Raw genomic sequence first — 57671 nt, forward strand, 5'->3', positions numbered from 1 at the left:
GTTGCTGCTGGCCGCCGGAAACTTGGCTGGGCAAGCGCTCCGCCGCATCGGCCAGGCCGACCAGTTCCAACAAATGCATGGCCCGCTCGCGGCGCTGGCCCTTGTTTAACCTGTCGAGAAAGTCCATCGGCAGCACGATGTTTTGCAGCAGATTCAAGGCCGGCAATAACTGAAAAAACTGAAACACGATGCCGATATTGGCGCCGCGCCAACGGGTGAGCTTTTCGTTACTGAGTTTTTGTAGCTCTGCACCATTGACGATAACTTGGCCTTGACTGGGATGGTCGATGCCGGTGAGTAGATTTAGCAGGGTGGATTTGCCATTGCCGGACGGGCCGACGATGGCGACGAATTCGCCTGGATAAATGTCCAGATTGATGTCGTGCAATACGGTTTGCAGCGTGCCGGCTTGCGGGTAGTCCTTATAAACCTGTTTCAGTTCTATGATCTTTTTCATAACAGCCGGCAAATTGCGGTATGTTACACGAGGCGCGGGCATCCTGGCATACCCGTCAACTCACGGACACTTCGCCGGAGGGCGATCAATGACATCGGTACGGATTTTGTGGCTATTGTTGTGCTTGGTTTGGATAGCGGCGGAAATTGGTTTGGCTCGCAGGGCTGCGCTGCAAACCGGGTCGGCATTGAATACCGAGCGGCGTTCGCAACGTGTGTTGTGGATCAGTATCTTGGTCAGTTTGGGTCTGGCCTTATGGTTTAAAAATCTGGCCTGGGCACCAATCAAGCTTGAGTATCTGCCTAGACAAGCGTTGGCAATGGCCTTATTTGCCTCAGGACTGTACCTTCGTTACGCTGCGGTGATGCAATTGGGCCGATTTTTTACGACTAACGTGGCGATACAACCAGAACATCGTCTGATAAAGGAAGGACCTTATCGCTGGTTGCGGCATCCGGCCTACACCGGCTTGTTGATCGCCTTGTTCGCAGCCGGTTTGGCGATGGGTGACTTCATCGCTTTGGCGATGTTGCTCGTACCGACAGTTTGGGCGTTTACCTTACGCATCGACATAGAAGAGCGGATGCTGTTGGCGGAGTTTGGTAGTGTTTATGCCGATTTTTGCAAATCTACTTGGCGGCTGTTGCCCTGGGTGTATTGAGAATAAATGGGGCGATGTTAATCGCCCCAAGCAAAGAATGATCTAGCCGACTAACTCATCCAGATATTTTTCCACATCCAACGCCGCCATACAGCCTGCGCCGGCCGAAGTGATGGCTTGTTTGTAATGCGAGTCCATCACGTCGCCGGCCGCGAACACGCCCGGCACGCTGGTCGCGGTAGCGTTGCCGTGGATACCGCTATTCACGACGATGTAACCATGCTCCATTTTCAATTGACCTTGGAAAATATCGGTATTGGGGGTGTGGCCAATCGCAATGAACACACCGTGTACATCCAAGTCCTTAGTCGAACCATCCTGACTGTTTTTAATGCGCAGACCGGTCACACCCATTTCGTCACCCAGTACTTCGTCCAACTGGTGGTTCCATTCGATACGCACATTGCCGGATTTGGATTTTTCGATCAGTTTGTCCGACAAGATTTTCTCCGAGCGGAACTTATCCCGTCTATGCACCACGATGACCTCGGAGGCGATGTTGGATAAATACAAGGCTTCCTCGACCGCGGTATTGCCGCCGCCGATTACCGCGACCGGTTTGTTGCGGTAGAAGAAACCGTCGCAAGTGGCACAGGCGGACACGCCTTTACCTTTGAAAGCTTCTTCGGACGGCAGGCCCAGATATTTAGCCGAAGCGCCGGTGGCGATAATCAACGCATCGCAGGTATAGACGCCGGCATCGCCGGTTAGGGTAAACGGTTTTTGCGACAGATCGGCTGTGTGGATATGGTCGAAAATGATTTCTGTATTGAAGCGCTCGGCATGCAAGCGCATCCGCTCCATTAAGTCCGGGCCTTGTAGGCCTTCTACGTCGCCGGGCCAGTTGTCCACTTCAGTCGTGGTGGTCAATTGTCCGCCTTGTTGCATGCCGGTGATCATCACCGGATTCAAGTTAGCGCGCGCGGCGTAAACGGCTGCGGTGTAACCGGCCGGGCCGGAACCTAGGATCAAAAGTTTGCAATGTTTTGCGGCAGCCATTATTTCGAGTCTCCATGCGGGTTAGGGTAGCAAAATTATAAGGGCATTCCCCCCGGGATAAAACCGATTTACCGACAGGTTTTTAAAGGCGTGGCCGGTAAAGCTAATGTGAAATCGATTTACATCATCTATAATCATGTTTTGTGACGCTTTTATTGTGAGCCGACAACTATGGTTGCTGTTGTGGAAGAGAGAGCCGCGCGAGGTTATCGCGAAATCGCATTACTGGGGTTTTCAAGTTGTGCCTTGTTTTTTTTAATTGCCTTAGTCACTTTTAATTCCAACGATCCGGGTTGGAGTCATAGCACGTCGTATCAATCCATCAGTAACGCCTGCGGTTTGTTTGGTGCTTGGCTGGCGGATTTTGTACTGAGTTTTCTCGGGTTGATGGCCTACCTGATTCCTGTGATGATTTTTTGGTATGGCTACATCTTGTTTCAAGGCTCCCGCCAGGCCGGTGGGCAATGGGCGCTGGCATCGCGCTCGGCAGGTTTCCTGGCGACAATAGTGTCCGGTTCGGCGATTTTGTTTTTGCATCTGCATTTTCTGCGCACTAAAGTTGATTTACCGGAGAGCCCGGGCGGCATTCTGGGCCGGGAAATCGGCGACGCCTTGGTGCATCTGTTAGGCAACTCCGGCTCTACCTTATTATTGCTGGCCATTTTTATGACCGGTGTGACCTTGTTTACCGGTTTGTCCTGGCTGACGATGATGGCCTTTATCGGCAAATGCGCGATGACGGCCTGCTCAGTGGTAGGACGGCAGGCGGTCGAGGTGCCTGAACGTTACCGCGCTGATAAACCGGCGCGACCTGAATCGGCAAAAGAAGTCAAAAAATCACGTAGTCAGCAGTCGGAGGCTAAAACCGAAGAGCGCGCTAAAAAGCCGCAGATTCAAGTGCTGGAAACCGCACAACCTTCTGCCGCTGCCGCGGTTAGACCCTTGCGCAGAAAAGACAGCAAGCCTGTGGATGATATGGAGCCCGGCGCTTATATCAACGCCTTGCCTACCTTGTCATTGCTGGATAAGCGCGAAATCAAGGTTAAACGTTACTCCAAATTAGAATTGGAAGAAATTTCCCGTCAGGTGGAAGACGTGTTGCAGGATTACGGCATCGCCGCCGAAGTGGAAGCGGTTTTGCCGGGTCCGGTTATCACGCGTTTTGAATTGCGTTTGGCGGCGGGCGTGAAAGTCAGCCGCATTAGCAGCTTGGCTAAAGACTTGGCGCGCGGTTTGTCGGTAACCAGTGTGCGGATTGTCGAGATTATCGAAGGCAAGTCGGTTATCGGTCTGGAGATTCCGAATCAGGAACGGGAAATGGTTTCGCTGCGCGATTTGCTGGTATCCGATGAATTTGAACGCGCCAAATCCAAGCTCAGCATTGCCATGGGCAAGGATATTTCCGGTACGCCGGTGGTAGCGGATCTGGGCAAAATGCCGCATGCACTGGTGGCTGGTACTACAGGTTCCGGTAAGTCGGTGGCGATCAACACGATGATTCTCAGCTTGCTGTACAAGTCCAAACCGGAAGATGTGCGGATGATCATGATCGACCCAAAAATGCTGGAATTGTCGGTGTACGAAGGCATTCCGCATTTGCTGACGCCGGTCGTCACTGATATGAAGGACGCGCAAAACGCCTTGCGTTGGGCGGTGGCGGAAATGGAGCGTCGCTACAAATTAATGTCCAAAGTGGGTGTACGGAATCTGGCTGGCTATAACCAGGCGGTCAGAGAAGCGGAAGCGGCTGGTCAGCCGATTCGGGATCCCTTGTTCCGCCCTGAAACGCCGGTAGCCTTGGAAGACTATCCGTTGCTGGACACACTACCCAGTATTGTCATCGTGATCGACGAGTTGGCCGACATGATGATGGTGGTCGGCAAAAAGGTCGAAGAACTGATCGCCCGTTTAGCGCAAAAGGCCCGTGCTGCCGGCATTCACTTGGTATTGGCGACCCAGCGTCCATCTGTGGATGTCTTGACCGGTTTGATTAAAGCTAACGTGCCGACCCGGATTTCCTTCCAGGTGTCTTCGCGGATCGATTCCCGGACCATTATCGACCAAGGCGGAGCGGAAGCCTTGCTAGGTAACGGCGACATGTTGTTCCTGCCGTCCGGTACCAGCATCCCCTTGCGTGCTCATGGTGCGTTTGTGGACGATCACGAAGTGCATCGGGTGGTGGAATTCTTGAAAAAAACCGGCCCAACCAATTACCTGGACGAGATTACCCAGGAACGTACCGATAGCGGCGAAGTCGCCGGCTTGGACGGCGAAGACAGCGAGTCCGATGCGCTATACGACGAAGCGGTGGCGTTTGTGACTGAGTCGCGCAAAGCATCGATCTCCAGCGTGCAACGCCGCTTCAAAATCGGTTACAACCGGGCGGCGCGCATTATCGAAGACATGGAAAATGCCGGCGTGGTGAGTATGCCGGAAACCAACGGCTCCCGCGAGGTTCTGGCGCCGCCGCCGCGCTGATTGCGATGAGTATCGTTATAGTTGGCTTGCTGGCCGTCGCTGTTGTTTCCGGCATTGGCGGCTGGCTGCTTAGTTCAAAACAAAGCCAGGAAACGCCGGTTAAAATCATGATGTTCGTGGGTTATTTCTGGCTGCTGGCTTTTGCGCAATTATTGCTGGTCGCCTTAAGCTACTTTGGCTGGCAACATTTCACGGCTTGATTTTTCTGACATGGACCTAATCCCCGAGCTGATCGGTTATCTGGCGGCGACCTTGACGACTGCCTCTTTTCTGCCGCAAGCGATTATGACTTTTAGAACTCGCGATACCGATTCCTTATCGCTAGGCATGTACAGCATGTTTACTTTGGGAGTGTTGCTGTGGTTGATTTATGGGATTTTTCTGGCGAATATAGCCATCATAGTGGCCAACGCTATTACTTTTTTGCTGGCAGCGGCTATCTTGTGCTTTAAGATTCATAATCTACTGCGTAAATGAGAATGCCGGGTCAACCACAATGCCTTCTAGTGTTTCCAGCAATATCGAAATAAAAGCCGATACTTCCGCCGCCAATGATAGCAGCGCTTTCATTGAGAAAATTCGCCCGAATACCGGCATTTCCGAGCCTGTCTACAAACAGCTGCAAAGACGCATTACCGATATGATCCAGTCCGGCGAGCTCGGTGACGGTATTAGTCTGCCATCCGAGCGGGCTTTAGCGGAAGCTCTGGGTCTCAGCCGTACCACGGTGCGGCGTTGCTACGAAGAATTGCGGGCTCAGGATTGTATTGCCACCCACGGCCGCGCCGGCGTCACAGTCAAAGCGCCACCTTCGCGGATCAACCCGGAGATGGGTAAGCTGAAAGGTTTTACCGAGGAAATGCGCGAGTTGGGTATCACGCCGTCCACGCAAATTCTCGAGCACAAGATTGTCGTCGATAGAACTATCGCGTCTATTTTTAATCGTCCCGCCTCTAGCCGATTTCTACGTTTGGTAAGGGTGCGCTTGGGAGACGGTATGCCGTTGTCGCGCGAAGTGGCTTGGTACGATCTAAGCGTCGCACCGGCTTTGGCTGACTGGGACGGTGCAGGATCGGCTTATCAATACATTGAGATACACTGCGATTTGGGCTTGGTGCATGCTGAGCAATCCATAGAAGCTGTGCTCAGCGACGACGAGGAAGCGGCCGTATTCGGCTTCGACCAGCCTGGGCCCTGCTTATTGTTGAAGCGCAAGACCTACGCCGACAACGGGCAGATCGTGGAGTATGTCGAAGGCACGTTTCGTGGTGACGCCTATACCTACCGGGTCAATCTGAAAATCCGGCCAAGCTAAGCTGCTGTTGGCCTTGGATTGGTATCAATAAAACTATCGATTTCGGCTTGGCTCGGCAAACACCCCAATACGCCATGATGCTTGGCAACCCAGGCACCGCAGGCGCAGGCTCTGCTTAAAGCCTCGGTTAAGCTCAAATTATTCAGCAAAGCCGCCGCCAGGCCCGCGCTAAACGCGTCACCAGCACCGGTGGCGTCCAGTGCGGCAACAGGCCAAGCCGGTTGATATACGACGTTATCTTTCGTTAAGGCCACGCATCCCGCTTCACCTAGCGTTACCACCAGCAGTTCCCCCGACCAGGCAATTTGTTCTGCCCAGTTGCATAAGCTATTCAACCAGCGCTCCAGGCGGATTTCTTTGTAGCTTAGGCCGAATAATGAAGCGGCCTCGGTTTCGTTTACCACCAAAATATCGGTTAACTTCAACAGGCCAGGATCAGGTTGCCGCCAAGGGGATGGATTAAGCATGGTGCGGATGCCGCGCTGACGTGCGATCTCGAACGCTTTGCGAACGGCTGCTTCCGGGATTTCAAACTGGGCGTAAATCAAATTTAGGTCGGGAAGGGCGGCTAAGGTCTGTTCGACATGTTCCTTCTTCAGCAGGGCGTTGGCGCCTGGATAGACGGCCAAAAAATTCTCGCCATTCGGACCTATAAAGCCGACACCAAAACCGGATTGTGGTCCGGTTTTTAGAAGCCAACGGCTGTCTAAGCCGGCGTTTTCGATCAGCTTAGTCACTTCGTCCGCAACGGCATCCATTCCCAGCGGCAATAACATTGCCGCCTCAGCGCCCAGTCTATGTGCGGCTAAACCGACATTCAAACCCTTGCCGCCATGTTCCTGAAGCAAGCCGGTCGCTTGCAGAGATTCGCCAGGACAAGGCAAGTGCTCAACATTCAGGCAGTGAGCATGGACATAGCTGGCTAAAACTAGGATGGACACGCGGACTCCAATTCTCGGAAAAAATCTGTGAAATAGTACCGAAATAAATCCAATAATTTACGATTGACGCAAAAAATTCTAAATGGTATTTCTATGGTATCTTAAATAAATACCAAAAGAGGAGAGTCATCATGAAACCATGTTACATTGTATCTGCGCTATTGCTATGCATCTCACCCACGCTCCATGCCTACACGACGTTTGCCCAGGCGGGTGCTAAAGTAGGAGGGCGTTCTTATCCTGACCCATCGCCGTACACGGTATTGCCGTTTGCAGATGGTCAAACCGATTCTCATACAGACGCAGTGTCACACGCTTTTGGTTCAGTCTACGACCAGGGGTTCGATGAAAACACAGAATCCGGCTATTCCTATAGAAGACAAGCAATAGCTTCAGCCGACGCTAGTCCAGGCGTATTAAAAGCCTACGCCAGTGCCGGATATTTTTTAGATGGCCCAAACCCACCTAATAATCTTGGTGTGGTTGGAGTTGGCAAAGCCGAATTCACTGATACTTTCTCTATTTTTTCGAGTAAATTTTTCGTTGACATTAATATCGAATATCACTTAAGCGGCAGCATGCAGGGATTAGCTAAAGTCAAAGGCGGTTTGAGAGTTTCTTCTTACGATGACACGTTTGGCATCCACGCAAGTGAGGCCATTGCTTCTCCACTGAAGTTTGAGTGCTCATCAAACATTAACTCGTGTACCGGCAAAGCCACTGTTTCAGTCCCTGCCAATTGGGATATATCCATTTCCGGTTTTTTGGAAGTGCTTGCTGCAGCCAATAGCGATCCGAATTCACAAAAATACGGCGATGCTATTGCCAACTATGGCAATACTGCCCGGGTATTTATCAGCGCGGTAGATCCGAGAAACAAAATTGTCAGTGGTAGCGGCTTTGATTATTCCCCAGTTTCAGTTCCTGTTCCGGCATCCATCTGGCTATTTGGCAGCGGCATTCTGGGTTTCGTATGTCGGCTAAGAAAGCCCTTATGGCGGTAACGCCAGTTTGCATTTTTCAACAATTTATATAGTCCGAGGTTTAAATGAATCTATTCCCTATTTTGTTGCCCATGTTTGCCATATTGGCTTACTTGCCTGCGGCCAATGCTTACACCACATCCTTGACCGTGATTGCCAGCGCGAATGCCGCCTATGGTAGTCAGTCCTACGATGCGGAATCCAAGAGGATAGACAATATCGACAGCCCTTCATCATATGCGGTCGATGCGTTGTATCAAATCCCCGACTCCAATGGGTCCGGGAATTATGCTGTTGTTTACCGGTCCTCAGCCAGCGGCTTTGTGAGCCCCGGCGTCTTAAAAGCGTCGGCTAGCGCCAGTGCGACTGCCTTTGCCGCCAATGTCGCCAGTGGCAGCAGCAAAGTGTCGTTTGCCGATAACTTCAGGTTGGTGGGGCCCAGCGGTCGAAATATCGATTTGACGTTGACTTATTTAGTGTCAGGAGCGCTGTCCGGCACCGCTGCCGCTAGCGGTTCCGTCCAACTGAGCACGGGTGACAGGATCTCTTTCACGGAAAACGGTTATACGCCGCGTAGCTTCAGCTGCTCATGGGTGGCGTCGTGTAACGGCGCGGCGACATTTTCGGTCCCGGTCAATACCTTGATTTCGCTGGACGCCATCCTGGAAGTCGGGGCGGGAGCCAGCAGCTATTTCAAACCAACCCCAACCGAATCCTCAGCCAATTTTGGGAACACCGGTTTGGTGTATCTCGGTATTACCGATAGTCGTTATCAGTTGCAGAGCGGCAGCGGTTTTAGCTACGCTCCCGTGCCGTTACCTGCCGCGTTTTGGAGCTTTGCTGCCGGTTTGTCTGCATTGGGTTTTTCCAACTTGCGCAAGCGGGTAATAGGTTAGTTCAATACCTCGTTGTTGCTGTATGGGCACGGCAAAAGTATTCGAAACTGACTCTTTTACCGTGCCGGCGCATTATATGAACGGCTGCTATGCCGATGTCCCGCTTCTGTCTCTAGGTCGCTGATAAGTTGTTACAATGCTCGATGAATTTAAACACGCTGCTGATACAAGGGCCATAGAAGCATAATTAATGAAAACCAGAGATAGAAGACACGGTGTGGTGCTAGTGCACACGGGTGAAGGTAAAGGTAAGTCCTCAAGTGCGTTTGGCATGGTGTTCCGCGCCGCCGGTTGGGGTATGAAAGTCTGTGTGATTCAATTCATCAAGGGCCAATGGCAAACCGGTGAGCAAAGGGCCGCGACGCGTTTCGAAGAAATAGAATGGCACGCGTTGGGCGACGGCTTTACCTGGGATACCAAAAACCCGGAACAGGACATCAAAACCAGCCGGGAAATTTGGGAGTTTGCCAAACAAAAAATCCTTTCCGAAGAGTTCGACCTGGTAATCCTGGACGAAATCAATTACTGCTGCGGCTATGGCTGGATAAGTGGCCAGGAAATCGCCGATTTCATCAAAAACGAAAAACCGGCCTGGCTGCATCTGGTGATGACCGGCAGGAATGCGGCACCGGAAGTCATTGAGGCTGCCGACACGGTCACCGAGATGACCAGAATCAAGCATGCTTATGCTGCAGGCATTAAGGCAGAGCAGGGCGTGGAATTTTAAGCTGAAAAAAAACCGGGCTTCTGGCAGAATTGCCGGTTTTTAATCTAGGCAACAACATCACTATGCAACAAGCAAAAAAACTTATCGAACAGTACTATCAAGCGTTCAACAGCGGCGACATGGATACCTTTCTGAGCTTGTTGACCGACGACGTGGTACATGACATTAACCAGGGCGACCGCGAGCAAGGTAAGGCCGCTTTCGGCGAGTTCATGAAAAAAATGAATCACCACTATAAAGAACAACTGGTGGATATGGTGATTATGGCAAACGAAGACGGTACGCGCGGCGCGGCCGAGTTTGTGGTGTTGGGTGAATACCTCAACACCGACGAAGGCCTGCCGGAAGCCAATGGCCAAACCTATCGCTTGCCTGCCGGTGCGTTTTTCGATATCCGCGACGGCAAAGTAGCGCGCATCACCAACTACTACAATTTGGGCGATTGGATTGCGCAGGTTGATCCGCAGTAAGGCTTTTGTCAGGCTCATTGCCGATACCGGTCAATTGGCATAGAATCCGAAGGGTGACAATTCGGATTCGCCGAAAAAAATAACTACAAAACAGAGGAGAGCAACAATGGGTGAAACACAGAAATTGATGATCGCTGTCGTGGGGGTGTTTGTAGCCGGTTTTATCATGGTGGGCGTCAGCAAGGATCAATCCAACGAAGAGAAAGAAGCTGCGGCGCAGATCCGCACTTTGGTGGCGATGCAGGAAATGGCTACGCAAAAATGCCCTAAATTGATCGAAAACAAAACCGGAACTCAGGTTTATTTCCCGTCCAAAACCGATACCGACAAAACAACCTATGTAACGATGGAATGGATAGGCGAGAAAGACTCCAACTTCAAAACCGCATCATGCACTTTGCATTTGGCATTGGGCGGGGTCTCTAAGTTGATTATTGATGATAAGGTATTGATTGACAAGAAGTTTTAATTAAAGGCGGCGTTTTGCGCGATAGCTGGAAACGTCGTCTTGTCTCCAATCGGATCGGTTAGCGGCGAAAGATGTCGTTAGCCGATTTGTCAGTGTTTTTCTGAACATCGACGCCGGGTATGGTCGTCGTCATTCGCAAATTAACCATCGTAACAGAACCGGCAATACGGTCGGCCGTTTGCCAATCATGTTTGCAGGTAAAACAGCTAGCGCATCGAAGTGACGGATGCTCGGTTTGCCGGTAACCGTAAAGTCAGTAAAGGCGCAATCGATCAGAAACGCGCAAGCCGGGCTTTGTGGTTTCGGGGTAGAAGCAGGGATATGACGTTTCGCGGATGTCTCAGACTAAAATCACAAGAATAATAATTAACTAGAGGTGAAAAGATGGCGGATACGACCATCCTAAAAGGTGTTTTAAAAACCTGGAAAGACGATAGAGGTTTTGGCTTTATTCAGCCGGATAATGGCGACAAAGATATTTTTGTACATATTTCTTCGTTAAAAGGTATGGCCCGCCGTCCTGTGCGCGGCGATGTATTGTTTTATGAAGTTGCCCGCGATACCGGCGGTAAATTAAAAGCCGTCAATGCACGAATCGAAGGCGTGGCTTACGAGCAAAAATCCGCGAAGCCTAAAATTTGGTTGTGGCTGCTGGCGGTGTTACTTGGTTTGGTAAGCGCGGCGGTAGCAGCTTATTTTTTATAACGCGCCGAACAGCTGTCATCGGTAGCAAATACTATTGACCGATATTTTTAACCAAAAGAGTAAAACATGGACTGGCTACATTATTTGACCGACATTCTGCTGCACATCGATAAACATTTGGCCAATATCATCAGCGACTACGGCACGGTGACCTATGCCATTTTGTTTTTGGTTATTTTTGTGGAGACCGGTTTCGTGGTGATGCCGTTTTTGCCCGGCGATTCCCTGTTGTTTGCCGCCGGTGCGTTCGTGGCGATGGATGCTTTCAATCTGCCGATCTTGCTCGGCGTTTTGGGGGCTGCGGCAGTGCTGGGCGATACCGTTAACTATTGGATAGGCCGCAGCATTGGTCAGCGCGCCTATTCGCTGAGCTGGGTAAACCGCGAACATCTTGATCGCGCCCAAGCGTTTTACGATACCTACGGCGGCAAAACCATCGTGCTGGCGCGTTTTGTGCCGATTGTGCGCACCTTTGCGCCGTTCGTGGCCGGAATAGGGAAAATGCCTTACAGCACGTTCATTTTGTTTAACATTGTCGGTGGGGTCGCATGGGTGTTGATCTGCGTGTTTGCCGGCTATTTCTTCGGCAATATCCCGTTGGTGAAGAAAAACTTCGAGTTAGTGGTTTTAGGCATCGTGCTGATTTCGATCTTGCCGATAGTGCTGGAAGTTTGGAAAGCCCGTAAACAAGCCAAGCAATAAGGTCGCATGATGGTAGAGATGAACGATTCGCAAAAATGGTTTGTACTGGCCTTTATATTGGCCTTCGGCGGCCTGTTGTATGTGTTGGCGCCAGTGCTGATGCCCTTTGCGTTTGCGGCTATTCTCGCCTACCTCGGCGACCCGTTGGTGGATAGGCTGGAAACTCTGCAATTTCGCGGTTGGCGTTTGAATCGGACGCTGGCAGTCATCGTGGTTTTTTCCGGCATCATCTTCTTCATAGCGGCGCTGTTGATCGTCATCATCCCGGCCCTGGAGTATCAGATCGGTGAATTCATCGACAAACTGCCGTCTTATCTAAACTGGATAAACAAATCGGTCGTGCCGGTTTTACAAAAATATCTGGGACGTACGGTTAGACCGTTGCGCGAAGATCAGTTAATCAATCTGATCAAGAGCCATTGGCAAGACGGCGGCGGTGTTGCCGAAAACCTGATTCAATCGGTCTCCCATTCCGGTGCGGTGATAGTCGGCTGGGTGATGAATCTGGTGTTGATACCGGTAATCACCTTCTATTTGCTGCGCGATTGGGACGACTTGGTGGCGCGGATCCACGATTTGTTTCCGCGCCGCGTTGCCGGCACCGTCGCGAAACTGGCTAGCGAAGCCGACGACGTGCTCGGTGCGTTCATGCGCGGCCAGTTTTATGTGATGCTGGCATTGGGCGTCATTTACAGCGTTGGCTTGTGGCTGGTGGATTTGGAGCTGGCCTTGGTGATAGGCATGATGGCCGGTTTGGTCAGCTTCGTGCCGTATATGGGCGCTATTACCGGTATTGTGTTTGCCTGTATCGCCGCGCTGCTGCAATTTCAGGATGCAATGCATTTATTGCCGGTTTTGATTGTTTTTGCGGTAGGGCAGAGCATGGAAGGCATGCTGTTGACGCCCTGGCTGGTCGGAAACAAAATCGGTTTGCATCCGGTAGCGGTGATGTTTGCCGTGCTGGCAGGCGGTCAGTTGTTCGGGTTTTTAGGCGTATTGTTGGCTTTGCCGGTGGCGTCGGTGATTATGGTTCTGTTGCGGCATATTCATGAGCGCTATACCTTCAGCGGTTTTTACAGCAAGGGTTAGTGGTCGCCATGCGCAGTGCCTCGTTATTTGCGGCATTATTGCTGGTCTCGACGCCGGTGTTTGCGACCGATAGCCGCAGAGAGCAGGACTTCGCAACGGCCATTCAGCAACAATTGTCCATGGGACAGGCGATTTGGTTAAAATCCGCCGACAAAACTTTTCTGGCGCTCTACACCGAAGCCGAAAAGACCGACAATAGTCAGGCGGCAATCGTACTGCATGATATGGGCGAGCATCCCGATGCCAAGCCCTTGATTCATCGCCTGAGAACCACATTACCGATACATAATTGGGCTACGCTTGCCCTACAAATGCCTATCAGGGAAAGCGGTGCGCGGTCGGAAGATTATTACCCGCTGTTCGACGAGGCTCGTGCGCGCATCGATGCGTCTGTGGAGCATCTCCTGAAAAGCGGTGCGAAACATATCGCGATTGTCGGCTATGGCATGGGCGCGTTGATGGCCGCCTATCGGCTCGGCGATAAACCCAATGATGTGACGGCGCTGGTATCGATTAGCTTGCCGGTGCCGCAAACGACCGCAGTGCCGGCGCAAAGCCTGGATTTGATTAAAAAAGTGCAATTGCCTTTTTTGGATGTGTATGCCGAGTTTGATTTACCGGCAGTGCTCGATAGCGCCCGGCAGCGGCGCATGGCCGGCAAGGATAATCCGGTTTATCGGCAAATAAGAATGGATGGCGAGGATCACGGCTATCAACAAGATTACGATTTGCTTGTAAAGCGCGTATACAGTTGGCTGACCACGACGGTCAGCGAAGATTAATAATTATTACAAAGGGTGTAACACATGCTTTTATCCGAGGAATTAGTCGCGGAAATTAAATTTTTATCGTTGTTCAATCTGGAGTCCGTACAAGAAGGCGTCAAGGTGCATGGCAATGCCGATCCGATATTGATCGGTGCGGCCCAACGCCTGTTCGACAAAGGTTTGGTCACCCAGCACGACGGCGGCTATCTGACCGACCTGGGTATCGAAGTCGCGGAACACGCCCAACGGATGTTGACGATATTGCAGTCTAACTAACTAAATTTCAAAGGCCTAGCTCGAATAACCATTTCAAGGACACGTAAAATATCAGGACTATGACCAAGCTATAGCCGAGAAATCGGACCGGTTTGTTCAGGTTGTGGCGTAAAAAGCCATGGTATTCGCCTTGAGCCTTTAATTGCCGGTACAGCGCGCGTTGGTTTAGGGCGCGTTCTTGCTGGTATTCGTCGAACAATTGTCTGGCTTTATCGACGTCATCGCGTTGATAAAGCCAGATGGCCGGCATGGAAATGCCCCAGTTGCCTGCCGAGGTTTCATAAAATTCAATGTCGTTGTCGGCCAGTAACTGCCGAACATCGTCTGCTTCGTCCGTGGGTACGCCTCTTAGCGAGAAAAATAAAATCGTCATAGCCAGCCGTATGGTGTGAGAAGCGCAGATTATAAATCAATAAGCATTCATCGAGAGCCGAGCACTATCTTCAGAATGAATCATCCGAACCCATTTCCACTGCCTGCTCAAACCTTTGTTGTTTTGCTGGAGGATGCTGGAGCAAACTCAAATGCGGATACTTTGCAGGGCGTGTTGCGCGCGCAGGATTTTCGCTGTGCGGTGGCGACGACTACGGAAGAGGTGATTGAACTGCTGACAGGCGCGCCGGTGGATTTACTGATTATTGCTTGTCGCGATTGGCCCTGGCGACAGGTAGCCGATATACGCGATGCGGCCGATTCCTACTTACCTATCATTCTGATTGCCGATGATTTGACCGACACGCTACTGGATCATTGCGCGACGGTTGAGATCGACGCAGTAATTTGTCGACCGGTCAATCAGCATTTATTACTGTTAAAAATCCGGTCGTCCTTAAAACTGCGCATGTTGTATCAGCACGAGCACGCGCAAAAAACCCAATTGCTCGACTATTGGCAAACATCCGACCTCGAACATGAAGTCGCGGCGAAACTGTTCAACGATGTGTTAAAAGCCGACTTTCTGGAAACCGAAGCCGTAGCAGTGGTGATGTCACCCATGGCTTTGTTCAACGGCGATTTGGTTTTGGTTGCCAAAACGCCGGAGAATCATTTGCATGTGCTGTTAGGCGATTTTACCGGCCATGGTTTGTCGGCATCGATAGCCGCCACGCCGCTGGCTGATATTTTCTATGGTATGACGCGCAAAGGTTTCGATATTAACGAAATCGTCACCGAGATTAACGCCAAACTGTATCGAATGTTGCCGGCTAACCGCTTTCTGGCGGCGACGGTGGTGGCGCTGTATCCCGAGTCCTCGTCGATGAAAAGTATTACCTGCGGTCTGCCCGAGCATTTTTTGGTCAACCATGCCGACAACAGTTTTTTGGCGATACGCTCCCTGAATATTCCGCTGGGTATTCAGCCGTCGATTGAAATCGAAGAGCAACTGCATCGGGTAAGCGAGAACGAGCGTTTATATCTGCTCACAGACGGTATTTTTGAGGCGGAAAATGCCGAAGGCGAGCTGTTCGGCGGAGAACGCATCCTTAACGCTATCCGGCAAAGTAAATCCGAGGACATCAGAAACTTGCAGGCCAGCCTTGAGGCGCACACAGGCGGTGCGGTGCAAAAAGATGACAATACTTTGGTTATTTTGAGCTGCGCGGTCGATAGCGTGCCCTGGGGGCGCAGAGAGGCGCGGCTGCCCCGGCAGCGTATTGCCGCGACAACCTGGAAGCAGGTAATGGAGTTTGATATCGATAGTCTGCGACTTATCAATCCAGTGCCGCTAATGGTCAACACGGTAATGGAAGTACAGGGTTTACAGAATTATCGCCAGGATATTTTCATGATAGTCAGCGAATTGTTCGCGAATGCGTTGGACCACGGCGTGCTGGGTTTGGATTCCGATTTGAAGAGCAGTCCGGAAGGTTTTATGCACTTTTATGCGATGAAGGACGAGCGCTTGCAACAGCTCCAGCGCGGCAGAATCCGTTTATCGTTTATACATCAAGCGACCGAGCCGGGTGGTCGCCTGGTCGTTAAAGTCCTCGATAGCGGCAACGGCTTCGATTGGCGGCGGCGCAATAGCATGCGGAAGCGCGACGAGGCCTACTGCGGTCGCGGAATTATCATGCTGGAGACTTTATGTAGTAGTCTGGTTTACCACGGTTGCGGCAATCGAGTAACCGCCGTTTTCGATTGGCAACATTGACGAGGGCTTAGCGTTGACAAGTTCCGCAATAGTAACTGGCGCGTTGCCCTATTTTGAGTTGCTGAATCGGTTCCTCACAGCGCAGGCAGGCTTGTCCGCCACGACCGTACACATTTAGGGATTGCTTAAAATAACCTGGTTTTCCCTCGGCATTGCTAAAGTCGCGCAGCGTTGTGCCGCCTTTGTCGATGGCTTGTTGCAATACGGTTTTGATCGCCGTCACCAACGCTTCGCACGCCGGCGTATCCAGTTCTCCGGCGGGACGAATCGGCTTTACGCCGGCCAAGAATAAAGCCTCACTGGCATAAATATTCCCTACCCCCACCACGACATGGCTGTCCATAATCAAGGATTTGATCGGTACCGCGCGGTTTGCCGTCCGTTGCCGCAGATAGCTTGCATCGAATGCCGTCGATAAGGGCTCTGGCCCCAGCGTTGCCAGCAAGGGATGTAACAGCGGGTCTCCGGCAGTCCATAAGGCCGCTCCGAATCGACGCTGATCGTTAAAGCGCAATACCGTATCATCGGCAAAAATGAAGTCGATGTGGTCGTGCTTGCGGACAGTTTGCTCGGGAGTGGTAATCCGTAAATTCCCCGACATGCCCAGATGCAGGATCAGTGTACCTCGCGCAGTGGCTAGCAATAAATATTTGCCGCGCCGTTCGACGCTTTCCAGGCGTTGGCCCGGCAAATCGGTGCTCAGCGCCTCGGGAACCGGCCAGCGCAACTGGGGATGACGAACGATGACGGATTTGAAAACTTTTCCGGTGATATGCGGTGCAATGCCGCGCCGACTGGTTTCAACCTCGGGTAGTTCCGGCATGTTAGCGTCAGATTTGGGTGAGTAGAAACTTTGCTTCGTCCTGGATTTTTTTGCGGAAGAACAATAACTTCCAACGACTGCCGCCGCATTGCCGCCACAACAAAGTGGCGCGAATGCCTGCCAACAGCAAAGCGCGAATTTTGTTCACCGTACTTTGATTACCCAGATATTGCTGATCACCTTGCACCATGATGCGTGGCTGCAGGGTACTGATCGTGCTGTGATAGACGTCGGCCAGATTGGCAAGCACATTTTCATGCAGTATGCCGAAATGTTCGGCTTGAGCCTGGGCCTTACTGACACCGGCCTGTATGGTTTTTTGCATATCCGGCTGCTTGATCAGTTGTTTTTGCAAATAGACGATCTGCGCGGCGTAACGGGCTTGCTCCGGACTGGCCAGCACCCGGCTGCCGAGTTGGGTCGTGAGCTGTTGCAAGCCGTGTTCGACACCGATCAAGCCGCCGTAGACATCGACCACGCTGTCTGCATCTATTTTCAGCAGACTGGCGATGCTGGCTTCCAATGCCGCGTTTGGGCAAGTGCCGGTGCCGGCAAGCTGATGCACCAAGGAGCAAGCCTGGGCAATGCCGGCCAACGCGATGGTTTGGTTACTGAGCGTGTTCAGGGACATATTACTTACAAGCTGTAGTCAAACAATCGGCTTTAACCGGGTGGCCGTCTTTGATCCACGACTGGATACCGTTGGATAAATGATAGACATTTTTCATGCCCAGTTGCTCGGTAAGGATTTGGCCGATCTTGCCGCTGCGATTCCCCGAACGGCAAACCAAAATGACTGGCTGGTCCGGCGACGATTTTAGTTTTTCCAGGTTGGCTAACCATTTTTCCTGGTCGAAGTGGCCGTTGCCGTCAAACGATTCCAGTTTCTGGCTATTGGCGATGACACCGGTGGCTTGCCATTCCGGCGCGGTGCGCACGTCCACGACCAGCGCATTGTGGTTTTGCTGCATGCTTAGCAGTTGTTCCGCCGTCACCTTGCCGAGTTCGGTGGCGTAAAGATGAGCGGCGAACAGACAGCCCAGCCAGAATAAAGTCAGTCTCAGTTTCATGATGATGTCGATCGATGGGGTAAATGGCTCAAGCGGCCAAGAAAGGTAAAATGCGCGTCGCCCACCAGTCTATGCTCTCCAGATAGATGTTGGCGATACGCTCGGGATTTATATCGCGGAAGGTGCTAAGGCCCGGCTCCCAGCGCTCGTAGGCGATGCAGAATTGTAACGCTTCGCCGGCGTTGCCGCGATATTTCAAAATGGCATCGTCGACATCTTCCGCCAGCGGCAATTGTTCCAATACTTTGGTCGCCGGCATGTCCAGCAAGCTGTCCAAACCCGACAGCATACCAATTAAAAAATAATGCTCCTGATCGTCTTTAAGTTCTCGCGCTATCAATTCGCACATTTTGGCGCGGATCAGCACGTTTTGCAGCACCGAAGACGGTTTGCCCGACATAGAGGATAAGGCCAGAATATTGACCCAGCGTTTGATCTCGACCAGTCCCAGACAGGCAATTGCATGCTGAATGGATTCTATTTTTTGCGGGAGGCCAAAAAATGCGGAATTTAAATAATGCAGCAACTTAAAACTCATCCCGACGTCTTGCGAGATGATCTTGCCTATTTCCGCAAAACTGGCATCCGCCTTATTCACGGTGGACAGCAATTGGATGGCGGCGGTTTGGCTGACGCCTAGCCGCTTGCCTTCCACGATATTGGGTTTACTGAAGAAAAATCCTTGAAACAGCTCGCAGCCCCATTCACGCAAGGTTTCAAATTCCTGATGCGTTTCGACTTTTTCCGCGAGCAATTTGAGTTTATAGGGTTTTAGCTGTTCAATCAGTTGCCGGGTGCCGTCCAGACCGTCGGCCATCACATCCAGTTTGATGATGTCGGCAAATTCCAGTAAGGGTAGCCAGTCCGGTGACAATACGAAATCGTCCAGCGCTATGGTATAGCCCAGTTGTGACAATTCTTTCAGGTTGGCGACGATGTTGTCATCGATAGTAACGCTTTCCAGTACTTCGATGACGATGCGCTCTTTGGGCAGATGCAGCGGCGTTTTGTCGAGTATATTTTGCGTGGTGAAGTTTATGAAGGCTTTGTGCGGGCCGACCAGTTCGTTCAGGCCGATTTCCAGCAGCGTGTCGGTGATGACTTGATTAGTGGCGTTGGCGGCACCATCTTTCAAACTGAGATCGAAATCCTTGCCTCTGAATAAAATCTCGTAGGCGAAAGTGTCCAGATGGCGGTCCAGGATTTGCTGTCTGCCAATCAGAAAATCTGTCATTTATTTACGGGCTCCCGATCATTGCACTATCATGAGAATAGGTCGCGCCTTATACCATGTTCAAACAGTTTAAGTCGAGAATGGCCGGCCAGTCTTAATTTCAATCATAAGGAGATAATTATGTCCGAATCAGCGTCATTGACAGTAAGCGGTATGAAATGCGGCGGTTGCGAGAGCAGCATCGTCAGCAAGGTATCGGCCATCGCCGGCGTGGTAACGGTGCAGGCCTCGCATAAAGACAAACGGGTCGAGGTCGAATTTGATCCGGCGCAAACCGATCTGGATGAAATCGAAGACGTCATCACCGACGCCGGTTTTAAGGTCGAATAAAGCCTCGTAAGCGTTCGGCCACGGATCAACACGATATTGCTCGGGAATCCTCATCATGACTTTAGATCAATCGACGAATCAGCACCAGGACATACGCCTTTCCATACTCGGCATGCGTTGTGCCGGTTGCGTCAGCGCGGTGGAAACTGCCTTGCAATCGGTACCGGGCGTTGCGTCCGTTGTCGTCAATTTTGCCGACCACTCCGCTACTGTCGGCGGCAATCCGGACCATAAAGCCATGAAGCAGGCCTTGAAATCAGCAGGTTACGATGCGGCGGTGATGGAAGGGTTGGAAGACCCGAGCGAAGAGGAAAAGCAGGAAGAAGAGCGTTATCGCGATTTGCTGCGCAAGGCAGGCGTGGCCGGCGCATTGGGTCTGCCCTTGATGCTGGGTGCGCATCTGGACTTGTTTCCGGCGATGGGTAGTGCCGCCGGCACGGTGTTTTGGTCCGAAGTGGCCTTATTGACGCTGGCGGTGATGTTTTATTCCGGTGGGCATTTTTTTCATAGTGCGCTTAAGTTGCTGCTGGTCAAGCAAGCCAATATGGACACGTTGATCGCGCTGGGCACCGGCTCGGCGTGGTTGTATTCTTGTATTGTCATCGATTATTCCAGTCAATTGCCTTCACTTTCCGCTCATGCTTACTTCGAGGCCTCGGCGGTGATTTTGGCGTTCATCAACCTGGGCAGTGCGCTGGAAACTCGGGCGCGGGGTAAAACCTCGGCAGCGATACGCGCGCTGATTGGTTTGCAACCCCGCACCGCCCGGGTGGTGCGAGAAGGGCAAGAGATTGATATTCCTATCGAACAAGTCGGTCTGGGCGAAACTTTGCGAGTCAGGCCGGGTGAAAAAATCGCCGTGGACGGCGTGGTGTTGGAAGGGCATTCGACTATAGACGAATCCATGCTGACCGGCGAATCGATGCCGGTTGAGAAAATCGAAGGCGCCAGCGTTGCCGCCGGCACCATCAATCAGCAAGGCAGTTTTTTATTCAGCGCGACGCGCATCGGCCGCGATACGGCTTTGGCGCAGATTATTCAAAGCGTACGGCAAGCGCAGAACAGCAAGCCGGCGATTGCCAAGCTGGCCGACAAGATTTCCGCGGTGTTTGTCCCCACAGTGGTGGTTATCTCTGTACTGACTTTTTTAATTTGGGTAAGCATCGGCCCCGATCCGGCCATGGGTTATGCGTTTGTTACGTCGATGACGGTGCTGGTAATCGCTTGTCCGTGCGCGCTGGGTTTGGCGACGCCGATTTCGGTGATGGTCGCGGTCGGCCGCGCCGCGCAAATGGGCATATTGATCCGTAAGGGCGAAGCCTTGCAGAGCGCCGGCAAGCTGACTTGTCTGATTTTGGATAAGACCGGCACCGTAACCGCCGGTAAGCCCAGTTTGGCTGAAGTGATCGCATTTGGCGATTACGACGAAGTTCGAGTGTTGCAGTATGCCGCCAGTCTGGAATCGGGTTCCGAACACCCCTTAGCCGCAGCGATACTGACTGCTGCTGAGCAAAAACAGTTAACGCTGGACAAGGTCAGAAAATTTCAGGCAGTGGCCGGTCACGGTATCGTCGGCCGCATTGCCGATCAGCAATGTTTGTTCGGCAATGCGGCGTTGCTGGCGGAATACTCTATCGACGAGAGCAGTCATCGCGACAAAATGGCCGAACTGGCGGCAAAAGGCCAGACGCCGATGTTCTTGGCGGTAGACAACACAGTGATTGGCATTGTGTCGGTCGCCGACCCGATTAAACCCGATTCCGCCGCAGCGGTGCAGCAATTACGGCAGAGCGGTATTCGCGTATTGATGGTTACGGGCGACAACGAGATCACGGCGCGGGCGATTGCAGGGCAAGCCGGTATCAGCGAAGTCCGTGCGCAAGTGTTGCCGCAAGATAAAGCTGCTGTGGTTAAGGCTTTGCAACAGCAAGGCGAAATTGTCGGCATGGTGGGTGACGGTATCAACGATGCGCCGGCCTTGGCGCAAGCGGATGTCGGTTTCGCCATAGGCACCGGCACCGATGTGGCTATTGAAAGCGCCGATATCGTGTTGCTGCAAGGATCGTTGTTAAAAGTATCCGAGGCGATGGCGCTTTCGAAGTTGACGGTCGCCAACATCAAACAAAACCTGTTAGGTGCGTTTTTCTACAATACCATCGGTATTCCGGTGGCGGCGGGTTTGCTGTATCCACTGTTTGGCATATTGCTGAACCCGATGATTGCCGGTGCGGCGATGGCTATGTCGTCGGTAACGGTAGTCAGCAACGCCAACCGTTTGCGCTGGATTAAACTGGATATTTGAGTAGGCGTAAAAAATGAATAGTGCGCCTAGATCCTCTACGCATCCATTCAGCGTCGCCGACTATCTGGGTTGGCCGGACGATGAGCGTTGGGAGTTAATCGACGGCGTTCCGTACAATATGAGTCCGGCGCCGAGTATCAAGCATCAGACTGTGGCGGGGCGTGTTTTTAGCCGGATGGAACAGTTTTTAAAAGGTAAGCCTTGCAAACCTTTCATAGCACCCGTGGACGTAATTCTCTCCGAGCATGACGTCGTTCAGCCCGATCTGTTAGTAGTCTGCAACCCGGAAAAGATTGGCGAAAAAGCCATACACGGTGCCCCGGATTTGGTGGTAGAGGTTTTATCCCCCAGCACGGCGCTAAAGGATATGCGTGAAAAGAAAGCGCTCTACGAACGTGCCGGCGTGAGGGAATATGTGGTGATCGACCCGTTGGAAAATTACGTACAACGCTTTTTCCTAGGCGAGGATGGGCTTTACGTCAACGCCGAGGTTTTCGGTGTCGACGAAGATTTGCCTCTGTTGAGTTTACCGGAATTGATTCTGCCCTTGGCAGAGGTATTTGAGTTGTAATTAGCTGTTAGTGCCGTTTGCGGCACGAACAGCTATTAGGTGTTTATAGCTTGAACTGTGAAATCGTGGTATGCAAATTACCGGCGATTTTTTGCAAATGATGGGCTTCTTGCGCGGTTTGCTCCGCGTCTCTTGAGTTGTTGATGGTGACGTCATTAATCGAGTTAATGTTTTGATTAATGTGCTCGACCACAATTTTTTGTTCTTTCACCGCGTCGGAAATATGCGTATTCATGGTGGAAATTTGCGCCACCATGCTTGAGATGTTATCCAGCAACTCGCCGGTACTTTCGATCACTTCAACGGTCTCTTTAGCCTGATTCCGGCTTTCCGACATGGCTTTTACCGCTTCCCGCGAGCCTTGCTGCAAGCGTTCTATCATCGCTTGAATTTCGTGGGTGGAGTCCTGGGTCCGGCTGGCCAGTGTGCGCACTTCGTCCGCGACTACCGCAAAACCACGGCCTTGTTCGCCGGCTCTGGCTGCCTCAATGGCGGCATTTAGCGCCAATAAATTGGTCTGATCGGCGATACTTTGAATCACATCCAGCACCGAGCTGACATTCACGCAATTTTGTTCGACATTACCGATCACCGTGCTGGCCCTGTCGATATTGTTCGACAGCGCATGAATCGATTGCACTGTATTGGTCACTACGGCCTTGCCGTTGTTGGCGGCGACGCTACTTCTCTGCGCAGTTTGGGCGGCGTTGGCGGTGTTGTTAGACACTTCTGTGACCGTCGCGGACAGTTCCGTTACCGTCGCCGCGACCTGGTCGGTACCCATTTGTTGTTTCAGAATATCCTCTTGCACCCGCTCGGACATTTGGCTCAAGCGGTTCGAGGCGGTGCTTAATTGATCGGATTCCATCGCCACTTGTCGCATCAAGCTGTGTAACACGCTTAGAAAACCGTTGAACTGGGTGACGATAATGCCGACTTCGTCGTTGCCTTCATGCGGAATGCGCCGAGTCAAATCGCCGCCGCCTTGTTTCAGCAGCTGCAACGATTTTTGTAGCGCGGTCAATGGCGGCTCTATTTTGAAGTAAAGCATGCTCAAACAGGTCATCACAAACAGTAACAGTCCGATGGAAAATGCAATTCGCGATAGGCTGTAATCGTGCAAGGATGAACTCAATTGCTCGTTGGCGAGAGCAAGCTCCCGGTCGAGTTGCTCGGTAATTCTGTTTAATTCACTGGTTAGGCTGGCGGCCGTATCGTCAAGGCCCGATCCGGGCGCTTTCATGGTGACTGTGCCGGCCTCGTTACCCAAATTGATATAGTCCCAGCCCATTTTGACGCCGGCATCGTGCATCGCTTGGATTTGCCGTTTCAATGCTTCAATTTGAGATTGCAGTTCCGGGCGAGATTGCGCGGCTTTGTCGAGATTAGCAAAGGCAGCATCCAAGTTTTGTTTCGCTTCCGCAAAGCCGCCATCACTGTGCGTGGCGCCGACGTCGGTAAGAAATTGTTGAATCTGCACCACATGAAAACGCACATGGGACAAATAGTCCGAGGTGTTTTGTTTCTGAGTCGCTGCCTGCAAGTTTTCGTCTATGGATTGAAACGCGTGCCACAGCGAAAATACAAACACTAGATTGGCAAATGCCAAAGCGGAAGCAATTAAGATCAGCGAAGATTTGATCGAGGTATTTTTAAACATGGGATTTGATGACAATTATTTTTCCAGTTTCTCTAAATCAGTCACCAACGCGGCCATTGCCGCGACGGCATGGTGTTGGGTTTCTGACAATGCGTCGCCGTTGTTTAAGGCGTATAAGCCGATTTGCCGGTTGAGTTCGGCAATTAATCGCGTGCGATGGTCCCGGCGGCTGCGTAGCTTGGCAACCATATTCGAGAACGATAGCGCCAGATCCTGCAGCTGATCGTGTTCCCGCAAGTGCGTGACGGTATCGAGTTTGCCGTCGCCGACTTCTTGGCAGAGTGTTTCGAAGCGGTATAAAGGGCCGGCGATTTTGTGCGAGGCGTAGAGAACGGTGCTAACCGCAATGCCGCCGGCAACCAAAATGGCCACCAAGTTGCCGATTAAAATCGATACGCCCAGTCGTTCCGCAGCGTTGACGATATTGGCGTGCGCCGATTGGGATTGAGCTTGCAGATCGCCGCCGGTCATCCAATAAATCAGGAGCGCCGAACACAATCCGGCGAGCAATATCAGCGCGAAAGCGCCGAGTATGAAACGGCCTTGGAAGTCCTTTTTGATAAAAATTTGGCGGCGTTTGGTAACGGTATTGTTCATTTTCAGGAACCTTAGTTGACGTTATGACAAGTTAAACAGAGCTCGCCGTCGCTGTTGTTACGGCGTAGTAAAAAGCTTTTTTTCAGCCTTTCAGCATTCATCAGTTTATCCATGAAACTGTGGCTGGCTTGCGGCCGGTCGCTATCCAGCTTGCCGTGCGTGTAGTGACAGGTTAGACAGGTAATGTCGTTTTCCTCGTTAAGCGGCAAGTCGGCGGGTACCGGAAAGTCGATATTTAAGCCCACTTTGTGGCCTTGATTGGGATTATGGCACGAGGAGCACATTGCCACGCCGTCTTTGCTGAAGGTGGTTTGATCGGCCGTCATGTTTTTGCTGTGCAAAATTCCCTCGTCTTTTAGTTCCGGGGTTGTGGTGTGGCAATTGGTACAGCCGGCTTGCGAAGATTGTTTGGAAATGAGATGCGGATTGTCGTCGGCGGTATGCGCGCCGCTGACGAACATTAGCAAAAGTGCGCCGGTGCCGCCGGCCAATAAGCATTTGTATAGGAGCTTGTTCATGATTAAAAAGACATGACGATTTGGGCTATGCCCAGTTTTCTGTCGAAATAACGCTCGGCTGTTTCTGTGCCCAGCGAATCGTTGTATTCAAATTTGACCCGCAAATGATCGCTAAATTTATAGTTAAAGCCCAGGCTAAGCATGGAGATGTCGTTGATCGCCACGGTGCTGCCGTCGAAGTCCAGGCCAAGGTCTTGCGAAGGTTGCCAGCGGCTGTAGCGGGCGAACGCCACTATCGGTTGTTTGCTCAGGCTTTCCAGGTCCACGGTCAGCGTGGAGTGATAGCCCAATTGGTGGCCCTTGCCGAAAGGGCTGGTGTTTGGATCGGGGATGATGATCGGCAATGGGTTGCCGTCCGCGTCTTGCTCCAAAAACACCTGTTGATGCGCATTCAGCAGCATGAATTCGTTTTGTAAGCGCCATATGCCGTAGCCGATACTCAGGTCCGCGCCGTAAACGGTATTGCGGATCCGGTTTTCGCCATCGAACTCGCTGAGGTGGGAAACGCCGATTTCAATGCCTTCAGGATTGGCATTGTGGATCTTGTAGGTGTTTTGCCCCAAAGCCAGACCCAACCGGCCGCCGACGGTATGGCCGTCGTTGGCATAGAGGGCGTCGGTCCAGAAGGCCGAATAGTTGAATATATCCCAAGCGCCATAGGAACGAATACCGTCGGCATTGTAACCGCCCAATTGCATGCGGGAGGTGGTCAACGGCGCGGTAATAGTCATGCGGTCCTTGTTGGCGAAATTTTGGTAGTCGTTACCGAACGGTAAGTCGAAACGGCCGGCCTGGATGTGAAAACCCTTGTTATTGAAAATCCGGCCACGCGGCGGAATACGATCATTGAACGAATGGTAGTCGACCAGCGCGACGGCGATGCCGGCCATGGTGCTGCCGCCACTTAGCGCGCCGGGGCCGCTGTTGCCGCAGAATACCGCGCCGGGCGCGCCATAATCGGCGTTGGATGAATTGCCGCACAGTACTAACGCCGAGCTTGCGCCAAAGTGGTCGTCATGCACATAGTCCAGATCCAATTCCACCGAGCCAACACTGAAGGTTTGGTCGGTAGAGTTGCCGGTTTTGGCGTTGATGTCGAAAAAGCCGCTCATTTGCAGGCCGTTGGCTTCGGCAGCTTCTTTCAAAGCAGCAATTTTTTTGTCCAGCGCTTTCAGTTTGGTATCCACTGTCGGCTCGGGCTTAGCATTGGCAGCGGTTTTTACCGGTGCCGGTTCGCCGGCCGGAGCTACTGTTGGGTTTGCCAACACCGCGACCGAATTGCTTCTTTCCTGCTCCAGTTGTTTGATGCGGGCTTCCAGTTGTTCAATTTTCTGGTCTTTTTCCTTCAGCATGCCTTGCACAATCTGCCTAATATGCTCGTCTTCCGCAGCGGTTGCATGTGCGTCGGCGTGGGCTGCCAAGCTAAGCAGGGCGATAGCTATTCGCTGGTTTCTTGGGTGCATGTCTATCTCTGGGTGTAAGCTTAGGACTACGTTTGTTTCAGAATCGTCGTAATGAGGCAAGGTTAGTTGCTTTTGTTGGCATTACAAGTTGGTGCATATTGCCGCGCTAAATTCGCCGATCCGTTTCCGAATGACGGTGCGGCTTATTCAACAAAGAATCTAATGTTACAATGGACGGTTTTATGCCCGGCGCGCGTCTGTCAAAGGCTGGGAAACCGCGAATCAAGCTTAGGTCGTTTATGAATAAACTGAAATGTGCCGTGATAGGTGCCGGATATTTAGGAAAGTTTCATGCGGAAAAATACGCATCGTTAAAGGATTGCGAATTGGTGGCGGTGGTTGATATCAATGCCGAGGCGGCTCAACAAGTCGCCGAAAAAACCGGCTCTCAAGCTTTGACGGATTACCAGGAATTACTGGGCAAAGTCGATGCGGTCAGCGTTGTGGTTCCCACCAGCTACCACCACCGCGTATCCAAGGACTTTCTGAACGCCGGCGCGCATGTATTGGTGGAAAAGCCGATCACCGTTACGGTTGAAGAAGCCGATGAGCTGATCGCGATTGCCAAGGAAAAAAACGTCATTCTCCAGGTCGGGCACTTGGAACGGTTCAATCCAGCCGTGCGCGGTCTGGAAAAAATGGAAGATAAGCCTTTATTCATCGAGTCGCATCGCCTATCGCCGTTTAATCCACGCGCCAACGACGTCAGCGTGGTGCTGGATTTGATGATTCACGATATCGATATCATCATGGCCCTGGTCGATTCGGAAGTCGAAAAAATCGATGCCAGCGGCACGGCTGTGCTGACCCAAGGCACCGACATCGCCAATGCCCGCATCACGTTTAAAAACGGCTGCGTGGCTAACGTGACAGCTAGTCGGATTAGTATGAAGATGGAACGCAAAATGCGCATGTTCCGCCCCAGTTCCTATATTTCCGTGGACTTTCAGAACCGGGTTTTGATCAAACACAGGACCGGCGAGAAGGAAATGTTTCCCGGCATCCCGGAAATCGTTACCGAGGAATCGGTATTTGAAAGCGGCGACGCCCTGCTTGACGAGATTAAACATTTTGTCAATTGCATCAAGACCGGCGAGAATCCGCTGGTTCCCGGCGAAGCGGGCCGTAAAGCGCTGGCTACCGCGATAGAAATCACTAAATTCTTAATCCATCGATAAAGGGCTGTCACTATGATCCCCATGGTCAATCTGCAAGCGCAGTATGCGGAAATTCAAGATGAAATCGTCGGCGGTTTCACCGAAACTCTAAACAACTGCGCGTTTATCCTGGGGCCGAATGTGCAGGCTTTCGAGAAAGAAGCCGCCGCCTATCTGGGGGTTAAACATGCTATCGGTTGTGCGTCGGGCACCGATGCGCTGCATTTGGCCTTGTTGGCGGAAGGCATAGGCGTCGGCGACGAAGTGATTACCAGCGCATTTACCTTTATCGCCACCGCCGAAGCCATCAAATATGTCGGTGCCAAGCCGGTGTTTGTCGATATCGATCCCGGCACTTTCAATATCACCCCGGCCAATATCGAAAAAGCGATTACAGCCAAAACCAAGGCGGTGATGCCTGTGCATTTGTTCGGCCAGCCTGCCGATTTGCCGGCCATCAAAGCTATTTGCGACAAACACGGCTTGAAATTGATCGAAGACTGCGCGCAATCCTTCGGCGCGACGGTTTACAACAAGCAAACCGGCAGTTTCGGCAATGCAGCCGGCTTTAGTTTCTTTCCCAGTAAAAACCTGGGCTGCTTCGGCGACGGCGGCTTGGTGACCACTGATTCCGATGAAACGGCCGCCAAGATCAAACAGTATCGCAATCACGGCTCGGACGTGCGCTATTACCACGACGTCATAGGTTACAACAGCCGGTTGGACGAGTTACAGGCTGTAGTGTTGCGCGCCAAATTAAAACGCATCGACCAATACAATGCCGCTCGCCGCCATGCCGCGCATTTGTATTCCACACTGATGGCCGACTTGCCGTTGACTACGCCGTATGAAGACGGCATTGGCGTGCATGTGTATCATCAATACACCTTGTTGTCGGATCGCCGCGACGAGGTGATGAAAGCCTTGCAAGAGCAGAAGATTGGTTGTGCTGTCTATTATCCGGTGCCGCTGCATCAACAAAATGTCTTCAAGGAAGAGTGTGCCGGATTGTCCTTGCCGGTCACCGAGTCGGTAGCGGCGCGCTGTTTTTCTTTGCCGATTTGTTCCAATCTGAGCGACGATACCGTCAAACAAATTGTCGGCGTGATTCGCGGCGTTTTCCAAGCGTAATTCAAAAAATGTAGGGTGGGCTAAGCCATGAGCGGCCCACCAACAACTCTCAAATGACCAATCAAGCAGTCTATAAGGTGCTGTTTAGCGCCGGTGAATCCTCCGGCGATCAACATGCCGCCAATATGTTTCTGGAGCTGAAACAGCGTTGTCCGGCGATTCGCGGCATCGGCATGGGCGGCAGCAAAATGCGCCAGGCCGGTATCGACGTGCGTTACGATTCGGCGGGAATTGGCGTAATCGGATTGGTGGAGATTCTGAAGCACTACGGCGAGATCCGCCGAGCGTTGAATTTACTGAAACAAATCATTGCCGATGAAAAACCGGATTTGCTGGTTTGCGTCGATTACAAGGAGTTCAACCTAAAGCTGGCGCGCTTTGCTAAAAACCAAGGTGTGAAAGTGCTGTTTTACGTCAGCCCACAGGTTTGGGCCTGGCGGCCGGGCAGGGTGGTTACTTACGGTAAAGCCATCGACATGATGGCGGTCATTTTTCCGTTCGAGACTCGATATTACGAAACTGAAAATGTCCCGGTCCGTTATGTCGGCCATCCTTCCGTCGATAAAGTCCATCCGCAACGCAGTCGGTCCGAGGATTTCGAGGCGTTTGGTCTGGACCCCAATCGGCCTGTCGTTGGCATACTCCCCGGCAGCCGGGGTAACGAAATCAAACGCATCTTGCCGGTGATGCTGGCGGCGGCGGCTAAATTGGCGGCGCAGCGGCCGGATTTGCAGTTTGTATTGCCGCAGGCCGATTCGATCAGCGATGCGGAATTGGCTGAGCATCTGGCTAATAGTGCTGTGGCAATCCATATCGTCAAACAGCAGCCCTATGATGCGATTCAATGTTGCGACGCGGTGATGACCACCTCCGGCACCGCTTCGCTGGAAATAGCCTTACTCGGTGTGCCGATGGTGATCGTATATCGATTGGCAGCGTTCAGTTATTGGTTGGGTAAACGCTTGGTAAAGATCCCGTTTATCGGTTTGCCGAATATCATCGCCGGCAAGGCCATAGTCAAGGAATTGATTCAGGAGCAACTGACCGCGGAGAATTTGGCGGCCGAGATTCTCAATTTATTGGCCGACGGGGATTATCGGCAGCGCTGCATTTCGGCGTTACAGGCCGTCAAACACCAGCTTGGCGACGGCGGCGGCTCAAAAAACATGGCGCAACTGGCTTTGGAAATGTTGAACGGGCAAACAGCAGCCCAAGACGGGTAAAACTTCCGGGCTGCTGGCAAGCAGCCGGATTTTGAAGATTTACAGACCTTATTAAACCGGGCTGCGACTGTCGCGTTGGTCGTAAAATGCGGCGACAAACGTATCGAAACGCTGCTCTTCGATAGCGTCCCGCAAACCTTGCATCAATTCCAGGTAGTAATGCAGATTGTGGATGGTGTTCAGCCTGGACCCCAACATTTCCTTGCATTTATCCAGGTGCTTTAGATACGAACGTGAGTAATTTCGGCAGGTGTAACAACTGCAATTCTCGTCCAGTGGCCGGGTATCGAATTGGTATTGCTGGTTTCTGATTTTGATCACGCCGTGACGGGTGAATAAATGGCCGTTGCGGGCGTTGCGGGTCGGCATCACGCAATCGAACATATCGATGCCGCGCCTGACACCTTCCACCAGATCTTCCGGGGTGCCGACGCCCATCAGATAACGGGGTTTATCCACCGGCATTTTCTGATGAATCGCATCCAGCGTTGCCAGCATTTCGTGTTTGGGCTCGCCTACCGACAGGCCGCCGATGGCATAGCCGTCAAAGCCGATGTCGGTCAATCCGGCTATGGATTCTTCGCGCAATTGCGGATACATGCCGCCTTGCACAATGCCGAATAATGCGGACGAGTTGCCTTCGTGCGCGCGCTTGCTGCGTTCCGCCCAACGCAGGGACAAGCGCATGGAGTCGGCGGCTTCTTGATAGCTGGCCGGGTATGGGGTACATTCGTCAAAAATCATCACGATATCCGACCCTAGGTCGCGTTGCACCTGCATCGACTCTTCCGGGCCCATGAATATTTTGCTGCCATTGACCGGCGATTTAAACGTTACGCCTTGTTCGCTGATTTTGCGCAATGCACCCAGGCTGAACACCTGAAAACCGCCGGAGTCGGTCAAGATGGGCTTTTGCCAGCGCATGAAATCGTGCAGGTCGCCGTGGGCTTTCATCACGTCCATGCCGGGCCGCAGCAACAAATGAAAGGTGTTGCCCAGTATGATTTGCGCGCCCAACTCGTTTAAATCTTCCGGGGTTAAAGACTTTACCGTTCCGTAGGTGCCGACCGGCATAAAGATAGGCGTTTCGACCACGCCGCGGGCAAAAGTCAGCTGGCCGCGGCGGGCGTGACCGTCGGTGGCTTTAAGTTTGAATTCCATGCAAATCCGGCAAACGAAAAAAGGCGGAATTATCGGTCCTTTTCGTTCTGCAAGCCAGCGGAGTTGAAATACGGCAGCGAATAATCGCCTTTTACCGCACTGGCGGCTTGAAAATATTGAGCTGTTGCAGTTAGCGTCAAATATTTGATGAGATTACCGCAGCTTTTGTATCCAAATACCCATCGGTAGGCAATTTTGTTTATTATCGGGCAATTGTTGATTTCATTAACTGCCTTAGCGATATTGATGGATTTTTTTTCAGGCCATAAAACCTATAATCGGCCGTTCTCGGGGGCGCTATGTTTGATACGAACAGCAAAACCATTTTGGTAGTCGACGACTCTCCAGAAAATCTCACCGTCATCAGCGAATTACTGCAACCACAATACCGCGTGCGGGTTGCTACCTCCGGGCAAAGAGCCTTGCAGATGGCCGCCAACCAGCCTTACCCCGATTTGATTCTGCTTGACGTGATGATGCCCGGCATGGACGGTTATCAAGTATTCGAGCATCTGCGCGCCGATCCTATTACGCGTACGATTCCGGTGATATTCGTCACCGCGATGGACAGTATGGAGTCCGAACTGCATGGACTGGATGTCGGCGCGGTCGATTACATCACCAAACCCATCCTGCCGCCCATCGTTTTAGCGCGCATCCGCACCCAGCTGGAGCTGAAGCAGGCCAGAGATTGGCTGCGCGATGAAAATACCTACCTGGAAATGGAAATAGCCAAGAGGATGAGCGAAAACGAGTTGATTCAAAAAGTCAGCATTCGCGCCCTGGCGCATCTGGCGGAAATTCGCGATCCGGAAACCGGCAACCACATCCTGCGCACCCAAGGTTACGTCCAGCATTTGGCCCTGGCCTTGCAGAGCCATCCGCGCTTTTTCGCGACATTGACCGATCACTACATCGAATTGCTGACGCGCTCCGCACCGCTGCACGATATTGGTAAAGTCGGCATACCGGACGTAATCCTGCAAAAACCTGGCAAATTAACCCGCGAGGAATGGGCAGTGATGAAAACCCACGCCAAATTGGGCAGCGACGCGATAGAAATGGCCGAACGTGATGCCACGCGCTCGGTGGAGTTTTTGATTTTGGCCAAGGAAATTGCGCATTGGCACCATGAAAAGTGGGATGGTAGCGGCTATCCGGATGCGCTGGCGGGTGATGCTATCCCGGTTTCCGCGAGGATTATGGCGCTCGCGGATGTATTCGACGCCTTGATTTCCCGGCGTGTTTACAAAGAGCCCATGGCTTTCGCTGAAGTCAAGGCTATTATTGTTGAAGGACGTGGTCGCCACTTTGATCCCGATATGGCCGATGCCTTTTTAGCCGATTTCGATGCTTTCTGTGATATTGCCCAACGCCATCTCGATTTAATCGCGGAGTAAAAGAGTTATGACACAAAACCCTCGCATATTGTTGGTTGAAGACGAGGAAATTATCGCCATCATTATTCGGGATTTACTGGTCGCCGAAGGTTTTCTGGTGACGGTCTGTGCTAATGGCTGCATTGCCTGGGAAACCTTACAGCACGACCAGACCGGCTACGATTTGGTGCTGTTGGACCGGGGCTTGCCGGGGATGAACGGTATGGAACTGCTGCGATTGATCAAGGGTGACCGAGTCTTGGCCGCCATTCCGGTGATTATGCAGACCGCCCGCAGCGACAAGAAAAGCATCCAGGAAGGGCTTAGTCAGGGCGCTTATTACTATTTGACCAAACCGATTCAACCGGAAATATTGATCGCCGTGATCAATGCCGCACTGCAACAGCGCCGTGAGTTGCAGGAAATGTCCGAAACAGTCAATCGCGCCGGACGTCCGTTGACGTTAGTCCAATCCGCCGTGTTTCGCTTTCGCGATCTCGATGAAGCGAAGATGTTGAGCCATTGTTTAGCCCAATCCTGCCCGGAACCCGAGCGGGTTATCCAGGGCTTGCAAGAGCTGATGGTTAATGCGGTCGAGCACGGAAACCTGGGCGTTTCCTATGCGGAAAAAGGCGAGCTGATGCTGGCGGGAATCTGGCTGGAGGAAATTCAAAGACGTTTGACACTCCCGGAATTTAGCCCGCGTTTTGTTACTGTGCATTTCCAGCGTTTGCCGGATAAGCTGGTGTTTACCATTCAAGACCAGGGTGCCGGTTTTGATTGGCAGGATTATCTGGATTTCTCCCCGGAGCGGGTGTTCGATTTGCACGGCCGGGGTATCGCGATGGCCAGGCTGATGAGTTTTGATCGTCTGGAATATCAGGGTAACGGCAATACGGTATCCGCCGTAGTTAACGGCATGTCTTCTTTGTACGGCTTCGACAATTAATCGACTTAAGCCCATGCTGTGGCATAACGATCAATCAAACTCAGCGCAGGTCAGCCGCAAAAGCGTATTAGCCGTGGTGCTGATATATGCCATCTTCGCCGCCAGCTGGATTTTGGCGTCGGATCAGTTGCTTCACCACTTTTTCAAAGACCCCGACCAGCTGACGCTAGCCAGTATGCTGAAAGGCTGGATTTATGTGCTGGTGACATCTTTACTGCTCTACGGCTTGATGCGGCGCTGGTTTGGCCGGAAGGCCGAACCCCAAACCGTTCCCCCCGCGCCGCGAAGCCAGTTGTTTTCGCTTGGTTTGTTGATAGCGGTCATCTTGGCTTTGATGGCGGCGAGCGTGACTCTGACCATCGAGCAACACACCCAAGAAGAGTTCGGTCGGCTTCAGGCGGTCGCCGGCCTCAAGTCCAGGCAAATCAGCGACTGGCTGAATGAACGGCGCGGCGATGCGGATTTTATCCAAACCAGCGAATTTTTCATCGACCTGTATCAACGCTGGCAGATTGATGGCGATATGCAAAGCGCCGAACGCCTGCAAAGCCGTTTGGAACAATTTCGCAAAAGCTGGGGAATCTCCGCTATCAGTCTGCTTACACCTGAAGGCGAGCGTTTATGGCGTTCCGCGAATGCACCCGACACGCTCTTGCCCGGGCTGCTGGAGGTTGTGGAGTTGTCGACAAAAATCCGGCAAGTCCAATTGGTTGATCCTTACAAAGATGACGGCGGACGCGTCCTGCTGGATTTGGTTGTGCCGCTGACAGCCCATCATCAGATCGCCGCGCCGCTGATTGTTTTGCATCTTGATCTTAGCGAGTGGCTGTTTCCGGTTCTGGAGAGTTGGCCGGTAGCTAGCGGCAGCGGCGAAACCTTGTTGTTTCGGCGTGAGGGCGATGAAATTCTCTATCTGAATCCGCTGCGCTTTCGCCCGGACGCGGCGGCATCGTTTCGTCTGCCGCTCAACACTGCAAATTTATTGGCCGGCAAGGCGCTGCAAAGTAAAGCCAGCCTCGATAACGTCCTGGAAGCCAAGGACTACCGCGATGTTTCCGTCATTGGCCTGGTGCAGGCCATAAGCGGCACGGACTGGTTGTTATTGACCAAGCTGGATAAGGCCGAAATCTATCACAAGGCCAGGAGCGAAGTCGTCTGGATCGTCTGCGTCGGCAGTTTGACCATTTTTATAGTCTGCGCCGGTTTTTATCTGGTGCGGCAGAGTCAGAGTCTGGCCTTGGCTACGGCAGTGCAGAAGGTACAAGCGGAGCGTCTGCGTGCCCTCGATTTATTAGCCGCCATATCCGATTTGTCCGTGGACGCGATATATGCCAAGGATCTTGAGGGCCGTTACATATTGTTCAATGTCGCCGCGAGTAATTTTGTCGGCAAGCCTGTTGATGAGGTTTTGGGTCATGACGATGCGGCCATCTTCCCCCCCCAACAAGCCGAATATTTGCGGGAGTTTGGCCGCCGGGTCATGGCCGAAAACATAACGCTGACGGCTGAAGAAACCCTGGATACGCAATTCGGGCCCAGGGTTTTCCTGGCGACCAAGGGACCATTATGCGATGCGAACGGGAAAGTGATAGGGCTGTTTGGAATCTCGCGCGATATTACCGAACGCAAACAGGCTGAGCTTGAATTACGCGAGAGCGAGGCACGCTTTCGCGGTTTGGTGGAACAGTCGTTGGCGGGGATTTATATTATTCAAGACGGGCGCTTTATTTACGTCAATCCGGGCTTTGCGGCGATCTTCGGCTATCAGCGGGCTGAGGACATTATCGACGGCAAGCTGGTAGCGGATCTGGTCTGTCCACGGGACCGGCAGATGGTGTTGGAAAATTTGCGTCGACGTATCGATGGCGAAATTGAGGACATTAATTACTGCTTTGAAGGCATCCGTCGCGACGGCAATGGCATTGACGTCGAAGTGCATGGGCGAGGTTTTACATATCAAAACCGGCCGGCGGTGATTGGTTTCATTCTGGATATCAGTGCCCGCAAAGCCGCCGGAGACCAACTCAATCTCCAGGCCGCGGAACTAAAGGCGCGTAACGATGAATTAGAACGTTTTAACCGGGCCATGGTAGGCCGCGAGCTGGATATGGTTAAGTTAAAGCAGCAGATCAATGATCTGTCTGCCGAGCTGGGTCGGCAACCGCCGTATGCATTGACGTTTTTATCAACTCAGCCTATCAATGCCGCGAGCCATGAGCCTGACGAAGGGCTTGCCGGGTCTGGCTTGGAGCAACTCAGCTCGAACCAAGTACCGGTAATAAATGGGATTGGGTTGATAAGCGGCGATACGTCGGCGGCGGAAGAAGACAGTTTATGAGTATCGCTGAGCTGCCATTTGGCGAATTTTCCAAGCTGGTGAGTTCTCGTTACCTGCTTAGGCATAGAGTCGCCTATGTATTGGCGGTGCTGCTGGTTGCGGTTGCGCTGGCAATTCGTCTGAGTCTACCGGCGTCCTTCGGCGAACGCCCCATGTTGCTGCTGTTTTTGTTTCCGGTGATTGTGAGTGCCTTGCTCGGCGGCTTGGGGCCAGGGCTATTGGCGACCTTGATGGCGGCCGTTGTGACTAATTTCCAGTTGCTGCCACCCTTTCGCAGCTTGGCGATTGCCGGTATTTACGATGTTGCGCAATGGATGCTGTTTATTGCCAACGGAGTTCTGATAAGCCTGTTTAGCGAATTCTTGCTACGCACCCGGCAACGCGAAAATGCGCACTGGCGTCAATTGCTGGAAACGCGGGACAAGCTGCGATATAGCCAAACCCTATTCCAGACCACGTTCGAACACGCGGCGGTAGGGATTTGTCTATTGGCTCCGGACGGGCGTTGGCTGAAGGCTAACCGCACGTTTTGCGAGATAGTCGGTTATAGCCGGGACGAATTGCTAAGCAGCAATTTTTCGGACATTGCCCATCGGGAGGATTGTGGAGGTCTGTTGCAAGTGCCGACGGACGAAGCGGATGGTTTTTCCGGAGACCAGCGCTTTATCCGCAAGAACGGCAGTATCGTCTGGGTTAAATTAAGTGCTTCCGTTGCGCGCAAACCGGATGGTAGTCCCGAGTGTTTTATTTTGATCATGGAAGATATTGAGCAGCGCGAGCAAGCGGTGCTGGCGCTACATAACAGCGAAACGGCCTTGAAAATTGCCCAGCGTTTAGCTGCTTTAGGTAGCTGGGCATGGGACTTGCGGACTGGCGAACTGAAATGGTCGGAACAGGTTTACAGTCTGTTCGGCCGCGATCCCCATTTACCGCCCGCCGACTATGACGAGGTTGCCCGGTATTTTAAGCCCGAGAGCTGGCAGCGCTTGCAGGCTGCCGTAGCTAAGGCCTGTAGCGATGGCGTGGCTTACGAATGCGAAGCGGAATTGATGGACCATGATGGTCAGCGTCGCTGGGTAGTAGCCCGAGGCGAACCCGTCCGCAGTGAGCAGGCTAATATAGTGGCTTTGCATGGCACCTTGCAGGATATAAGCCCGCGTAAACAGGCCGAACTTGCTCTGCAAGATGCGCAGTGGGCGGCCCTGGAAAAGCAAGGCGAGGCCAGGCTAGCCGCGCTTAATTTGATGGAGGATGCGCTTGCCGCTCGTGAAGCGGTCGAGGTGGCTAATGCCTCGCTGCGCGAAAGTGAAGAATTCAAGCGGGCTATTTTGGATTCGGTGAGTGCCAACATCGCGGTGTTGGACCGCGATGGCGTCATTGTCTCCGTCAATAGACCCTGGCAGCAGTTTGCCGAGGATAATGCCCTGGCATGCGGGAAATTCGTTGATGTTTGCGGCATAGGCACTAATTATTTGCAGGTTTGCCGGCAAGCATTGGGTCCGTATAGGCAGGCATCGCTGGCGGTATTCACCGGATTGTCGGCTGTTTTGGAAGGCCGGCTTCCCCGTTTTAGGTATGAATATGCTTGCCATTCCGCGCAGACACAGCGCTGGTTTGCCATGGTCGTCACGCCTTTGGAAACTGCGGAAGGCGGCGCGGTGGTTTCTCAAACCAATATTACCGAGCGTAAATTGGCGGAGATTGCCCTGGTCGAGAGCGAGGAACGTTTACGCTTGGCGCAAAGTAGTGCCAACATTGGGATCTGGGATTGGCATATTGCTAGCGGCAAAGTGCAATGGACTGCCGAACTTGAGGCCATGTTTGGTTATGCACCAGGGACTTTTCCGGGTAATTATCAGGCTTTCAGTCAAGTTGTGTATCCGGGGGACCTACCCGAATTGGAGCACCGGCGAGATGCGGCGGTCGCGGCACACCAGTCCTTTGATTTTGATTTTCGGGTTCAACTCCAATCTGGATGCGTCAGATGGCTAAACTCCAAAGGTGGCGCCCATTATGATGAAATGGGAAAACCTAAGCGCGTGTTCGGTATTTGCATCGATATTACCGAGCGTAAAAATACCGAAAGCGAACTTAAACTCTGGGCGCAAGCATTCGAAAACGCCGAATTCGGTTTGGCGATTGCCGATGCCCAGACCAATTTGTTTTTGGCGGTGAATCCGGTATTTGCTGCGGAGCGTGGCTACAACACTGAAGAATTGATCGGTAAACCGGTACTAATGGTTTATCCGCCTGATTTAATCGATCAGATTAAAGACAGGATCGAGAACCTCGATACCTCCTGTCATGGCGTGTTTGAGGCCGAACATCAGCGTAAGGACGGCAGTCGTTTTCCGGTAATGATAGATGTAACCGTCATTAAGTCCGGCGACGGTAAACCGGTGAGGCGAGTGGCTTACGCCTTGGACATTAGCGAGCGCAAGGCCTCCGAGCTAGCTTTGCGGGAGCAAACGGATGCGCTGCAGCGCTTCAATCGGGCCATGGTCGGCCGGGAAGTGGACATGATTGCGCTAAAACAAACCATCAACGAGCTGTCCCGGCAACTGGGGCGGGAACAGCCCTATCCTCTGGCGTTTATGGAGCGGACCGGGCCAACCCCGACCCTGGATGCCCGGTGATGAGTTGCGTCCGGCTGATTATTAACCCGTCCCTTAATGACAGTCGCTCCCGCGCAGGCACGAGCTCAGTAATATTCCTGGGTTCGCGCCGGGGTCTAACGGCTCCCGCTTTCGCTGTCATGACGGCTATAGGGAATTTAAGGGCCGGGTTACGAGTAAATTCAGTAAAACGCCGGGTCTTTTGGCCTTGCCGCGCCGGGGGAGCGTATTATTTATCCCCCATGCTGATCGTGATAGGCCTATGAATCCAGTATTGAAACTACTGATTATCGAAGATGTACAGGCTGATTATCTGGCGCTGGTGCACCGCTTGCAGCAAAACGGCATGGCCGTGGAATGCCGGCGGATAGATAGCAATTCGGCGTTGGTGCTTGCTTTGCAAGACGACTGGGATTTGGTGCTGTCGGATTACGAGGTACCGGGAATGGATATTCGCGGCACCTTGCAATTCATTCAAGCTCACAGTAAGGATTTGCCGGTTATCCTGGTATCCGGCAGCGTGGGAGAAGAAGTCGCGATGGAGTTGTTGCGGCTGGGTATGGTCGATTTCGTGTTCAAGGACAACCCGGTCCGCTTGTTGCCGTGTATACGCCGGGCTGTCGAGGAGCGCGATCAACGCCGGATAAGGCGGGTGGCGGAAGAAGCGTTGCGGCAAAGTCAGGAGCAGTCGCTGTTAGAACAACACCAGGCACAGCTGGCGGCCTTGAATCTGATGGAAGATGCCATCGCGGCCCGTCAACGCGCGGAAGCGGCCGCGGAAGCCTTGCGCGAAAGCGAACGGCGTTTAATGCTGGCGCAGGAAGGCGCGCATGTCGGGATTTGGGATTGGGATATTGTTAACGATCACTGTTACTGGTCGCCGGAATGCGAGCGTTTATATGATGTAGAGCCCGGCGGTTTGCGTTCTAATGCCGATTGGCGAGCAGGTGTGCATCCGGACGATGTGCATTTGATAGACGACCAGTGGGAAAGCCGCATTTTGCGCGGCGAACCGTTCGAGGTCGAGTTTCGCTTTATCCTGCAATCAGGCGCCATCCGCTGGCTCAGCAGCAAAGGCCGCGCGCAATACGACGCCGACGGCAAACCGGTAAGGCTGTTTGGCATTAATCTGGATATTAGCGAGCGCAAACAAACCGAACAACAATTGCGCAAGTTGGCTCAGGCGGTGGAACAGAGTCCGGCCAGTATTATCATCACCAATCTGAATGGCGAAATCGAATACGTTAACGAGGCGTTTTTGCACGTCAGCGGCTACCAGCGCGACGAGGTCATCGGCCGCAATCCGCGCATGTTGCAATCGAAAAAAACCCCGCCGGAAAATTATCGGGCGTTGTGGACCGCACTCGGCCGTGGACAGACCTGGAAAGGCGAATTTATCAATAAACGCAAGGATGGTAGCGAGTATGTGGAATTCGCCATAATCGTGCCAATCCGCCAAGCCGATGGCAACGTTACCCATTTTGTGGCGGTACAGGAAGACATCACCGAAAAAAAGCGCGTCGCGCTGGAATTGGACCAGTATCGGCATCACCTCGAAGATTTGGTTGCCAGCCGCACGGCGGAACTGGAAGCGGCCAAAGTGTTGGCGGATTCCGCCAATCAAGCCAAGAGCGCCTTTTTGGCCAATATGAGCCACGAGATTCGTACGCCAATGAATGCCATCATCGGCTTGACGTATTTGCTGCGGCAAAGCAGTCCCAACCCGGAACAAAGCGAGCGTCTGGACAAAATCGACGGCGCCGCCCAGCATCTGCTGTCCATCATTAACGACGTACTGGATTTATCGAAGATCGAAGCCGGGCGGCTGGAACTGGAGCAAACCGATTTTTCCCTGGCAACGGTGCTGGACCACATTCGTTCCATTATTGCCGAGCAAGCGCGGGCCAAGGCGTTGAGCATAGAGGTGGATGGGGAGGGCGTCCCGCCATGGCTGCGCGGGGACCCGATGCGTCTGCGGCAGGCCATGCTCAACTACGCCACCAATGCGGTCAAGTTTACCGAACGCGGTTCGATTCGGTTGCGGGCGATGGTGCAGGAGGAAACTGCGGCGGGTTTGCTGCTGTGCTTCGAGGTGAGCGATTCCGGAATCGGGATTGAAGCTGACCAACAAGCCAGCTTATTTCAGGCTTTCACCCAGGCCGATGTGTCTACCACCCGCAAATATGGCGGGACCGGCTTAGGCTTGGCAATTACCCGTCGGCTGGCGAATATGATGGGCGGTGATGCGGGCGTCGATAGCGTACTGGGCCAAGGTAGTCGCTTTTGGTTTACCGCTCTGGTGCAGCGCGGGCACGGCATCATGCCTTTACAAACCATTGAAAAACCCGCCGACGCGGAAATGACCCTGCGCCGGGATTATGCCGGCGCGCGTCTGCTTTTAGTGGAAGACAATCCGATTAATCGGGAAGTGGCGCTGGAGTTGTTACATGGTGTCGGTTTGGCGGTCGACACCGCCGAGAACGGGCGAATCGCCCTCGAAAAAATCGGCAAGAACACCTACGATCTGGTGCTGATGGATGTACAGATGCCGGAAATGGATGGTCTGGAAGCTACGCGGGCGATACGCGCGCAGCCGAGTTTTACCCGGTTACCAATTTTGGCGATGACTGCCGCCGCGTTTGAGGAAGACCGGCATGTTTCGCTCGCCGCCGGTATGAACGATTTTGTTGCGAAACCGGTGATTCCGGAAGACCTTTATGCGGCCTTGTTGCGCTGGTTGTCGCCGCGTTCCGGTGCGCGTCCCGTCAGTTCCGATAAAGCTGAAACCGCGCTCATTTCGCCAAAATCTGTGGTAACTGGCGATACGGTGCCGTCGGCCTTACTTAGCATCGGTGGCCTGGACACCAGGCAAGGACTTGCCGTGGTGAAGGGCGACGTGGATAAGTATCAACGTTTGTTGAGCATGTTCGCCAATACCCATAACGAAGACTTGAAACAAGTCCAGGCCTACTTGGTCGATGGCAAACCCGACGAAGCAAAACGCATCAGTCACTGTTTAAAAGGCGTTGCCGGCACGCTGGGCGCCAAACAGGTTGCCGATTTGGCGGCTAAGTTGGACCGGGCGATAGCCGAGAACAGCAGTTTGCCGGTGTGTATGGAATTGGCGGGTTTGTGCGATAGCGAATTGACGCATCTGGTCAGTGCTATCCTGGCTTTACCTGCGCAATCGGCGACGAGTGAAGTGGGCGAGGCGATTATCGATGCGGAAAATACGCGTCAAGTCGTTGCCGCGCTGGCGAGCCTGCTGGCAATTGGCGATGCGCAAGCCAGCCGTCTGGCTCGCGAATATGCGGTATTGTTACGGGCGAAATTGGGTGCTTCGTATTCCGAGTTTGCCCGGCAAATAGAAGCCTTCGACTATCAAGCGGCTTTACTAACTTTACAGACCGTGGATTAGCAACCAATGCCTTTGGGAAACGCTGAAGGATTGGTGAGGTTTTTGCCGGTAGCGGCGGACAAAAAAGCCGCCGTAACTAAAAGAAACGGCGGCTATTGCTAAGCAAATTGCCGAGTCAGGACATTTGCGATTGTAGATAATTTGGCAAACCGATGATGTCGATCAAGCCCAATTGTTGTTCCAGCCAGTGGGCGTGATCTTCTTCGGTGTCGTCCAGCATCACTTCCAGAATTTCCCGGGTTTGATAATCGCGCACGCTTTCGCAATAAGCGATCACTTTGCGCAAATCAGCCACCACTTTATATTCCACCGCCAAATCGTTTTTCAGCATTTCCGGCACGTTAGTACCGACTGCCAGCGGTTCGCGCTTGGATAAATCCGGCGTGCCTTCCAGAAACAAAATCCGTTTGATCAAGGCATCGGCGTGGTTGGTTTCGTCCTGAACTTCGTGATTGATGCGTTCGTATAATTTGCCGAATCCCCAGTTTTCATACATTCGGGAATGGATAAAGTACTGGTCAATAGCCGTTAGTTCGCCCGCCAGTAATTCGTTTAAATACGTTATGACTTGTTTGTCGCCTTGCATATGCCGCCTCCCGGATAAATTTGATAACGCCCATGGCTATGGTAATACAAAAAGCCGCCGGGTTCTTGGTTTGCGCGGGTTACTTGTCTGCAATTAAACGGTTCTGCTAACTACTGAGAATAGATAATGGTGGCTCATTAGTCAGTCTTATTTGGGTTTATATAGGTTGAAAAGCAGGGAGGCATGATGCCAAAAACCTAGCAAAATTAATGCTGTCGGATAGCGTTTGGCGGAATAAAGCCATCAAATACCCGCGTCAATTCCTTTGCAAGTGTTTTACTGTAGCCGTTGGTGATGAATACCAGCCGGCCGCGCCTATCGTCGCTGCTTCTTATCGCCAGTGGAGTGGGTGGATAAAGCCGATTGGCGGCGGCCTGGATCGCCAGCGCTTCTGCTTGTTCAGGCTGATAAATCACGCCTTTTATGCGCAATAAATCAAGCGGATGGCGAGCCAATAATGCTTGCAGGATTGCTTCTAACTGCGGCCAGGGCAAAGCCTGATCCAAATGCAGCGAGATGCTGGCAAACCTATGTGCGGGTAGCGGATTGCCGGTTGGCAAACGGCGCAACGCCGGGCCTATGTTTGTTATTCGAGTATCGGCTTGGCATTCGCCAACTGTCATCATATGCCGGGATGTGGACGGCGCCAGGGTTTGTAGACGCTGGTTCAGTGCGGCGTGTTGATCGGCATCGGCGAGATCGGCATGAGTGAGTAACAAAGTATCGGCCCACGCTACCTGGGCGCGCGCTTCGGCGAAATCAACCAATTGCTTCAAAGCCGATGGAATCGCCAAGGTGGTGATGACAGTGTCCAAGTGATAGCGGCTGGCCAGCCAGCGTTCGCGTAGCAGCGTGTCCAAAATCGGTTCCGGACTGGCCACGCCGCTGGTTTCGATAATTATCCGCTCGAAAGGTTTATCTTCAGCTTGATCCCAAGCCATCCAAAGGTTTTTTAACGTGGGTGCCAGCGCGCCTTTGATCTGACAGCACAAACAACCGCCGGACAGCACCGTCATCGGGATGTTTTGGTCGGACAGCAAATCCTGATCGACCGGTGTATTGCCGAACTCGTTAATGACGACGGCGGTTTTAACGCCATCGCTCAACAGTCGGTTCAGCAGCGTGGTTTTGCCGCTACCCAGAAAGCCGGTCAGGACGATGACGGGGATTTTGGCTGTGCTCATGTTGATAGGTTGGGCTCCGGTTAGATGGTGCAGCGGCTTTCGGCAACAAAACCCCACATCGGCGCATTATGGGTTTATGGCGAGGCGTCAGGCGCTTGTCTGGCAGGATGCCAATGCGTCCAGCATATCCTGTTTCGGTAGGTTACGACCGATAAAAACCAGGCTGGATTGTTTGGCCTCGCCCGCTTGCCAGGGGCTGCCAAAGGTTTCGGTCATCAACATGTGTACCCCTTGATAAATCACTTTCTTGTCGCAACCGGCGATATTCAAAATACCTTTATAGCGCAGCAGATCGTTGCCGTAATCGCGCACCATGATGTCCAAAAAGGCCAGAATCCGCGCGGCGTCCAGTTCCCGGTCGGTACGAAACACAAACGAGCCGATGTCGTCTTCGTGTTCGTGACTGACATCTTCTAAAAAGTCCGGCTCGATTTTCAGGATATCGTCCAGGTTGAAGCCGTCGATGTCCAGAATGTCATGCAATTCCGTGTGACCGAAATGGACGTGTTTGATCGGCGCCCTGGGGTTCATTGCCCGTAAGCGGGTTTCCAGATCGGCCACCACTTCGGCGTCCTGCAAATCGGTTTTCGACAACAGGATGCGGTCGGCAAAGCCAACCTGTTCTTGTGCTTCGTGGTGTTCCTGCAATTGCTGATGGGCATGCACCGCATCGACCACGGTGACAATGGCGTCGAGTTTGTAGTTCTCGGCGATGTCAGGTTCGACGTAGAAGGTCTGTGCCACCGGCGCCGGATCGGCCAGGCCGGTGGTTTCGATGATGACCCGTTCGAAATGGAGGTCGCCGCTTTCCCGCTGCGCGGACAATTCGCCGAGGATGCGCACCAGATCGCCGCGCACCGTGCAGCAGATACAACCGTTGTTCATGGTGACGATTTGCTCGTCTGCTTGTACCAGCAGCTCATTGTCGATGCCGGCCTCGCCGAACTCGTTTTCGATTACCGCGATACGGCGGCCGTGGTGTTCGGTCAGAATGCGATTCAGCAGCGTGGTTTTACCGGCGCCGAGAAAGCCGGTCAGGATGGTGACCGGCACCGGGTAGTTGAGTTTTTGAGTGGGATTCATACAGCAAGTCTCCAAGAAATAAGAATCCGGACATCAGTCCGGCGATTGCGGTGCGCTAAGCATCACGACATTCTCGCCACGTAGCGCGAGGTAAAAACAGCTTCGGCGAAAGGTATGGCAGGCAGGCCCTTGCTGATCGACCAGCAGCAACAAGGTGTCGCCGTCGCAATCGAGGCGCAGTTCCTTTAGAAATTGCAGATGGCCCGAGCTTTCCCCTTTGCGCCACAAACCCTTGCGGGATCGCGACCAATAGCAAACCCTGCCCGTCGCTAAGGTTTCCAACAATGCGGTCCGATTCATCCAGGCCAGCATTAATACTTCGCCGCTGTCGTGCTGCTGGGCGATGGCCGGCAACAGACCGTCGGCGTTGAAGGGTAACTCGGCCAACACGTCATCCCAGGACAGGCTGTCGCCAACGGCCAAGGTTTCCGCACCTTTGAAAACAGTCATTTCACCCGTTCGATCAAGGCGTAAGCCGAATGGTTGTGGATGGACTCGAAATTTTCCGATTCCACCGTATAGGCGCTGATACGCGGTTCGGCATCCAGCCGGGCGGCGACGTCGCGCACCATGTCTTCAACAAATTTGGGATGATCGTAGGCGTATTCGGTGACGTATTTTTCGTCCGGGCGTTTCAACAAGCCGTAGATCGGCGACGAGGCTTCGGCTTCCACCAGTGCGATCAATTCCTCGATCCAGATAAATTCCGTCGCTAACACCGTCACCGTGACATGCGAACGCTGGTTATGCGCGCCGCGTTCGGAAATCTCCTTGGAACACGGGCACAAGCTGGTTACCGGCACCATGACTTTGACTTTCGTTCGGCAGCCCGTGCCATCGATTTCACCGATGAAGCTGACCTGATAATCCATCAAGCTGCTGACGCCGCTGACCGGCGCGGCCTTGTCGACAAAGTAGGGAAAACGCATGTCGATATAGCCGGATTCGGCTTCCAGCTTGGTTAGCATTTCCCGCAGCATGGCCGGAAACGAAGCGATGCTGATTTCGCGGTCGTGGCTGTTGAGGATTTCCACGAAGCGCGACATATGCGTGCCTTTGAAGTCGTGCGGCAAATTGACGTACATATCGAAGCGGGCAATGGTGTGTTGCTCGCCGCAGCTTAGGTCCTTGACCCGCACCGGATGCAGAATGTCCTTGATGCCGACTTTGTCGATGGCGATGCGGCGGCTGTCGGCGCGGCCCTGAATGTCTTCGATGGCGCAGGTATTCATGCGGTTACCTCCGTATAACGCACACAGGCGCTATCGGTTTCCCAGAGCGTGACGGCACTGACTTTAACGTGGTCCCTGTTCAGCGCGATGCCAAGTTGACGGTAAAACCAGCCTGCCAGATTTTCCGCAGTCGGATTGATTTGGTCGAAAGGCTCAATGTCATTCAGGAAACGGTGGTCCAGGCTGTCGGCCAATTGCCGGGTAGCCGCTTTCACGGTTTTAAAGTCAATGGCAATGCCGATGTCATTCAGCACGCTGGCCTCGACTTCGGTTTCGACCTTCCAGTTATGGCCGTGCAACCGGCGGCAATCGCCGGGATAATCCCGCAAGGCATGCGCCGAACAGAACTGGGCATGGACTTTCAAGGTGTAAAGACGGGTGGGCGACGGGTTGGGTACAAGCTCGGCGGTTGCTGTCATGAAGCAGTCTCGGAATAAAGCATGGATGAATTCAGGGATTTTGGACGGGCGGCCTGATCGATCAACTGCTCGATGGCGGCATCCAGAGGCAACGGCTCTTGCCGTCCGCCGTTGAGCCAGCGTAGCGTGACCGTGCGATCCTGCATTTCGCGCTGCCCGACGACGATCAGCAGCGGAATCTTAGCCTGAGTGTGTTCGCGTATCTTGTAACCGATTTTCTCGTTGCGCAGATCGGTTTCCACCGCCAAGCCTTCAGCATGCAGCTGCCTGGCAATCTCCAGCGCATACGCATCGGCCTGCTCGCTGATCGGTGCGACGATGACTTGCAGCGGGGCCAACCAGAACGGCAGCCAGCCGGCGTAGTGTTCCAGCAGGATGCCGGTAAAGCGTTCCAGCGAGCCGAACAAGGCCCGATGCAGCATCACCGGCGTTTGTTTGTGGCCGTCGGCATCGATGTAATGCGCGCCCAGGCGGGCGGGCAGATTCAAATCGACTTGCAAGGTACCGCATTGCCAGTGGCGGCCCATCGCATCGCGCAATACGAATTCCAGTTTCGGCCCGTAAAAAGCGCCTTCGCCGGGGTTATGGCTATACGGCAGACCGCTGGCTTGCATGGCCTCACGCAAGGCTTGTTCCGATTGATCCCAGACCGCGTCGCTGCCGACTCGTTGTGGTGGACGGTCGGAAAATTTGATGCGAATGTCGTGAAAACCGAAATCGCGATAGATACTTAAAATCAAACGGCAGATGGCTAGGCTTTCTTCGGTAATCTGCTGTTCGGTGCAAAAGACGTGAGCGTCGTCCTGGGTAAACGAACGCACCCGCATCAGACCGTGCAAGGCGCCGGACGGCTCGTAGCGGTGTACTTTGCCGAATTCCGCCAGTCGCAACGGCAGTTGCCGATAACTGCGCAGGCCTTGGTTGAAGACCTGCACCCCACCGGGGCAGTTCATCGGTTTGAGCGCGAACACCCGCTCATCCGGGGTTTGGGTGGTGAACATGTGCTCGGCGAATTTTTCCCAATGGCCGGACGCTTGCCACAGCCCAATATCCATCACGTCCGGGGTGTTGATTTCCGCGTAGCCCGCGTCGGTCTGGCGCTGGCGTAGATAACCGATCAAGCCTTGAAACAGTCGCCAGCCTTTGGGATGCCAAAATACCGAACCGGGCGCCTGCTCCTGAAAATGGAACAAATCCATGTCGCGGCCCAAGCGGCGGTGGTCGCGCAATTCCGCTTCTTCCAGTCGGCGCAGATACTCATCCAGTTCGGCCTGGGTCGGCCAAACCGTGCCGTAAATCCGTTGCAGCATAGTCTGGCGATGATCGCCTTGCCAGTAGGCGCCGGCCAGTTTCAGCAATTTGAAGGCCGTGCCGATTTCGGCGGTGCTTTCCAGATGCGGGCCACGGCACAGGTCGGTAAATTGTCCCTGGCGATAGACGCTTATCGCTTCATGCTCAGGAATCCGGGCAATGAGTTCGAGCTTGAATCGCTGCTGGCTGCGGGTAAAAAAATCGATGGCTTGTTCGCGGCTCCATTCTTCCCGGCGAATGACTTCGGCGCGAGCCACGATGTCCCGCATGCGTTGTTCGATGACCGGCAATGCCTCGGCGGTCAAGGCTTCGGCAAAGGCAAAGTCGTAGTAAAAGCCGTTTTCGATGGCGGGGCCGATGGCGACCAGCACCTCGGGATACAGCTCGGTCACGGCTTCGGCCAGCAAGTGCGCCGCGTCGTGTCGCAAGGTGTTTAGAAAATCTTCGGTTTTTGGGCTTATGGCATTCATAACAAAATGGCGGGTCAAAGCAGGCCGACGCGCTGAAAGCGTTGGTGGTCGTCGCGACTAATATCCACATCTTCGATTTTGAAGTTGTTCAATTTCAGGCTGTAAAAGCGGTCGAAGTGGTTTTGAATATCGCGCTCGATGCGCTGGTCGAGCGCCGGCTGAATGGTTTGCGCATGGCCGGCGGGCCGGGCGATAACCTCGCCGTCACGCACCATCAAACGGCCGTTCTTGAACACCAGCGCCGCGTCGGCAAACATGGCTCGATAATCGGGTTTTGCCCGGTTGGCAAATGGGTCCGGCATCTGAATGGACACCCCACATCCCTGTGGGTCGTAGACCGCAATATCGGCAATAGCCCCCGGTGCCAGATGGCCTCGGTCGTGCAAGCCCAGCAAGTTCGCGGCGGCACTCCGGGTCATGGTTGCTATTTCGGTTAAGGTAAATTCTCGTTTCAGGTTTGGCAGCAAGGTCATCGCTAGCGCTTCTTGGTTCAAGCGCGCCATATACGCTTGCCGGTAATCGGCGTCCATCAACAGCCGGATCAATTCGGGGTAGGCGGTAAACGGCGCGCCGTTGGGATGATCGGTAGTGAAGAATAGCCGTTCCGGGGCTTCGGCCAGTAAAAACAGCTCCAAGCCGATGGCCCATTGCAAGGTGTTGACGAAGCTGGCTTCGCGGTAGCGATAAGGCACCACGCCACCGGAGCCTTCGCACTCGGCATCCCACATCACCCATTTGCCGGGGCTGGCATCGGCGTGGCGACTGTATTGCGCGATGACGTCACCGGAAATAGTCACGGTCTGACCAAACAACACCTGGCCGACGTCCATGGTGATATTCGGGTGGCGGTTGAAGGCTTCCAGAAGTTGCGCAGCCGCCGAGGAAAAGCCCTTGGCGCCCTCATTGCCGTAAGCATAAAACTGGACATGGGCCAAATGCATCGGTAGCCCCTGCGCGGCTTCCATGGTAGCGACGATGGTGTCGACATTGCCCGGAATGCCTAAGTTGTTGCAATGCACGTGTACCGGATGTGGTACGCCGAGCTGGCAGACGGCGGTTTGCAGGGTTTGCAGAATTTGCCGGGAACTGACGCCGTAGTCGGGGACGATGTCATCCAAAGCGAAATGGCGGGCGTTGCTTTTAAAGGCGTTCGCACCGCCGGCATTGATGACTTTTAAGCCCAGCGCGCGGGTGGCGTGTAAGGTCCAGGCTACGTAATCGTTAATTTGCGATTGACTGGCCTTAGCCCGCATCAAGCGCAGCAGTAAATCGTCATTACCCAGTATCGCCAGTGCCGCAGTGTCCAGAATCGGAATGTCGGCCATTTGCAGATGCACATCCAGCGCATTGATCGGCAACATCGCCGGTTCGACGACCGTGGTATAACCCATGCGCGCATAACGGTAGCCGGTGTCGGTGGTCGACCACTTGGCGTTACTAAACGGATGATCGACAGGTTCGCCGTCAGTGTCGATGGATCCTGGCAATGTGGCCCGGTCTAAAGCGGTCCGCAACCGCCGCGCTACATGGTTACGGTGCTGTTCGGGTAACAGCAGGCGTGCGGTGTTGACATTGCCGCCGGCAATATGGGTGTGAATATCCACCGCGCCGGCCATCACAATATGGCCGGATAGGTCGTAAACCTGATCGAACTTGGCGTCCGTACCTGGAGCCGACGTGATCAATCCATCGCGGATAAACAGATCGCCTGGTTCACCCTGCCGGTTTTGTGTGGGGTCGTAAATGTGTCCGCCCGCTAACTTGATCAGCAATGCCATACCCTCATAGCATGTCCAGTGTCAGCACCAAGCGCCTCGGTTGCACGGCGGTGGGGGTCGGCGACCGATGCACAAAACCTTGGCCTTCGTTACCTTCCCAGGCTTCGCCTTTCATCAAACCGACGGCATAGGCGGGCATGCGCCGAATTGCCGTAGGATCGGTAATAACGCCGGATTGGTCGTCTGGCAAACCGCCGCCGCCCATGCCCAGTTGTTGTCGGTCCAGCGCGTATTCCGGTAACCATTCGGTGCCGATGCCGCCGTAACTGCAAATCAGTCGAGCGGGCACCCGATCAACATGAAAGCGCGGACACATGGCATTTTGTAAAGTCCGCAGGCGCAAGCCGGCCTGTTTCAGTCCGAAGAGTTCGCAGAATGCGGAGGTCAAGAGTTCGACGTCCTCCAGCCATGCGCGGTAACCGTGGGTTTGGCTGGCTTGCGGCCAGAGGTTGGCAAAATCAAACTGATCGGGATTCACCGGCTGGCTCAGTTCCAATTTGCCAAATTGTTTCGAGGCTTGGTTGATAAAGCTTTCAATGGCCGCAGGCAACGGTCGTTCTATTGAGCAAAGGTTCACGCCATCTTCGTAGATGCGTGTCAAATCGACGAAGTTTTTAGAGACTACCGTTCGGGTCGATGGTTTGTAGGAAACCGGCTGGAACGAGGCGAGGCCCCTTAGCGGTGAGAGGGCCGATTGGCGAAAAGGTATGCGAGCAAACACAAAAACTCCTTAAATAGCGATCAGGACTTGTTCGAAAAACACAATGAATTGCATAAAACCTATGCCCATACCAAAAGCGGCGGTTTGCCCGCTCAGGCTGGGAAAGCTGCAGCGTTCGTGTAACACCGGAATCAGATCGGAGGCTGCGATATAAATGAAGCCGCCGGCAGCTATGGGCAGCAACAGGGTCAAGGACGATTCGGCTATCTGGCTGAGTAATAGGGTGAAGATCGCCCCCGGTAGCACGGTCAGCGAGCAATAAAAGTTGTAGAGCACGGCTTGTCTGGGCGTGTAGCCGCCGCGCAGCAGTGCGCCGACATCACCGAGTTCTTGCGGGACTTCGTGGGCGATGATGGCCAAGGTAGTGGTTAGCCCAAGTGCCGGATCGGCTAGGAAGCTTCCGGCGATCAATATGCCGTCGACGAAATTGTGCATGGCATCGCCGATCAGATTCATTTTTGCCAAGGGCAGGATCTCGCCACTCAGTGGCGTGATATCGACGTTGTGGTCGTGACGCCAACGTACCAGTTTCTCCAACACGAAAAAACCGAACACACCCACCAACACGGTTAAACAAACGTCGCTGACCGCACCGTGGCGATTGACCGCATCCGGAATCAAATGAATAAAAGCGTCTCCCAGCAACACGCCGACCGCCAGCGCCACCAAATACGGTACTACTCGATTTAACGTGGCGGGCTTCAGCCATAGGGCAAACATGCTGGACAGCGAGCAAAGGCTAACGGCAAGGCAGGCAGCAATAGCGCCGGCAATGGTGCTTAGGGCAATAGTCATGTGCGGTGTAGTCCGGGAGACTTGGCGGAATGGTATAGGTGCTGAGAGCTGTAAATGAAACCGGCGATTTGGTTCGGCAATGCGTGAGTGGCGAGATGGGCCAGCATAAATCCCAATACCGTGAGAAATAGTCTGGAGACCACGCGTTTCGGCAAGTCTGCTTCAACGAGGTATCCGAGGATAGCTAGTATCACCAAAAGCTCGATACCAATCAGGTGCAAATAACTATCGATGCTAGCCATCGGCAAACCATTGCGGAAATTCATCGCGATAGTGATGCCAAACGGCCGGGCCGGCAGCGAGTTCGGCATCCGTGAGTAGGCAGTCGTTGAGTTCTCGACGGACTTTATCCGCATCGACGTTTTGGCCGATAAACACCAGTTCTTGCCGGCGGTCGCCATAGGGTTCCACCCATTGGGACTGGATGTCCGGTAAATACTCTGCCGGCCATTCCTGTGTGGGCACCGAAGCCCACCAATGCCCGGCCAAGCCATGCTGCATCATTCCGCCGGCTTGCGACCAACTGCCGGCATGATCGGGTCGCGACGCTAGCCAAAAGAAGCCTTTAGAGCGCAGCAATGTGCCGTTCTCCCATTCCCCTTCGTGGAGAAGATCATAGAAGCGCTGCGGATGGAAAGGGCGGCGGGCCGTATAAACGAAGCTGCCGATACCGTATTCCTCGGTTTCAGAAAACACTTCCTTGTGTTTTCCCCTGCGGGCGCTATCGCGTGCCAATTCGCTCCCAGCGAATTGGTCCGGGGTATGTTCTCCACGCAATTCTTTCAACCAGCCCGGTGCTTGTTCTGCTTTTTTGAAATCGAACAAGCCGGTGTCGAGGACTTTATGCAGATCCACTTGTCCCATCACCATAGGTACGATTTCCGCATCAGGATTAAGGCTGCGCAACACGGCTTTTAGATTGAGGATTTCGTCGCTGGCGATCAGGTCGATTTTGGAAATCAGGATCACGTTGGCAAATTCGATTTGATCGACCAGCAAATCAGCGACGTTACGTTCATCGTCGTCGCCCAGGGATTCACCGGTTTCCTTTAAACTGAGGGCTTCCATGTAATTGCGCATGAAATTCACGGCATCCACAACGGTGACCAGGGTATCCAGACGTGCATGGTCGGATAAGCTCGCACCGTTTTCGTCGCTAAACGTGAAAGTCTCTGCAATCGGCAAGGGCTCGGCGATGCCGGTGGATTCGATCACCAGGTAATCAAAGCGGCCTTCCCTGGCCAAGTTGCCGACCTCGATCAGCAAGTCCTCGCGTAGAGTGCAGCAAATGCACCCGTTGCTCATTTCGACCAGTTTTTCCTGGCCACGATTCAGTTGTACTTCGTTTTTGACCGTCGCGGCGTCGATGTTGACCTCGCTCATGTCGTTAACAATCACAGCCACTCGGAGATTTTTCCGATTGTTGAGGATATGGTTCAACAGTGTGGTCTTACCTGCGCCGAGAAAACCGGATAGCACAGTGACCGGGAGATGTCTGGACGGCGCGTGTTCAAGAGTCATGTTGATGCCGATGTTATATTGTAGCGTTTGGGTGGCCAAAAAAAGGCGCTGAGGAAACAGCGCCTACTTAAGCGGTTCTCAATAACTGACTCGAAAACCCACTTCCGCTCCGCGTCCCGCTTCCGGCGCGAAGTTTCGCAAATAGGATGTCGAGTTGCGGATGTTTTGATCCAGCAGATTGTTGCCTTTGGCAAACACCATCAGCTTGGCGTCTTTATAGGCCTTGATTTGATAGTTCGCGCCCACATTCAGCAAGAAATAGCCGGCAGTAGAGGTTTCGAAATCGCCGGCATGCGGCTGCGATTCGGCGCGAGCAAAGCGCAGATAGGTCGACAATTTATCCCGGTTGAAATCCAGTTGCAGGCCGTAGCGTAACGGCGGCATGCGCGGTACGTCGCTGCCGTTGACGAATTCGCCGCGGGTGTAGTCGCTGAATAAGGTCATCTCCAATAGGCCAACTTGGTTTTCCATCATCGGAAAAATCAGTTTGGCTTCGTAACCTTTGAAGATGGCGTCGTTTTGTCCGCTGGTGACCAAAGGCACACAATCCGCTACGCAAGGATTACCGTCTTGATCGACGAATTCGCCGTTGCGTTGCTGGAAAATATAATCGCTGGCCCAGTTGTGGAATAAGTCTAATTCGGCGCGTAACCAATCGGTTTTGAAGCGGTAGCCCAAGTCCAGGTTGTAGGAGGTTTCTTCTCTTAAACCCAGGTCACCCCGGTCGTAACTGCGGGTAGCGTCGTGGTAGCCGTCGGACAGTAGTTCTTGGACCTGTGGGGCTCTCGATGAACGAGTCACCGCCAGATTGAGACTGTTGCGATTATCCAGTTTCCATACGGCGGAAGCCGATGCGCTGACTGGGGTATAGCTGAGATTGGCGAAACCGTCCGGGCGAATATCGGTTTGTTCGACGCGGGTGCCCAGTTGATACGTCACCGCGCCAATGTCAAACGATTCCACGGCGAAGACGCCATAACTGGTAATGTCCGAGCGAGGCACGATGCTGTCGCCGGTGAGTTTTTCGATCGCATTGAAGTCACTAGCCTGGGCTTGAAAGCCCACCACGCCGCGCAGTGGTCCTAGGTCTTGGTGAGCCAATTCCATGCGGCCTTCGTAAGACTGATTGGTGTAGTACGCACCGGGTTCGCCGTTGGCGATTTCGGTGTGTTGGTAATCGGTGTATCCAAGCCGGGTCCGCAGGCTTTTCGCGAAGCGGAATGGGTTGTTCAGTTCGCTCTTAAAGTCGTATTTGGTTTGCCGCATCGCGATGCGCACGGTTTCGTCGCCGGTGCCGTCGGGAGCGATGGCGTAGTTGTTATTCAGATTATTGATGGATACGCCAGCAAAACCTGGCGCTCCGATCCAGGATAAACCGGCAGAGCCGCTGATTGCTTCGGCGCCAGTATTGTTTAGAAACCCTTTAGGGTTATCGACAACCGCCAACGATGGATCGGTGATCGCGACCTTTGCAGTGTCTATGCCGCTGCCGCCGATGTCCAGATTGTTACGATGCCGGTAGAAGCCGTCCAGGTGATAAGCGATGTTGTCCTTGCCGCCCTCGACTTTCATGGTGGTGCTGGTTTCGTCGGAGGTGGAGTCGAAACGTTGCTCGAGCGCGGCGCCCAAAAGTTTGTCGAACTGGCGGCCGGGGATACGGTTGTCGATGACGTTAACCACGCCGCCCATCGCGCCGCTACCGTAAAGCAGCGTCGCAGGGCCGCGCAGCACTTCGATGCGCTCAGCCAATAGAGGCTCGACGCTGGTGGCGTGGTCGGGGCTGATTGCGGAAACATCGTTGCTGCCGATGCCGTTGCTCAATACCCGGACTCTGGGCCCGGCTTGACCACGTATCACCGGGGTGCCGACGCCGGGACCGAAGGATTGGCTGCTGATGCCCAGCTCGTTTTTCAGGGTGTCGCCGATGCTGTGGCCGGTTTTCATGCGCAATTCGTCGTCGCTCAATACGGTGACAGGCACCGGGCTGTCCGATTTTCTGTCTTGCAGCGGTGCCGTGACGATTATTTCGTCCAGTGCTTGAATAGCAGGTTCTTCGGCCATCAGAACCGGAGATGGCAGCATTAAAATCAGGGCAGCGGTTTTTTTCATGTTAAGCGAAGCAGTCAGAAATGATGTTTAAAGATGTTATATTATAACAAGCGCTGATGCAATATTATCGCATTAGTTATTGCATAGTCCCGTTACGGCTTCTTTGGTGATTTGAGTTTGATTTGTTGCGAAAACAACAATGTTGACAGTAACAATTCGGGAGAGCTAACCGGATCTCTCTCGAAATCATATGGGTAAAATGTTACAGAAATGTTTCTTTGAACCCCGGAAGAAATGCTTATTCACGGCGGCGGTGACAGACTTAGGTAATTTAGGCCTACTTCCTGCTGATCTAGGGGTGCGGCTGTTCCAGACATTGCATGGCCTGGATCGCAATTTCCAGTTCCTCGTCCGTGGCAATCACCAATACTGTCACACCGGAGTTGGGTTGACTGATGTTGTCGCAAGGTCGCACCGGTTTTCGGTTTTTTTCCTGGTCTATGGCAATCCCGAAGAGGGTCATATCCAGACAGACTTGTTCGCGTAGCCAGGCATCGTTTTCGCCGATGCCGCCGGTAAATACCAAGGCATCCACCCGGCCCAACACCGCAAAATAAGCGCCGATGTATTTTTTGATGCGATAGGCGTACATCGCCAGCGCCAGCCGGGCGAGATCGTCGCCGGTTTCCGACATCCGGTGTATGGCGCGCATATCGTTTTCGCCGCAAATGCCTTTGCAGCCGCTTTCTTTGTTGAGCAGGGCTTCAATGGCCTCGTTGGACAAATTCAGCGTGCGGCTCAGATAAAAATGGATTGCCGGGTCGATGTCGCCGCAGCGGCTGCCCATCATCAAACCTTCCAGCGGCGTCATGCCCATCGATGTATCGATGCTCCGGCCGTTTTGGATAGCCGTGACGCTGGCGCCGTTACCGAGATGCAGCGTGATTAGATTGGTCTCCGGCAAGGGTTTGCCGAGATATTGTGCGGCCTGTTCGGCAACATAACGGTGCGAGGTGCCGTGAAAGCCGTAACGTCTCACGCCGTGTTCCTCATAAAGGCGTTCGGGCAGAGCATAGCGATAGGCATAATCCGGCAGGGTTTGATGAAACGCCGTATCGAATACCGCGACTTGCGGCGTCTCGCCCATTTGGCGGATGGCTTCTTCGATTCCCAACAGATTGGCGGGGTTATGCAGCGGTGCCAGCGGAATCACCTCGGCAATGTGCCGCATCACTTGCGTATCGATTAGCGCCGGCTCGCGAAAATGTTCGCCGCCATGTACCACCCGGTGGCCGATGCAGGCCAGTTCGCGACGGTCATTCAGCACGCGGCAAGCAGCCAACGTTTCGAACAACAATTGCAAGGCTTGTTGATGGTTGCGGCAGCTGATTTCGTCGCGTGTCCGATCATTATTCGCCAGCGAATAACTCTGGCTGGCGGCATCTTCGCCGATACGTTCGATGATACCGGCAATCAATACCGAGCGATCAGACATGTCGAATAAGCTGTATTTAACCGATGAACTGCCGGCGTTGAGCACCAGAATTTTCATGAATATCTCAAAAGGCTGAGGCGATTAATGCGCAAGTTTCGCCGGTGGCGGCGGGCTGTAGCGACGCTCCAGATCATGGTCGATTTTAGTGGTCAGGCTTTCCACGGCTTTGATGGTCAGACTGGCGTTGGGGCCTTTGGATTCGGAAATGTAGTCGCCGATCAATTTGCCATCCTCCACTTTGACCAAACGTCCCATCAGATAGGCGAACAAGAAGCTGGGTTTATGTAACCGTCCGACCAAAATATAGTCGGCTTGAAATTGCTTGCCGAGCTGTGCGGCGGCATCGGCGTGGTCGAACAAATAGCCTACGCCGCTGTTGGCCGTTTGTTGCGCTTGGTTTGGTATTGCTATGACCACATAGCCGGCGCGCTTTAACTCCTGTTCCAGCAGCGGTTTTATCGACGCGGTTCTCTGTACCTCAGCGGGGACGCCCGGTGCCAGTGTTAGGTCTTTCAATTCAAAATCCAGAACGGCGATGCGGGTCTCCGCCAGTGAACTAAAGCTCAGCATGCAAAACAGTAAACTGCTTGACAAAGTATTTCGCGTCATATTTTGTCGGCCTCCTGGGCCTGAATCGCGGTAATGACTACAGTGTTGACGATGTCGGTCACGGTGCAACCGCGGCTTAAATCGTTGACCGGTTTGTTCAGGCCTTGCAGGATGGGCCCGACGGCGATTGCGCCGGAGGAACGCTGCACCGCTTTGTAGGTATTGTTGCCGGTATTCAGGTCCGGAAAAATTAATACCGTGGCGCGGCCGGCGACCTGGCTGTCGGGCAATTTGGTTTTAGCGACGCTGGCGTCCACTGCGGCATCGTATTGCATGGGTCCTTCCAGCAGCAGGTCGGGGCGCAGGGCTTGGGCGATTTTGACCGCGTCTCTGACTTTGTCCACCGCCTCGCCTTTGCCGGATTCGCCGGTGGAGTAGGACAGCATGGCCAC

56 protein-coding genes (1 of these 56 running past the window's edge) are annotated in these 57671 nt (G+C 53.3%); 27 read left to right on the forward strand and 29 right to left on the reverse strand.

The features are described 5' to 3' along the window. Positions 1 to 457 (reverse strand): ABC transporter ATP-binding protein (locus tag NP589_RS08825; RefSeq protein ID WP_256606654.1); only part of this gene is annotated, 457 nt, incomplete at its 3' end. Positions 458 to 545: 88 nt separating this feature from the next. Between NP589_RS08825 and NP589_RS08830 the strand changes: the two genes are divergently transcribed. Next, entirely contained in the window at positions 546 to 1118 is a 573-nt protein-coding gene (locus NP589_RS08830; protein WP_256606655.1) for a methyltransferase family protein, read from the forward strand. A 42-nt stretch (positions 1119 to 1160) separates the two neighbouring features. Here NP589_RS08830 and trxB read toward each other — a convergent pair whose 3' ends face one another. Further along, the gene (gene trxB, locus NP589_RS08835; RefSeq protein ID WP_256606656.1) at positions 1161 to 2117 is read right to left on the reverse strand and encodes a thioredoxin-disulfide reductase; all 957 of its coding nucleotides are present in this window, start codon (positions 2115 to 2117) and stop codon (positions 1161 to 1163) included. Between the two features lie 171 nt (positions 2118 to 2288). On the opposite strand from trxB, the gene NP589_RS08840 reads away from it, so the two are divergent. Genes NP589_RS08840 through NP589_RS08855 form a run of 4 tightly spaced genes read left to right on the forward strand, consistent with a single transcriptional unit; the run spans position 2289 to position 5910 of the window. After that, entirely contained in the window at positions 2289 to 4595 is a 2307-nt protein-coding gene (locus NP589_RS08840; RefSeq protein ID WP_256606657.1) for a DNA translocase FtsK, read from the forward strand. Between the two features lie 5 nt (positions 4596 to 4600). Next, positions 4601 to 4795 (forward strand): hypothetical protein, encoded by a 195-nt coding sequence (locus NP589_RS08845; RefSeq protein WP_256606658.1) that lies wholly within the window; start codon positions 4601 to 4603, stop codon positions 4793 to 4795. A gap of 10 nt (positions 4796 to 4805) precedes the next feature. After that, complete coding sequence (locus NP589_RS08850; RefSeq protein WP_256606659.1) at positions 4806 to 5072, forward strand: SemiSWEET transporter; 267 nt, start codon at positions 4806 to 4808, stop codon at positions 5070 to 5072. A gap of 19 nt (positions 5073 to 5091) precedes the next feature. Beyond that, positions 5092 to 5910, forward strand: a complete 819-nt coding sequence (locus NP589_RS08855) for a GntR family transcriptional regulator (protein WP_256606660.1) — start codon at positions 5092 to 5094, stop codon at positions 5908 to 5910. On the opposite strand, the gene NP589_RS08860 is transcribed toward NP589_RS08855, so the two are convergent. Next, entirely contained in the window at positions 5907 to 6851 is a 945-nt protein-coding gene (locus tag NP589_RS08860; protein ID WP_256606661.1) for a ribokinase, read from the reverse strand. The genes NP589_RS08855 and NP589_RS08860 overlap by 4 nt on opposite strands. Positions 6852 to 6982: 131 nt before the next feature. Here NP589_RS08860 and NP589_RS08865 point away from each other — a divergent pair, with 131 nt between their 5' ends. The 10 genes from NP589_RS08865 (at position 6983) to NP589_RS08910 (ending at position 13935) form a co-directional block, all read left to right on the forward strand. Further along, entirely contained in the window at positions 6983 to 7855 is an 873-nt protein-coding gene (locus tag NP589_RS08865; protein WP_256606662.1) for a PEP-CTERM sorting domain-containing protein, read from the forward strand. A 44-nt stretch (positions 7856 to 7899) separates the two neighbouring features. Then, positions 7900 to 8730 (forward strand): hypothetical protein, encoded by an 831-nt coding sequence (locus NP589_RS08870; RefSeq protein ID WP_256606663.1) that lies wholly within the window; start codon positions 7900 to 7902, stop codon positions 8728 to 8730. A 190-nt stretch (positions 8731 to 8920) separates the two neighbouring features. After that, the gene (cobO, locus tag NP589_RS08875) at positions 8921 to 9457 is read left to right on the forward strand and encodes a cob(I)yrinic acid a,c-diamide adenosyltransferase (protein WP_256606664.1); all 537 of its coding nucleotides are present in this window, start codon (positions 8921 to 8923) and stop codon (positions 9455 to 9457) included. 62 nt (positions 9458 to 9519) lie between these two features. After that, positions 9520 to 9927 (forward strand): ketosteroid isomerase-related protein, encoded by a 408-nt coding sequence (locus NP589_RS08880; RefSeq protein ID WP_064007374.1) that lies wholly within the window; start codon positions 9520 to 9522, stop codon positions 9925 to 9927. 106 nt (positions 9928 to 10033) lie between these two features. Then, positions 10034 to 10396 carry a hypothetical protein gene (locus tag NP589_RS08885; RefSeq protein WP_256606665.1) on the forward strand — a complete coding sequence of 121 codons (363 nt, stop codon included), beginning with the start codon at positions 10034 to 10036 and terminating at the stop codon, positions 10394 to 10396. A 384-nt stretch (positions 10397 to 10780) separates the two neighbouring features. Then, on the forward strand, positions 10781 to 11101 hold the full coding sequence (locus tag NP589_RS08890) for a cold shock domain-containing protein (RefSeq protein ID WP_256606666.1): 321 nt from the start codon (positions 10781 to 10783) through the stop codon (positions 11099 to 11101). 66 nt (positions 11102 to 11167) lie between these two features. Next, a complete protein-coding gene (locus NP589_RS08895) occupies positions 11168 to 11803 on the forward strand; it encodes a DedA family protein (protein ID WP_256606667.1) in 636 nt (211 codons plus the stop codon). A gap of 9 nt (positions 11804 to 11812) precedes the next feature. Further along, positions 11813 to 12892, forward strand: coding sequence for an AI-2E family transporter (locus tag NP589_RS08900; RefSeq protein WP_256606668.1), 1080 nt, complete (start codon positions 11813 to 11815; stop codon positions 12890 to 12892). Positions 12893 to 12900: 8 nt separating this feature from the next. After that, entirely contained in the window at positions 12901 to 13674 is a 774-nt protein-coding gene (locus tag NP589_RS08905) for a DUF3530 family protein (protein WP_256606669.1), read from the forward strand. Positions 13675 to 13698: 24 nt separating this feature from the next. Next, positions 13699 to 13935: a TIGR02647 family protein gene (locus tag NP589_RS08910; RefSeq protein WP_256606670.1), complete on the forward strand. Its 237-nt coding sequence runs from the start codon at positions 13699 to 13701 to the stop codon at positions 13933 to 13935. A gap of 7 nt (positions 13936 to 13942) precedes the next feature. Here the strand turns inward: NP589_RS08910 and NP589_RS08915 are convergent, their stop codons facing one another. Continuing rightward, positions 13943 to 14308, reverse strand: a complete 366-nt coding sequence (locus NP589_RS08915; RefSeq protein WP_256606671.1) for a DUF6164 family protein — start codon at positions 14306 to 14308, stop codon at positions 13943 to 13945. A gap of 75 nt (positions 14309 to 14383) precedes the next feature. On the opposite strand from NP589_RS08915, the gene NP589_RS08920 reads away from it, so the two are divergent. Beyond that, positions 14384 to 16087: an ATP-binding SpoIIE family protein phosphatase gene (locus NP589_RS08920; protein WP_256606672.1), complete on the forward strand. Its 1704-nt coding sequence runs from the start codon at positions 14384 to 14386 to the stop codon at positions 16085 to 16087. Positions 16088 to 16094: 7 nt separating this feature from the next. On the opposite strand, the gene mutM is transcribed toward NP589_RS08920, so the two are convergent. From mutM to NP589_RS08940, 4 genes are read right to left on the reverse strand one after another with little or no spacing between them, the layout of a single operon-like run. Next, positions 16095 to 16910, reverse strand: a complete 816-nt coding sequence (mutM, locus tag NP589_RS08925) for a bifunctional DNA-formamidopyrimidine glycosylase/DNA-(apurinic or apyrimidinic site) lyase (protein ID WP_256606673.1) — start codon at positions 16908 to 16910, stop codon at positions 16095 to 16097. Between the two features lie 7 nt (positions 16911 to 16917). After that, positions 16918 to 17541, reverse strand: coding sequence for a high frequency lysogenization protein HflD (gene hflD, locus NP589_RS08930; RefSeq protein WP_256606674.1), 624 nt, complete (start codon positions 17539 to 17541; stop codon positions 16918 to 16920). A gap of 1 nt (position 17542) precedes the next feature. Next, positions 17543 to 17980, reverse strand: coding sequence for a rhodanese-like domain-containing protein (locus NP589_RS08935; protein ID WP_064007365.1), 438 nt, complete (start codon positions 17978 to 17980; stop codon positions 17543 to 17545). A gap of 28 nt (positions 17981 to 18008) precedes the next feature. Beyond that, the gene (locus NP589_RS08940; protein ID WP_256606675.1) at positions 18009 to 19214 is read right to left on the reverse strand and encodes an EAL and HDOD domain-containing protein; all 1206 of its coding nucleotides are present in this window, start codon (positions 19212 to 19214) and stop codon (positions 18009 to 18011) included. A gap of 120 nt (positions 19215 to 19334) precedes the next feature. On the opposite strand from NP589_RS08940, the gene NP589_RS08945 reads away from it, so the two are divergent. Genes NP589_RS08945 through NP589_RS08955 form a run of 3 tightly spaced genes read left to right on the forward strand, consistent with a single transcriptional unit; the run spans position 19335 to position 22417 of the window. Then, entirely contained in the window at positions 19335 to 19544 is a 210-nt protein-coding gene (locus NP589_RS08945) for a heavy-metal-associated domain-containing protein (RefSeq protein WP_020485446.1), read from the forward strand. Between the two features lie 55 nt (positions 19545 to 19599). Next, on the forward strand, positions 19600 to 21846 hold the full coding sequence (locus tag NP589_RS08950; RefSeq protein ID WP_256606676.1) for a heavy metal translocating P-type ATPase: 2247 nt from the start codon (positions 19600 to 19602) through the stop codon (positions 21844 to 21846). 13 nt (positions 21847 to 21859) lie between these two features. Beyond that, positions 21860 to 22417 carry a Uma2 family endonuclease gene (locus NP589_RS08955; protein WP_256606677.1) on the forward strand — a complete coding sequence of 186 codons (558 nt, stop codon included), beginning with the start codon at positions 21860 to 21862 and terminating at the stop codon, positions 22415 to 22417. Positions 22418 to 22460: 43 nt separating this feature from the next. Here the strand turns inward: NP589_RS08955 and NP589_RS08960 are convergent, their stop codons facing one another. From NP589_RS08960 to NP589_RS08975, 4 genes are read right to left on the reverse strand one after another with little or no spacing between them, the layout of a single operon-like run. Continuing rightward, positions 22461 to 24077, reverse strand: coding sequence for a methyl-accepting chemotaxis protein (locus NP589_RS08960; protein ID WP_256606678.1), 1617 nt, complete (start codon positions 24075 to 24077; stop codon positions 22461 to 22463). Positions 24078 to 24092: 15 nt separating this feature from the next. Beyond that, positions 24093 to 24674: a hypothetical protein gene (locus tag NP589_RS08965; RefSeq protein ID WP_256606679.1), complete on the reverse strand. Its 582-nt coding sequence runs from the start codon at positions 24672 to 24674 to the stop codon at positions 24093 to 24095. 11 nt (positions 24675 to 24685) lie between these two features. Then, a complete protein-coding gene (locus NP589_RS08970; RefSeq protein WP_256606680.1) occupies positions 24686 to 25192 on the reverse strand; it encodes a cytochrome c3 family protein in 507 nt (168 codons plus the stop codon). 2 nt (positions 25193 to 25194) lie between these two features. Then, positions 25195 to 26655, reverse strand: coding sequence for a PspA/IM30 family protein (locus NP589_RS08975; protein WP_256606681.1), 1461 nt, complete (start codon positions 26653 to 26655; stop codon positions 25195 to 25197). Between the two features lie 239 nt (positions 26656 to 26894). Between NP589_RS08975 and NP589_RS08980 the strand changes: the two genes are divergently transcribed. The 3 genes from NP589_RS08980 to lpxB are packed head-to-tail and all read left to right on the forward strand — an operon-like array spanning position 26895 to position 30166. Next, a complete protein-coding gene (locus NP589_RS08980) occupies positions 26895 to 27833 on the forward strand; it encodes a Gfo/Idh/MocA family protein (RefSeq protein ID WP_064035243.1) in 939 nt (312 codons plus the stop codon). Between the two features lie 12 nt (positions 27834 to 27845). Beyond that, positions 27846 to 28943 (forward strand): DegT/DnrJ/EryC1/StrS family aminotransferase, encoded by a 1098-nt coding sequence (locus tag NP589_RS08985; protein WP_256606682.1) that lies wholly within the window; start codon positions 27846 to 27848, stop codon positions 28941 to 28943. 53 nt (positions 28944 to 28996) lie between these two features. Next, positions 28997 to 30166 carry a lipid-A-disaccharide synthase gene (gene lpxB / locus NP589_RS08990; RefSeq protein WP_256606683.1) on the forward strand — a complete coding sequence of 390 codons (1170 nt, stop codon included), beginning with the start codon at positions 28997 to 28999 and terminating at the stop codon, positions 30164 to 30166. Positions 30167 to 30217: 51 nt separating this feature from the next. Here the strand turns inward: lpxB and tgt are convergent, their stop codons facing one another. Further along, positions 30218 to 31327, reverse strand: coding sequence for a tRNA guanosine(34) transglycosylase Tgt (tgt, locus tag NP589_RS08995; protein WP_256606684.1), 1110 nt, complete (start codon positions 31325 to 31327; stop codon positions 30218 to 30220). A 299-nt stretch (positions 31328 to 31626) separates the two neighbouring features. Here tgt and NP589_RS09000 point away from each other — a divergent pair, with 299 nt between their 5' ends. The 5 genes from NP589_RS09000 to NP589_RS09020 all read left to right on the forward strand — a co-directional run bounded on the left by NP589_RS09000 (position 31627) and on the right by NP589_RS09020 (position 42026). Continuing rightward, positions 31627 to 32727 carry a response regulator gene (locus NP589_RS09000; RefSeq protein WP_256606685.1) on the forward strand — a complete coding sequence of 367 codons (1101 nt, stop codon included), beginning with the start codon at positions 31627 to 31629 and terminating at the stop codon, positions 32725 to 32727. Positions 32728 to 32734: 7 nt separating this feature from the next. Beyond that, a complete protein-coding gene (locus NP589_RS09005) occupies positions 32735 to 33655 on the forward strand; it encodes a response regulator (protein ID WP_256606686.1) in 921 nt (306 codons plus the stop codon). A gap of 13 nt (positions 33656 to 33668) precedes the next feature. After that, entirely contained in the window at positions 33669 to 35993 is a 2325-nt protein-coding gene (locus NP589_RS09010; protein WP_256606687.1) for a PAS domain-containing protein, read from the forward strand. Next, positions 35990 to 38629 carry a PAS domain S-box protein gene (locus NP589_RS09015; protein WP_256606688.1) on the forward strand — a complete coding sequence of 880 codons (2640 nt, stop codon included), beginning with the start codon at positions 35990 to 35992 and terminating at the stop codon, positions 38627 to 38629. Before NP589_RS09010 ends, NP589_RS09015 begins: the two co-directional genes overlap by 4 nt. Before the next feature lie 241 nt (positions 38630 to 38870). Continuing rightward, positions 38871 to 42026: a response regulator gene (locus NP589_RS09020; RefSeq protein ID WP_256606689.1), complete on the forward strand. Its 3156-nt coding sequence runs from the start codon at positions 38871 to 38873 to the stop codon at positions 42024 to 42026. A 115-nt stretch (positions 42027 to 42141) separates the two neighbouring features. Here NP589_RS09020 and bfr read toward each other — a convergent pair whose 3' ends face one another. The 16 genes from bfr to pta all read right to left on the reverse strand — a co-directional run. After that, a complete protein-coding gene (gene bfr / locus NP589_RS09025; RefSeq protein ID WP_256606690.1) occupies positions 42142 to 42612 on the reverse strand; it encodes a bacterioferritin in 471 nt (156 codons plus the stop codon). A 206-nt stretch (positions 42613 to 42818) separates the two neighbouring features. Next, the gene (locus NP589_RS09030; protein WP_256606691.1) at positions 42819 to 43796 is read right to left on the reverse strand and encodes a CobW family GTP-binding protein; all 978 of its coding nucleotides are present in this window, start codon (positions 43794 to 43796) and stop codon (positions 42819 to 42821) included. Positions 43797 to 43883: 87 nt separating this feature from the next. Continuing rightward, entirely contained in the window at positions 43884 to 44879 is a 996-nt protein-coding gene (locus tag NP589_RS09035; protein ID WP_256606692.1) for a CobW family GTP-binding protein, read from the reverse strand. Positions 44880 to 44912: 33 nt separating this feature from the next. Continuing rightward, positions 44913 to 45329 carry a phosphoribosyl-AMP cyclohydrolase gene (gene hisI / locus NP589_RS09040; RefSeq protein WP_256606693.1) on the reverse strand — a complete coding sequence of 139 codons (417 nt, stop codon included), beginning with the start codon at positions 45327 to 45329 and terminating at the stop codon, positions 44913 to 44915. After that, entirely contained in the window at positions 45326 to 46111 is a 786-nt protein-coding gene (gene folE2 / locus NP589_RS09045; RefSeq protein WP_256606694.1) for a GTP cyclohydrolase FolE2, read from the reverse strand. The genes hisI and folE2 overlap by 4 nt, the downstream gene beginning before the upstream one ends. Continuing rightward, entirely contained in the window at positions 46108 to 46530 is a 423-nt protein-coding gene (gene queD / locus NP589_RS09050) for a 6-carboxytetrahydropterin synthase QueD (RefSeq protein WP_256606695.1), read from the reverse strand. Before queD ends, folE2 begins: the two co-directional genes overlap by 4 nt. Further along, positions 46527 to 48311, reverse strand: coding sequence for a threonine--tRNA ligase (thrS, locus tag NP589_RS09055; protein WP_256606696.1), 1785 nt, complete (start codon positions 48309 to 48311; stop codon positions 46527 to 46529). The genes queD and thrS overlap by 4 nt, the downstream gene beginning before the upstream one ends. Positions 48312 to 48325: 14 nt before the next feature. Beyond that, a complete protein-coding gene (locus NP589_RS09060; protein WP_256606697.1) occupies positions 48326 to 50083 on the reverse strand; it encodes a formylmethanofuran dehydrogenase subunit A in 1758 nt (585 codons plus the stop codon). Positions 50084 to 50093: 10 nt separating this feature from the next. Further along, a complete protein-coding gene (locus NP589_RS09065) occupies positions 50094 to 50810 on the reverse strand; it encodes a DUF1826 domain-containing protein (protein ID WP_256606698.1) in 717 nt (238 codons plus the stop codon). Positions 50811 to 50819: 9 nt separating this feature from the next. Beyond that, positions 50820 to 51605 carry a ZIP family metal transporter gene (locus tag NP589_RS09070; protein WP_256606699.1) on the reverse strand — a complete coding sequence of 262 codons (786 nt, stop codon included), beginning with the start codon at positions 51603 to 51605 and terminating at the stop codon, positions 50820 to 50822. Then, positions 51602 to 51847, reverse strand: a complete 246-nt coding sequence (locus NP589_RS09075; protein ID WP_256606700.1) for a hypothetical protein — start codon at positions 51845 to 51847, stop codon at positions 51602 to 51604. The genes NP589_RS09070 and NP589_RS09075 overlap by 4 nt, the downstream gene beginning before the upstream one ends. Beyond that, the gene (locus NP589_RS09080; protein WP_256606701.1) at positions 51840 to 53126 is read right to left on the reverse strand and encodes a GTP-binding protein; all 1287 of its coding nucleotides are present in this window, start codon (positions 53124 to 53126) and stop codon (positions 51840 to 51842) included. Before NP589_RS09080 ends, NP589_RS09075 begins: the two co-directional genes overlap by 8 nt. Positions 53127 to 53204: 78 nt before the next feature. Then, complete coding sequence (locus tag NP589_RS09085; protein ID WP_256606702.1) at positions 53205 to 55235, reverse strand: TonB-dependent receptor; 2031 nt, start codon at positions 55233 to 55235, stop codon at positions 53205 to 53207. A gap of 292 nt (positions 55236 to 55527) precedes the next feature. Continuing rightward, positions 55528 to 56727, reverse strand: coding sequence for an acetate/propionate family kinase (locus tag NP589_RS09090; RefSeq protein ID WP_256606703.1), 1200 nt, complete (start codon positions 56725 to 56727; stop codon positions 55528 to 55530). Positions 56728 to 56751: 24 nt separating this feature from the next. Further along, positions 56752 to 57279 (reverse strand): DUF2380 domain-containing protein, encoded by a 528-nt coding sequence (locus NP589_RS09095; RefSeq protein WP_256606704.1) that lies wholly within the window; start codon positions 57277 to 57279, stop codon positions 56752 to 56754. Further along, positions 57276 to 57671, reverse strand: the 3' end of a protein-coding gene (gene pta / locus NP589_RS09100; protein ID WP_256606705.1) for a phosphate acetyltransferase. 1734 nt of this gene lie beyond the right edge of the window; the window shows 396 of its 2130 coding nt (coding positions 1735-2130); its start codon lies off the right edge, out of view; its stop codon occupies positions 57276 to 57278. The genes NP589_RS09095 and pta overlap by 4 nt, the downstream gene beginning before the upstream one ends.

Origin of the sequence: Methylomonas rosea, assembly GCF_024505055.1 — a bacterium.
GTDB classification, from domain to species: domain Bacteria; phylum Pseudomonadota; class Gammaproteobacteria; order Methylococcales; family Methylomonadaceae; genus Methylomonas; species Methylomonas rosea.

Bases quoted from the DNA above. Each gene is read 5' to 3' on its own strand.
- NP589_RS08850 (WP_256606659.1), top strand. From the start codon at position 4,806: ATGGACCTAATCCCCGAGCTGATCGGTTATCTGGCGGCGACCTTGACG.
- NP589_RS09085 (WP_256606702.1), bottom strand. From the start codon at position 55,235: ATGAAAAAAACCGCTGCCCTGATTTTAATGCTGCCATCTCCGGTTCTG.
- folE2 (WP_256606694.1), bottom strand. From the start codon at position 46,111: ATGAATACCTGCGCCATCGAAGACATTCAGGGCCGCGCCGACAGCCGC.
- NP589_RS08950 (WP_256606676.1), top strand. From the start codon at position 19,600: ATGACTTTAGATCAATCGACGAATCAGCACCAGGACATACGCCTTTCC.
- NP589_RS09030 (WP_256606691.1), bottom strand. From the start codon at position 43,796: ATGAGCACAGCCAAAATCCCCGTCATCGTCCTGACCGGCTTTCTGGGT.
- NP589_RS08840 (WP_256606657.1), top strand. From the start codon at position 2,289: ATGGTTGCTGTTGTGGAAGAGAGAGCCGCGCGAGGTTATCGCGAAATC.
- NP589_RS09035 (WP_256606692.1), bottom strand. From the start codon at position 44,879: ATGAATCCCACTCAAAAACTCAACTACCCGGTGCCGGTCACCATCCTG.
- NP589_RS08890 (WP_256606666.1), top strand. From the start codon at position 10,781: ATGGCGGATACGACCATCCTAAAAGGTGTTTTAAAAACCTGGAAAGAC.
- NP589_RS08960 (WP_256606678.1), bottom strand. From the start codon at position 24,077: ATGTTTAAAAATACCTCGATCAAATCTTCGCTGATCTTAATTGCTTCC.
- NP589_RS09080 (WP_256606701.1), bottom strand. From the start codon at position 53,126: ATGACTCTTGAACACGCGCCGTCCAGACATCTCCCGGTCACTGTGCTA.
- thrS (WP_256606696.1), bottom strand. From the start codon at position 48,311: ATGAATGCCATAAGCCCAAAAACCGAAGATTTTCTAAACACCTTGCGA.
- NP589_RS08935 (WP_064007365.1), bottom strand. From the start codon at position 17,980: ATGAAACTGAGACTGACTTTATTCTGGCTGGGCTGTCTGTTCGCCGCT.
- NP589_RS08975 (WP_256606681.1), bottom strand. From the start codon at position 26,655: ATGCACCCAAGAAACCAGCGAATAGCTATCGCCCTGCTTAGCTTGGCA.
- trxB (WP_256606656.1), bottom strand. From the start codon at position 2,117: ATGGCTGCCGCAAAACATTGCAAACTTTTGATCCTAGGTTCCGGCCCG.
- NP589_RS08940 (WP_256606675.1), bottom strand. From the start codon at position 19,214: ATGACAGATTTTCTGATTGGCAGACAGCAAATCCTGGACCGCCATCTG.
- bfr (WP_256606690.1), bottom strand. From the start codon at position 42,612: ATGCAAGGCGACAAACAAGTCATAACGTATTTAAACGAATTACTGGCG.
- NP589_RS08965 (WP_256606679.1), bottom strand. From the start codon at position 24,674: ATGAACAATACCGTTACCAAACGCCGCCAAATTTTTATCAAAAAGGAC.
- NP589_RS09070 (WP_256606699.1), bottom strand. From the start codon at position 51,605: ATGACTATTGCCCTAAGCACCATTGCCGGCGCTATTGCTGCCTGCCTT.
- NP589_RS08885 (WP_256606665.1), top strand. From the start codon at position 10,034: ATGGGTGAAACACAGAAATTGATGATCGCTGTCGTGGGGGTGTTTGTA.
- NP589_RS08870 (WP_256606663.1), top strand. From the start codon at position 7,900: ATGAATCTATTCCCTATTTTGTTGCCCATGTTTGCCATATTGGCTTAC.
- NP589_RS08865 (WP_256606662.1), top strand. From the start codon at position 6,983: ATGAAACCATGTTACATTGTATCTGCGCTATTGCTATGCATCTCACCC.
- NP589_RS08920 (WP_256606672.1), top strand. From the start codon at position 14,384: ATGAATCATCCGAACCCATTTCCACTGCCTGCTCAAACCTTTGTTGTT.
- NP589_RS08980 (WP_064035243.1), top strand. From the start codon at position 26,895: ATGAATAAACTGAAATGTGCCGTGATAGGTGCCGGATATTTAGGAAAG.
- NP589_RS09015 (WP_256606688.1), top strand. From the start codon at position 35,990: ATGAGTATCGCTGAGCTGCCATTTGGCGAATTTTCCAAGCTGGTGAGT.
- NP589_RS09095 (WP_256606704.1), bottom strand. From the start codon at position 57,279: ATGACGCGAAATACTTTGTCAAGCAGTTTACTGTTTTGCATGCTGAGC.
- NP589_RS08900 (WP_256606668.1), top strand. From the start codon at position 11,813: ATGGTAGAGATGAACGATTCGCAAAAATGGTTTGTACTGGCCTTTATA.
- NP589_RS08915 (WP_256606671.1), bottom strand. From the start codon at position 14,308: ATGACGATTTTATTTTTCTCGCTAAGAGGCGTACCCACGGACGAAGCA.
- NP589_RS09010 (WP_256606687.1), top strand. From the start codon at position 33,669: ATGCTGTGGCATAACGATCAATCAAACTCAGCGCAGGTCAGCCGCAAA.
- NP589_RS08855 (WP_256606660.1), top strand. From the start codon at position 5,092: ATGCCTTCTAGTGTTTCCAGCAATATCGAAATAAAAGCCGATACTTCC.
- NP589_RS09020 (WP_256606689.1), top strand. From the start codon at position 38,871: ATGAATCCAGTATTGAAACTACTGATTATCGAAGATGTACAGGCTGAT.
- NP589_RS08880 (WP_064007374.1), top strand. From the start codon at position 9,520: ATGCAACAAGCAAAAAAACTTATCGAACAGTACTATCAAGCGTTCAAC.
- NP589_RS08895 (WP_256606667.1), top strand. From the start codon at position 11,168: ATGGACTGGCTACATTATTTGACCGACATTCTGCTGCACATCGATAAA.
- hflD (WP_256606674.1), bottom strand. From the start codon at position 17,541: ATGTCCCTGAACACGCTCAGTAACCAAACCATCGCGTTGGCCGGCATT.
- NP589_RS08955 (WP_256606677.1), top strand. From the start codon at position 21,860: ATGAATAGTGCGCCTAGATCCTCTACGCATCCATTCAGCGTCGCCGAC.
- NP589_RS08910 (WP_256606670.1), top strand. From the start codon at position 13,699: ATGCTTTTATCCGAGGAATTAGTCGCGGAAATTAAATTTTTATCGTTG.
- NP589_RS08905 (WP_256606669.1), top strand. From the start codon at position 12,901: ATGCGCAGTGCCTCGTTATTTGCGGCATTATTGCTGGTCTCGACGCCG.
- NP589_RS09090 (WP_256606703.1), bottom strand. From the start codon at position 56,727: ATGAAAATTCTGGTGCTCAACGCCGGCAGTTCATCGGTTAAATACAGC.
- NP589_RS09075 (WP_256606700.1), bottom strand. From the start codon at position 51,847: ATGGCTAGCATCGATAGTTATTTGCACCTGATTGGTATCGAGCTTTTG.
- NP589_RS08970 (WP_256606680.1), bottom strand. From the start codon at position 25,192: ATGAACAAGCTCCTATACAAATGCTTATTGGCCGGCGGCACCGGCGCA.
- NP589_RS08985 (WP_256606682.1), top strand. From the start codon at position 27,846: ATGATCCCCATGGTCAATCTGCAAGCGCAGTATGCGGAAATTCAAGAT.
- NP589_RS08845 (WP_256606658.1), top strand. From the start codon at position 4,601: ATGAGTATCGTTATAGTTGGCTTGCTGGCCGTCGCTGTTGTTTCCGGC.
- queD (WP_256606695.1), bottom strand. From the start codon at position 46,530: ATGACAGCAACCGCCGAGCTTGTACCCAACCCGTCGCCCACCCGTCTT.
- NP589_RS09005 (WP_256606686.1), top strand. From the start codon at position 32,735: ATGACACAAAACCCTCGCATATTGTTGGTTGAAGACGAGGAAATTATC.
- NP589_RS08945 (WP_020485446.1), top strand. From the start codon at position 19,335: ATGTCCGAATCAGCGTCATTGACAGTAAGCGGTATGAAATGCGGCGGT.
- NP589_RS09000 (WP_256606685.1), top strand. From the start codon at position 31,627: ATGTTTGATACGAACAGCAAAACCATTTTGGTAGTCGACGACTCTCCA.
- lpxB (WP_256606683.1), top strand. From the start codon at position 28,997: ATGACCAATCAAGCAGTCTATAAGGTGCTGTTTAGCGCCGGTGAATCC.
- mutM (WP_256606673.1), bottom strand. From the start codon at position 16,910: ATGCCGGAACTACCCGAGGTTGAAACCAGTCGGCGCGGCATTGCACCG.
- hisI (WP_256606693.1), bottom strand. From the start codon at position 45,329: ATGACTGTTTTCAAAGGTGCGGAAACCTTGGCCGTTGGCGACAGCCTG.
- NP589_RS08830 (WP_256606655.1), top strand. From the start codon at position 546: ATGACATCGGTACGGATTTTGTGGCTATTGTTGTGCTTGGTTTGGATA.
- tgt (WP_256606684.1), bottom strand. From the start codon at position 31,327: ATGGAATTCAAACTTAAAGCCACCGACGGTCACGCCCGCCGCGGCCAG.
- cobO (WP_256606664.1), top strand. From the start codon at position 8,921: ATGAAAACCAGAGATAGAAGACACGGTGTGGTGCTAGTGCACACGGGT.